General features: G+C 38.4%; 46 protein-coding genes, 3 tRNA genes and 1 pseudogene. 27 read left to right on the top strand and 23 right to left on the bottom strand.

Annotated features, from left to right (window positions below):
- From JW962_00250 to JW962_00225, 6 genes and pseudogenes are all read left to right on the top strand, one after another.
- A partial coding sequence (locus JW962_00250; GenBank protein ID MBN1373759.1) for a hypothetical protein occupies nucleotides 1-780 on the top strand: 780 nt, incomplete at its 5' end.
- Nucleotides 781-1,192: 412 nt separating this feature from the next.
- A pseudogene (locus JW962_00245) lies at nucleotides 1,193-1,896 on the top strand (DUF998 domain-containing protein).
- Nucleotides 1,869-2,336, top strand: coding sequence for a class I SAM-dependent methyltransferase (locus JW962_00240; protein ID MBN1373758.1), 468 nt, complete (start codon nucleotides 1,869-1,871; stop codon nucleotides 2,334-2,336). The pseudogene JW962_00245 and the gene JW962_00240 overlap by 28 nt, the downstream one beginning before the upstream one ends.
- Entirely contained in the window at nucleotides 2,336-2,833 is a 498-nt protein-coding gene (locus tag JW962_00235; GenBank protein ID MBN1373757.1) for a hypothetical protein, read from the top strand. Before JW962_00240 ends, JW962_00235 begins: the two co-directional genes overlap by 1 nt.
- Entirely contained in the window at nucleotides 2,834-3,607 is a 774-nt protein-coding gene (locus JW962_00230) for a GNAT family N-acetyltransferase (GenBank protein ID MBN1373756.1), read from the top strand.
- 164 nt (nucleotides 3,608-3,771) lie between these two features.
- Nucleotides 3,772-4,362, top strand: coding sequence for a hypothetical protein (locus JW962_00225; GenBank protein MBN1373755.1), 591 nt, complete (start codon nucleotides 3,772-3,774; stop codon nucleotides 4,360-4,362).
- 77 nt (nucleotides 4,363-4,439) lie between these two features.
- Here the strand turns inward: JW962_00225 and JW962_00220 are convergent, their stop codons facing one another.
- The 8 genes from JW962_00220 to JW962_00185 all read right to left on the bottom strand — a co-directional run bounded on the left by JW962_00220 (nucleotide 4,440) and on the right by JW962_00185 (nucleotide 11,142).
- Entirely contained in the window at nucleotides 4,440-4,937 is a 498-nt protein-coding gene (locus tag JW962_00220) for a hypothetical protein (protein MBN1373754.1), read from the bottom strand.
- Between the two features lie 72 nt (nucleotides 4,938-5,009).
- Nucleotides 5,010-6,041: a peptidoglycan bridge formation glycyltransferase FemA/FemB family protein gene (locus tag JW962_00215; GenBank protein ID MBN1373753.1), complete on the bottom strand. Its 1,032-nt coding sequence runs from the start codon at nucleotides 6,039-6,041 to the stop codon at nucleotides 5,010-5,012.
- Nucleotides 6,022-7,221: a DegT/DnrJ/EryC1/StrS family aminotransferase gene (locus JW962_00210; protein MBN1373752.1), complete on the bottom strand. Its 1,200-nt coding sequence runs from the start codon at nucleotides 7,219-7,221 to the stop codon at nucleotides 6,022-6,024. Before JW962_00210 ends, JW962_00215 begins: the two co-directional genes overlap by 20 nt.
- Before the next feature lie 163 nt (nucleotides 7,222-7,384).
- A tRNA-Met gene (locus tag JW962_00205) sits at nucleotides 7,385-7,458 on the bottom strand.
- A gap of 41 nt (nucleotides 7,459-7,499) precedes the next feature.
- Nucleotides 7,500-8,810 carry a hypothetical protein gene (locus JW962_00200; protein ID MBN1373751.1) on the bottom strand — a complete coding sequence of 437 codons (1,311 nt, stop codon included), beginning with the start codon at nucleotides 8,808-8,810 and terminating at the stop codon, nucleotides 7,500-7,502.
- A 15-nt stretch (nucleotides 8,811-8,825) separates the two neighbouring features.
- Entirely contained in the window at nucleotides 8,826-10,337 is a 1,512-nt protein-coding gene (locus tag JW962_00195; protein MBN1373750.1) for a radical SAM protein, read from the bottom strand.
- A 105-nt stretch (nucleotides 10,338-10,442) separates the two neighbouring features.
- On the bottom strand, nucleotides 10,443-10,742 hold the full coding sequence (locus JW962_00190; protein ID MBN1373749.1) for an MBL fold metallo-hydrolase: 300 nt from the start codon (nucleotides 10,740-10,742) through the stop codon (nucleotides 10,443-10,445).
- Between the two features lie 55 nt (nucleotides 10,743-10,797).
- The gene (locus JW962_00185; protein ID MBN1373748.1) at nucleotides 10,798-11,142 is read right to left on the bottom strand and encodes an MBL fold metallo-hydrolase; all 345 of its coding nucleotides are present in this window, start codon (nucleotides 11,140-11,142) and stop codon (nucleotides 10,798-10,800) included.
- Nucleotides 11,143-11,239: 97 nt separating this feature from the next.
- Here JW962_00185 and JW962_00180 point away from each other — a divergent pair, with 97 nt between their 5' ends.
- On the top strand, nucleotides 11,240-11,968 hold the full coding sequence (locus JW962_00180; protein MBN1373747.1) for a hypothetical protein: 729 nt from the start codon (nucleotides 11,240-11,242) through the stop codon (nucleotides 11,966-11,968).
- Nucleotides 11,969-12,035: 67 nt separating this feature from the next.
- A complete protein-coding gene (locus JW962_00175; GenBank protein ID MBN1373746.1) occupies nucleotides 12,036-13,229 on the top strand; it encodes a phosphotransferase in 1,194 nt (397 codons plus the stop codon).
- Between the two features lie 13 nt (nucleotides 13,230-13,242).
- Here the strand turns inward: JW962_00175 and JW962_00170 are convergent.
- A tRNA-Gly gene (locus JW962_00170) sits at nucleotides 13,243-13,315 on the bottom strand.
- Between the two features lie 140 nt (nucleotides 13,316-13,455).
- Here JW962_00170 and pilM point away from each other — a divergent pair.
- From pilM to JW962_00145, 5 genes are all read left to right on the top strand, one after another.
- Nucleotides 13,456-14,736, top strand: coding sequence for a pilus assembly protein PilM (pilM, locus tag JW962_00165; protein ID MBN1373745.1), 1,281 nt, complete (start codon nucleotides 13,456-13,458; stop codon nucleotides 14,734-14,736).
- Entirely contained in the window at nucleotides 14,737-16,641 is a 1,905-nt protein-coding gene (locus JW962_00160; GenBank protein MBN1373744.1) for a hypothetical protein, read from the top strand.
- A gap of 85 nt (nucleotides 16,642-16,726) precedes the next feature.
- On the top strand, nucleotides 16,727-18,109 hold the full coding sequence (locus JW962_00155) for a hypothetical protein (GenBank protein MBN1373743.1): 1,383 nt from the start codon (nucleotides 16,727-16,729) through the stop codon (nucleotides 18,107-18,109).
- A 66-nt stretch (nucleotides 18,110-18,175) separates the two neighbouring features.
- On the top strand, nucleotides 18,176-18,442 hold the full coding sequence (rpsO, locus tag JW962_00150; protein ID MBN1373742.1) for a 30S ribosomal protein S15: 267 nt from the start codon (nucleotides 18,176-18,178) through the stop codon (nucleotides 18,440-18,442).
- A gap of 90 nt (nucleotides 18,443-18,532) precedes the next feature.
- Entirely contained in the window at nucleotides 18,533-20,638 is a 2,106-nt protein-coding gene (locus JW962_00145) for a polyribonucleotide nucleotidyltransferase (protein MBN1373741.1), read from the top strand.
- Between the two features lie 99 nt (nucleotides 20,639-20,737).
- On the opposite strand, the gene mnmA is transcribed toward JW962_00145, so the two are convergent.
- Genes mnmA through JW962_00130 form a run of 3 tightly spaced genes read right to left on the bottom strand, consistent with a single transcriptional unit; the run spans nucleotide 20,738 to nucleotide 22,431 of the window.
- Complete coding sequence (mnmA, locus tag JW962_00140) at nucleotides 20,738-21,796, bottom strand: tRNA 2-thiouridine(34) synthase MnmA (protein ID MBN1373740.1); 1,059 nt, start codon at nucleotides 21,794-21,796, stop codon at nucleotides 20,738-20,740.
- Nucleotides 21,797-21,799: 3 nt separating this feature from the next.
- Nucleotides 21,800-22,117: a YtxH domain-containing protein gene (locus tag JW962_00135; protein MBN1373739.1), complete on the bottom strand. Its 318-nt coding sequence runs from the start codon at nucleotides 22,115-22,117 to the stop codon at nucleotides 21,800-21,802.
- A 17-nt stretch (nucleotides 22,118-22,134) separates the two neighbouring features.
- Nucleotides 22,135-22,431: a hypothetical protein gene (locus JW962_00130; protein MBN1373738.1), complete on the bottom strand. Its 297-nt coding sequence runs from the start codon at nucleotides 22,429-22,431 to the stop codon at nucleotides 22,135-22,137.
- Between the two features lie 145 nt (nucleotides 22,432-22,576).
- Here JW962_00130 and JW962_00125 point away from each other — a divergent pair, with 145 nt between their 5' ends.
- On the top strand, nucleotides 22,577-23,272 hold the full coding sequence (locus tag JW962_00125; protein ID MBN1373737.1) for a thioredoxin family protein: 696 nt from the start codon (nucleotides 22,577-22,579) through the stop codon (nucleotides 23,270-23,272).
- Between the two features lie 221 nt (nucleotides 23,273-23,493).
- On the opposite strand, the gene JW962_00120 is transcribed toward JW962_00125, so the two are convergent.
- The gene (locus JW962_00120; GenBank protein ID MBN1373736.1) at nucleotides 23,494-24,720 is read right to left on the bottom strand and encodes a hypothetical protein; all 1,227 of its coding nucleotides are present in this window, start codon (nucleotides 24,718-24,720) and stop codon (nucleotides 23,494-23,496) included.
- Nucleotides 24,721-24,804: 84 nt separating this feature from the next.
- Nucleotides 24,805-25,569 (bottom strand): glycosyltransferase family 2 protein, encoded by a 765-nt coding sequence (locus JW962_00115; protein MBN1373735.1) that lies wholly within the window; start codon nucleotides 25,567-25,569, stop codon nucleotides 24,805-24,807.
- A 104-nt stretch (nucleotides 25,570-25,673) separates the two neighbouring features.
- Between JW962_00115 and JW962_00110 the strand changes: the two genes are divergently transcribed.
- The 3 genes from JW962_00110 to uvrB all read left to right on the top strand — a co-directional run bounded on the left by JW962_00110 (nucleotide 25,674) and on the right by uvrB (nucleotide 30,920).
- On the top strand, nucleotides 25,674-26,627 hold the full coding sequence (locus JW962_00110) for a CPBP family intramembrane metalloprotease (GenBank protein ID MBN1373734.1): 954 nt from the start codon (nucleotides 25,674-25,676) through the stop codon (nucleotides 26,625-26,627).
- Nucleotides 26,628-26,810: 183 nt separating this feature from the next.
- On the top strand, nucleotides 26,811-28,790 hold the full coding sequence (locus JW962_00105; GenBank protein ID MBN1373733.1) for an adenylate/guanylate cyclase domain-containing protein: 1,980 nt from the start codon (nucleotides 26,811-26,813) through the stop codon (nucleotides 28,788-28,790).
- 87 nt (nucleotides 28,791-28,877) lie between these two features.
- Complete coding sequence (gene uvrB / locus JW962_00100; GenBank protein MBN1373732.1) at nucleotides 28,878-30,920, top strand: excinuclease ABC subunit UvrB; 2,043 nt, start codon at nucleotides 28,878-28,880, stop codon at nucleotides 30,918-30,920.
- A gap of 48 nt (nucleotides 30,921-30,968) precedes the next feature.
- On the opposite strand, the gene JW962_00095 is transcribed toward uvrB, so the two are convergent.
- Nucleotides 30,969-31,529: a histidine phosphatase family protein gene (locus tag JW962_00095; protein MBN1373731.1), complete on the bottom strand. Its 561-nt coding sequence runs from the start codon at nucleotides 31,527-31,529 to the stop codon at nucleotides 30,969-30,971.
- Between the two features lie 445 nt (nucleotides 31,530-31,974).
- Here JW962_00095 and uvrA point away from each other — a divergent pair, with 445 nt between their 5' ends.
- Nucleotides 31,975-34,926: an excinuclease ABC subunit UvrA gene (uvrA, locus tag JW962_00090; GenBank protein MBN1373730.1), complete on the top strand. Its 2,952-nt coding sequence runs from the start codon at nucleotides 31,975-31,977 to the stop codon at nucleotides 34,924-34,926.
- On the opposite strand, the gene JW962_00085 is transcribed toward uvrA, so the two are convergent.
- Nucleotides 34,915-35,355 carry a hypothetical protein gene (locus JW962_00085; protein MBN1373729.1) on the bottom strand — a complete coding sequence of 147 codons (441 nt, stop codon included), beginning with the start codon at nucleotides 35,353-35,355 and terminating at the stop codon, nucleotides 34,915-34,917. The genes uvrA and JW962_00085 overlap by 12 nt on opposite strands.
- A gap of 139 nt (nucleotides 35,356-35,494) precedes the next feature.
- Here JW962_00085 and JW962_00080 point away from each other — a divergent pair, with 139 nt between their 5' ends.
- The 4 genes from JW962_00080 (at nucleotide 35,495) to murB (ending at nucleotide 40,334) form a co-directional block, all read left to right on the top strand.
- Nucleotides 35,495-36,643: a hypothetical protein gene (locus JW962_00080; protein MBN1373728.1), complete on the top strand. Its 1,149-nt coding sequence runs from the start codon at nucleotides 35,495-35,497 to the stop codon at nucleotides 36,641-36,643.
- A 170-nt stretch (nucleotides 36,644-36,813) separates the two neighbouring features.
- Nucleotides 36,814-38,001, top strand: coding sequence for a hypothetical protein (locus JW962_00075; GenBank protein ID MBN1373727.1), 1,188 nt, complete (start codon nucleotides 36,814-36,816; stop codon nucleotides 37,999-38,001).
- Between the two features lie 87 nt (nucleotides 38,002-38,088).
- A complete protein-coding gene (locus JW962_00070) occupies nucleotides 38,089-39,384 on the top strand; it encodes a UDP-N-acetylglucosamine 1-carboxyvinyltransferase (GenBank protein ID MBN1373726.1) in 1,296 nt (431 codons plus the stop codon).
- On the top strand, nucleotides 39,381-40,334 hold the full coding sequence (gene murB, locus JW962_00065) for a UDP-N-acetylmuramate dehydrogenase (protein ID MBN1373725.1): 954 nt from the start codon (nucleotides 39,381-39,383) through the stop codon (nucleotides 40,332-40,334). The genes JW962_00070 and murB overlap by 4 nt, the downstream gene beginning before the upstream one ends.
- Here murB and JW962_00060 read toward each other — a convergent pair.
- The 4 genes from JW962_00060 to murD are packed head-to-tail and all read right to left on the bottom strand — an operon-like array spanning nucleotide 40,331 to nucleotide 46,115.
- Nucleotides 40,331-41,695, bottom strand: coding sequence for a UDP-N-acetylmuramoyl-tripeptide--D-alanyl-D-alanine ligase (locus JW962_00060; GenBank protein ID MBN1373724.1), 1,365 nt, complete (start codon nucleotides 41,693-41,695; stop codon nucleotides 40,331-40,333). The genes murB and JW962_00060 overlap by 4 nt on opposite strands.
- Nucleotides 41,696-41,706: 11 nt before the next feature.
- The gene (locus tag JW962_00055) at nucleotides 41,707-43,326 is read right to left on the bottom strand and encodes a UDP-N-acetylmuramoyl-L-alanyl-D-glutamate--2,6-diaminopimelate ligase (protein ID MBN1373723.1); all 1,620 of its coding nucleotides are present in this window, start codon (nucleotides 43,324-43,326) and stop codon (nucleotides 41,707-41,709) included.
- A complete protein-coding gene (locus JW962_00050) occupies nucleotides 43,319-44,704 on the bottom strand; it encodes a hypothetical protein (GenBank protein MBN1373722.1) in 1,386 nt (461 codons plus the stop codon). Before JW962_00050 ends, JW962_00055 begins: the two co-directional genes overlap by 8 nt.
- A gap of 10 nt (nucleotides 44,705-44,714) precedes the next feature.
- Entirely contained in the window at nucleotides 44,715-46,115 is a 1,401-nt protein-coding gene (gene murD, locus JW962_00045) for a UDP-N-acetylmuramoyl-L-alanine--D-glutamate ligase (protein MBN1373721.1), read from the bottom strand.
- Nucleotides 46,116-46,230: 115 nt separating this feature from the next.
- Here murD and JW962_00040 point away from each other — a divergent pair, with 115 nt between their 5' ends.
- Nucleotides 46,231-47,616, top strand: a complete 1,386-nt coding sequence (locus JW962_00040) for a GIY-YIG nuclease family protein (GenBank protein ID MBN1373720.1) — start codon at nucleotides 46,231-46,233, stop codon at nucleotides 47,614-47,616.
- 69 nt (nucleotides 47,617-47,685) lie between these two features.
- Here the strand turns inward: JW962_00040 and JW962_00035 are convergent.
- Together JW962_00035 and JW962_00030 are read right to left on the bottom strand one after the other, a co-directional pair.
- Nucleotides 47,686-47,757: transfer RNA gene (locus JW962_00035), tRNA-Gly, on the bottom strand.
- 42 nt (nucleotides 47,758-47,799) lie between these two features.
- Nucleotides 47,800-49,677, bottom strand: coding sequence for a hypothetical protein (locus JW962_00030; protein MBN1373719.1), 1,878 nt, complete (start codon nucleotides 49,675-49,677; stop codon nucleotides 47,800-47,802).
- A 102-nt stretch (nucleotides 49,678-49,779) separates the two neighbouring features.
- Between JW962_00030 and JW962_00025 the strand changes: the two genes are divergently transcribed.
- From JW962_00025 to radA, 4 genes are all read left to right on the top strand, one after another.
- Nucleotides 49,780-51,492, top strand: a complete 1,713-nt coding sequence (locus JW962_00025) for a hypothetical protein (GenBank protein ID MBN1373718.1) — start codon at nucleotides 49,780-49,782, stop codon at nucleotides 51,490-51,492.
- 107 nt (nucleotides 51,493-51,599) lie between these two features.
- Nucleotides 51,600-52,775, top strand: coding sequence for a S1 RNA-binding domain-containing protein (locus JW962_00020; protein MBN1373717.1), 1,176 nt, complete (start codon nucleotides 51,600-51,602; stop codon nucleotides 52,773-52,775).
- Nucleotides 52,776-52,878: 103 nt separating this feature from the next.
- A complete protein-coding gene (locus tag JW962_00015) occupies nucleotides 52,879-55,359 on the top strand; it encodes an ATP-dependent Clp protease ATP-binding subunit (protein ID MBN1373716.1) in 2,481 nt (826 codons plus the stop codon).
- A 194-nt stretch (nucleotides 55,360-55,553) separates the two neighbouring features.
- Complete coding sequence (radA, locus tag JW962_00010; GenBank protein MBN1373715.1) at nucleotides 55,554-56,936, top strand: DNA repair protein RadA; 1,383 nt, start codon at nucleotides 55,554-55,556, stop codon at nucleotides 56,934-56,936.
- A gap of 14 nt (nucleotides 56,937-56,950) precedes the next feature.
- Here radA and JW962_00005 read toward each other — a convergent pair whose 3' ends face one another.
- Nucleotides 56,951-57,505 carry a hypothetical protein gene (locus tag JW962_00005; GenBank protein MBN1373714.1) on the bottom strand — a complete coding sequence of 185 codons (555 nt, stop codon included), beginning with the start codon at nucleotides 57,503-57,505 and terminating at the stop codon, nucleotides 56,951-56,953.
- Nucleotides 57,506-57,550 lie beyond the last annotated feature (45 nt).

Below are 57,550 nucleotides of genomic sequence, written 5' to 3'. Positions count from 1 at the left end.
GTTATTGAACATTTTGATAGTTTTGTAACTTCTGAACCCAAAATACGTAATAGCTTTTGGGATATATTTAATTTATTAAAACTGTCTAATATGAATCCAAAACTCAAAGTAATAATATCGATTGTATCGATAGTTGCAACACTTGGAGCAGGAACAGGTACAATTTATGCTTCTGATTCTGCTAATCCAGGTGATTTTCTTTACGGTTTAGATAAAACCGTGGAAAGTGTTCAAAGAACATTCACATCCTCTCTAGTAAACAAAGCTGAACTGGAAATGGCAATCATGGATGAAAGAATTCTCGAGTTGGAGAAATTAAGTGAAGGCGATAATTCCGAAGCTGTTTCAGAATCAATTTCTGAGGTAGAAGCACAACAACTAAGACTGCAGGAAAGATTTCAGGAAATGAATCAATTGAGAATAGAAAACAAGCTTCAAACCCAGGAGCAACAGCAGGTAATGGAAAAATTACAGGCAAAATTTCAGATTCACGAGGAAACGATGAACAAAATACAAATAAAACTGAAATCAAATGGAGATAACTCAAATTCTGAGGGATTAAAACAAGTTCAGAATAAGTATTCAGAAGAAACTCGAAATCAGATAAAGAATTTCGAAGATGAGACAGGAGTCAAAATTCAAGAAACTGAACAAGAGCATAACAAAAATGATGGGACACAATATAATCAAGAACAAGAGAAAAATCAGAATCAAAACAATGATTCGAACAATGAGCAAAACGTTACTGATCAAGGGATTCAGCAACAGGGAAATAACTAATCCCAAAACCAACGTGAATTAGAAGAGGTAGTTATATTGACTACCTCTTTTTTTATAAAAAATTAATCAAATATCGTTTACTTAACAATATCGGGAAAGTTACCTAAAGCTTAGCTAAGATTTCAAGCGATAGTCCTGTTTTAACCAGTTAAGCAATTCCTCTTATAGACCGATTGGAGATTCAATCATAGGCGTGATAGTATCTGACATATGTTGATGAGAGAGTTGATTCAAAATCGGCTCTGTTCTTTGGAAACCTCAGATTTTTGAAAAGTTTAATGTCAAAACCGCGACTTTGTAAAAAATATAAACAATGTAAAAAATATAAATAATGAGGGGTCAGTTAGGCTGGGTAGGGAATATTGAGATTAGACGCAATTCTGAAAAACGTTTTTTTAGTGTAGAATAGAAAATGGTAAGCATTCAGAGAGGAGTAACAAAAAAAATAATTTTGAAACTAGGCATGGTTAGTGTTTTACTTTATTTTATACATGTCTTCTTAGGTCAATATCTTTGGAAAGAATATAATTGGATTACAACCGATATTAGCTCTCTAACAGCCCGAGGAGCTCCAAATGCAGAATTGCTATCAATGTTTTCAATTTTTTCGGGCATTTGCGCAATTATCTTTTTTATTGGCATGATTATGAAATCCCGTGAAGAAAAGTATAGTAAGATTACCCAATTGGGATATGTTTTCTTTTTAATATTAATGATTATATCAAACATTGGATACTCTTTATTCCCTTTGGAAGGAAATAAAGCAGAAATGACATTTAGTAATCTTATGCATATATTTGTAACCGTTGCTATAGTTATCTTGGTTCTTACATCAATGTTTCTTTTGTCCTATGGATATTTAAAAAAAGACAAAATGAAAAAAATTGGTTATATAACGTTGGGATTTGCTATACTAATCGCTTTGTCCGGTCTGCTTAATCCCATAGTCCTTTCTAATAATTGGAATATTTTAGGTGTTACCGAGAGAATCAACATTTTTTCTTTGGAAATCTATATTTTTATACTATCGTATATGTACGGTTTTAATAAAGAGCTTCGATAGTCAAGAATAGTTTATTGACAAAATTATGGCAAATGAAAAGCAATACAAACTAAGAACGCTCTTCGTGGGAACACGAGGGGTTGAAGAATATCGTGAATCAATAAGTACTTATGTTTCAGAAAAAGACAAAGTGCTTGAGATAGGTTGCGAATGGGGAACAACTTCTAAGCTTATCTATCCAAAATGCTCTCAACTTATTGCAACCGATATTAGCCCAAAGTGTATTGAACGTGCCCGGAAAATGTATCCGGAAATTCACTTCGAAACACTTGATGTATACGACATTAAACGGGCACAATCCTTCGATATTAACTTTAATAAGATGTATATCGATGTCTCTGGGTTATCCGGATATCGTTCGGTTCTAGATGTTCTTGCCTTATTGAATATGTATGCATCCGTATTCGAAATGGAAGCTATCGTAATTAAAAGTGGTGCTTTAAAGGAGCTTGGTAAAAGATTAATTTCTTGGGAAAAAAGTAGCATTTCTTAATGAAAATCAACACAAAATTTATAGAAGACTATAAGAAAATTATTCAAACCACTAATCTGCAAAAGGGATATCAGGAATTTGTTAAATTCTTTAGAGGCTTTAGAACATACTTAGCCGATAATTTAACTGAGTATAAATTTACAGGAAATATTGTTGAAAATAATATGGATTATTCTTACTTTCAGTTTTCAAGTGATGCATTACAATCAAAAGGTTTGAAATTTGTTATTGCCTTTATACACGACAAGTTTGAATATGAAATTTGGCTGTCCGGAATGAATCGTAAGATACAGATCAGTTACCACGGCAAATTAATTAAGGTAAAGCACAAATATACAATGTCTCCGGATCCAAATAGATTCGATTATGTTTTAAAAGAAAGGTTATTCGACAAAGTGAATTATGATGATTGTGAAAAACTTTTTAATATTGCAACGGATAATGTTAAGACCTTTACCCAGGAAATAACCAAACTTATTTTTGAAGTTAATCTATAAATGGAAAATACGGTTAAAATCATTACAGTTGATCAAAATAACATAGATCAAGAGCATATTTGTTGTGCTATTGGAAATGATAAAGCTAATCAAAGCAGAGCCTTAACAAAAAAGAACTGGATGAAAGAAAGGTTCAAAGATGGTTTAGTTTTCAAAAGACTAAATGATAGAGGGAAAATTTTTATTGAGTACATGCCAATTGAAAAAGCATGGAAACCAATAATTGGAAAAAACTTTATGGTCATTAATTGTTTGTGGGTTTCAGGAAAGTTCAAAGGGAAGGGTATCTCAACAGAATTATTAAATGAATGTATAAATGATGCAAAAAAGAGAAAGATGGATGGAATTGTGGTTGTTAGTAGCACAAAAGTAAAACCGTTCTTGACGGATAAAAGGTTTTATCTACATAAAGGATTTGAAGTTATTGATTCTGCCCCACCTTACTTTGAACTTCTAGCATTAAAGTTTAATAAAAACGCTCAGAATCCCGAATTTACGAAAAACGCAAAACAAGGAAATTGTGATGATAAAGAGGGGTTTACTTTTATTTACTCAAATCAGTGTCCATTCATGGAAGAATATGTGGAGTTGTTATCAAACATTTGTAGAAGTAGGAAGATTCCTTGTAATGTTAATCACCTAAAAGATTATAAGGAAGCACAATTAAAGGGAAGCCCTTTTGGAACATTGGGGATTTATTACAATGGAGAATTCAAAACACATGAATTAATGTCCGAAAAAACTTTTGAAAAGTTTATTAAAGAAGTAGTCTAGTTTGGATAGCAATTATGAAAAACATGAAAAAGATGGATCTTTGGACTTTAAGATTCACTTTGTTTACCCTGTGTTAATCCCCACAAAATTTTCAACAGGTCTTGTTTTTTATGCAAATAAAGCATATACTGCAAAATGTATCATTAAGTTTACGATAAAAAAAGATGAGAGATTTTAATAGAAGTGGTGGCCGTGGTCGTTTTAGTGGCGGAAATAGATCCGGAGGTGATCGATTTTCTAGGGGAGGTGGCCGAAGAAGTTCCGGTCCTGTAACCATGCATTCCGCTATTTGTGCAGAGTGTGGAAAGGAATGTAAGGTTCCTTTTAATCCATCAGGTGACAAGCCTGTATATTGTAGCGAATGTTTTTCCAACAAAAGACCTGATTCCGACAGAGGCAGTTTTAGAAGTTCCTTCGGTGGCAGAGATCGTCGTTTCGATGATAGATCAGGTGGTGACGGTGGACGTAGGGATTGGTCAAGAGGTAGTTCAGGCGGGAATAGGCCACAATCCGGTGAAACAAGTGGTCAGCTTAACTCAATAAGTGAAAAACTCGACAAGATATTAAAACTGTTATCGGCAAATGTTTCAAAGAAACCCTCGAATAAAAGTGTTGATGAAGCTATTAAAGATTCATCAAAAGAGATTTCCTCCGAAACAATTATTATAAAACGCAAACCGGCCAAGAAAACCGAGAAAAAGACAAAGTCAACGTCGGCTAAAAAGGTTACAAAAAAGACCTCGACCAAAAAGTAATCAAGGAAAAATACAATATTAACGTTGCTTGCTGCAAAACCAAGATTTCAATTGCGACCTAGTTTCGATTAGCGCTTTTAGGATATATTTTCTAGTACCTTCTGAATTGCAATCTTTAATAATGCCTGAACGGCTTCCGAGTTGAGTGAATAAATAATTGCAAATGATCCAATAAATATATTTACGGCAAGCCATTTTGTAAATACCCCGCGTGTGCGGGTAAACAAAATCACTGAAAGAATTGCCATAACCGTTGGTCCGATTACCGTTAAGGTTCCCAGGGGTATCTCGTATCCTGCAATATATTGACTTTCCTGTCCCAAAAGTTTGGCAAGATCAACGTCAATCTTAAAAATAATAAGTACTAGTTCAAGAATAAGAACAATCAAGATAATAATCGACGATGTTTTGGTTGATTCACCCTCGGTTCTATACACTTCATAGACAATTGTTGGCAGTAGCAAGAAAATTACGGGTAGCGGACTTTTAAGAATGACGCTTAATATTATGCCGATTACCGCCAGTACGCTTAGGATTGTGCAAATTGTCGGTGCGTGTTTTGTTGGTTTTGCCACAAGTAGTAAAAACAAATTAGACTGTACCTAATAATAGGTGGGGATTACGGTTGTGTCAATTAGTGCTGTAGGTTAAACTCCCTTTTTTTGTGTTAACCGATAGAGCTCCTGAATCTTAAAAAGATTGTACTGAAAGGGTTTATACACATAATCCTTTGTACGCATGTAAACTTCCAGGTAGCCGCCAAATCCTTTTTTAAAGTTGCTGTAACCAAAACCGGGGTGTCCTGGGTGATAATCGGAGTCTTTTACAACACCCCAAAAATTATAGCGAGAAAGCCCAACGCTTCGAGCGTGTTTTATTGCCTCCCATTGTAAAAGGTAAGGGGCCTGAAGTGATCCGTTTTCTTCTGATGAAGCGGCGTGCAGGTATGAACCCTCGTTTCCGTAAAAGACGATAAGGGCTGTTGCTATGGTTTTACCCTTGTATTCAGCAACAATCACCTTTTGCATACCTGCCTTGTTTAGAATATTAAACTGGTTCCTAAAATATTCAGATGGAAGTGCATGGAAGTTTTTTCGCTTGGACATTTGATTGATCATGTTTATGAACGTATCAAGATCTTCAAGTTTGTCGGATACTCTTACGGTTACGCCCAGCTTTTGAGCACGTCTAATGTAATACCTGGTATTTTTACGCATTCCAGAAAAAAGCTCATCGTCCGACTTGCCATTAATATCGAGCATCCATGACCTTTCTACCTGTATAAAGTTTACTGCATCTACAAAGCCGGTTGACCTAATGGTTGATGTGATCTCGGTGCTTGATTCTTTAATGGCAGGGTCGATCCTTAGTGAAAAGTAACCCTTGGTTTTAAAGAAATCTACCAAAGTGGTGATAACATCGGTTCTTGTTTTCTCGTTTTCCCATTCTAATATTGGGCCACGGGGGCAATAAATATAGTTTCCAAATCTGGACTTAATTTCCAATCCAAGACAGACAGCAACAAGTTTACTGTTATCGTAAAATCCAAGTCTAAAGACTTTTGTACCCATTAGTTCGTTGAAATCACCCCACTCCCACGTTTGCAAAAAATAGTTGTATGAACAATTCCGCAAGAACTCGTCCCAGGTAGAGCGGTCTTTAATTTCTGAAACTATCATTATTGTTTAAAAGTCTAACAATTGATTCCGCATATTCTACCATAATACCTTTTCCGGTAGGCAGGTTTAGAATTCGTTTTGTTATGGATTCGGCAACAGGACAGGTTCCGTTTACATATTTCATTGCGTTTAGGTTAACTTTTGATGGATAAACAACCTTGCTGTACCAGTCCTTTATGGGAACACGATTCTTAACAAGAAGCGATTCAATGCGATCTTTTTCTTGGGAACTTTCCATGATAATTGGGAATTTAACAAATGCATGGTTTTTGAGCCGCAGTGTTTGTATTTTGTTATTCGAAATTTTATTCTCATAAATGTTGGAAATCAGGGTTCGGTGGTCAAGGTTGTCGGTAAGCTGATCAAGCTCCTTGACTACCACCATTGATAGAGCATTTGATAATTTTCTTGGGTATTTGTGTGGCTTTTTCCCCTTAAGTTCATCATTATTAAACCCCATATTGATAATTCCTAAGGATCTTAACAGCTTTGCCAACTTGGATCCTAGTGTGCCAAGCTTTCTAATCAATACCCAAATTAATGGATTTATTAGCCAAAGAAATGTATCAAGATAGCTAACCTCATTTAGGGTTTGATATCCGTTGTTTATCGAAGGATTGTAAGTTTTGTTTACGACTAAGGCGCCGCCGACCCTTGTTGAAAGAATTTTTTCAATTCCAAAGCTTAACATAGCTGCATCTCCAAAGCTTCCTAGCAGTTTACCGTTTTTTTTGATACCTAACGCATGTGCACAATCCTCAATGACCTTTATGTTGTTTGCCTTTGCAATTTCAAGAATTGAGTCCATATCGGCCATATTCCCAAAGCTGTGCTGGGCAATAATAACTTTAGTATCGGGATTTATCTTTTTACGAAGATCTGCTGGATCCATATTTAGCGTATTGGGATCTATGTCAATATATAAAGGGTTTAATCCGAGCCAAAGAATAGGGTTGATTACCGCGTTACAGGTAAATCCTGTTACGGCAACATTTGAGCCCTTTGGAAGGTTTAGCGATTTAAGGTATTCATATAGTGCAGTCCGCCCGTTTTCATATATAAAAATCTCTTTAGCGGAACTATATAAGGTGGCAAGCCTTTCCTTAAGAATTTTCGTGTATTTTGATCCTTTGTATTTCCAGAAGGAAATTGTTGTTTTAAGATATTCGTGGGCTGTCATTCTCTTTGTGCAAAGTAAAACCTTTACGTGAACCGTAAAACTCCCAGGAGAAGCCGAGATATACCGTACTCGGCTTAAGCAGTTTGACGTTAGTCAAACGAATAAGGATCAAGTGAAGGGTATATCCCACTCCTGGAGTCAGTATTAAAGAACTAAACAATACTACCAGGAGTGGGAATCGAACCCACGACCCCGGGCTTATGAGTCCCGTGCTCTAACCAACTGAGCTATCCTGGCCAAACATTATAATTATACACAACTACTCTTAAAATTTCACTCTAGTTGAGATCACCATAAATCAGAACATGAGTAACAGTGCCATCGAGCTTAGTGTTTACACTAGAATGACCTGCTTCTTCGGTATAAATATCTATAGCATCCAAAAACTCATGAGCTTCTGAAACGGAATCCCATACAGATTTCCAGTATATACTGTATTCGTGGGTTTCATCTTTTAAATAGAATGCAGTTGCGTTACCGTCCCAACCTGCAGCTGCTTCTTTGGCAATTTCGTCATCCATGAAGTCTTGAAGAATTAACATTGTATCGAGTTCGCCGATTGAGTATTTCGTGTAAACCTGCCTAAATCCTGTACCGAGTGTTGTTTCCATTATTGAAAGCTCTGAGGCTGTAATTGTAACGGGGGTTGGATCATCACGATCGGCTCCTAGATATTTTTCAGGATGTAAAATTTGTTCAGTTGAACTTGGAATATTACTAAATGCCGCATTTATTAATGAGAAATCATAAGTTTCCTGATAAAGCCAAAGTGTGAAAAGCATTCCGCTATTATATTGGAACCCTATAGATTCTTCGATTATTCTTGGTATTTTAATGTCAATATCAGAAGATCCGATGTCGGATAGATATTCTTCATAGGCCTTGATGCCAAGAGACTGAAGGTAAAAAAACATTGTTAAGGTTGCATCACCTTCTACAAGCGCTAAATACGCTTGGTAAATATCTTCATTTCCTTCAACCATTGGGTCGATAGTTGCTTCTATCGCGTCAAAATTAAACGCCTTGTCTTGTAAAAAATGTGTGAATTCATGGGAGATTGTAACTTTGTTGTCCAATGTTAACTTGGGAATATCTGACACAATATAAAACTTACTTTCGGTTTGGTCATAAAATCCCAAAACCTCTTGCGTGTAATACTCTTTTAGAACTTCGGTTAGATTCATCTCGTATGGAATTACTCGAAAGGCTTTCCACAAAAGGTCATCGTCACCAAGACCTGCATCTTCCTCCATTGAGGGATCTTCCGACTCCATTTTGGCTCTTAACTCGGACTCTGATATAAATTGAAACAAAACATCACTCTCATTATATGGAAGTTCTCGTAGTTTACTAGTTTGTTCGGCAACTTCCATAAATCCGGCACGTAATTCTTCGGGCGTTGTTGGAACTGCGATAATGTTATTGGGATCGGTTTTCTTTTCCGACTTAAGAGCAAGCTCTGCGTATTCGGATGACCTATACGTTCTTATTAATTCGTAGCTAATGTAACCGATTTCTCCGCATACGCCCAAAAGCAGAACAAGAATAATTCCAAGTATGCTGAATATAAGGTTTTTTTTATTTTCCATGAGTGTGTGTTAAATTTATTGGAATTTTTTAAGGAAGAAGTAAAGTGGTGTCATATTTTTCTTTATAAATATCTTCAGTCTTAAAATACTTGCATTATACCAGACCATAAGCTTTGTTAAGAAATGGTAGGGTAACCACTTTGCAAGCCATATCTTGTCCAAGATCTTTTCCATAAAGGGTTTTAAAAATCCGGGAAGCTTAAATGCAAACTGATAAAGCCTAACAAAAAACTTTGCATAGAGTGCCGCAAATTTTATTTGATTGTAATTGAAATCAGGCATTATTATATTTACGTCAGGATCAAGTGGCTTACTAGGATCAAAAAAGCCTGCTTCCACTGCCATTCTCTCAAGATCAGTTCCGCCATAAGGTGAATATATGGCAAAAAACATTGTATCTGATCCTAACCTTGCGTTAAGTTTGACAGTAGCAAGTGCAGTTTTCATGTTTTCATATGGAGCACCTATAATGTTGTATGCATATGTCTTTATGCCGTGTTTGTGACAGAGATCAAAGGCTTTCTGCATATCTTTTTCTTCTAACATTCTCTTAAATATTGAGTTTCTAATATATTCATCACCGGATTCAACTCCAAAATAAATACCCGCACATCCCATTTCTTTAAGAATTTTTGCTTTGTCTTCGTTAAAGAGATTTGCCCTATAGTTGCACTCGAAGGGTAGGTTAATCTCTTTGATATATAAGTCTTTAAGTTTTCTTGACCATTCCGTATAGACGGGCCAAATGTCATCGGTGAAGCGTATTCGTTTAGCTCCGGGATAAGTCTTAATAAGTTTTTTCATGTAGGCGATTCCGTTTTCCGGGGATCTGAATCGTACGTATTTTTCTTTGTTGGGATAAAGTTTTCGAGCGATGTTGTTCCAACAGTAGGTACAGTTATAAGGACAACCACGGGTCATTCCGGCAAGTGCCACTTTTAGTTTTGCTCCAATAAGCTTTTCGAAATCAAATATGTCGAATTTGGGAAGAGGTAACGTGTCAAGGTCCTCTACCAGAGGACCAACCGGATTTTTTATAATTTTAGTTTTTCCTTTGGTGGAGGTTGTTTTTACCCACGTACTGGGAGTATCGGAAAATGATTTTCCGGCAGCAACTTTATTCAGGAAATATGCCATCGAGACTTCTGATTCACCAATGAATATTATAGAAACCTCCGGCCAGGAAATAGCTTGTTCCGGCTCCATTGTGGGGAAATAAGCGCCCAGTGTAATTATTATTTTGGGATTTACTTCTTTTACCCATTTCACAAGGCGTTTTGAATATTCAGAGGCCCCAACACGTAGCGAAAATCCGACGACATCCGGTTTACGATTTTTGATTTCAGCCTTAAATTTTTCTTCTGTGGTTGGTTCCATAAGATGAATAAGATCGGCTTCCCAATTAGCTTCTTCTGCAATCGAACCAAGTTGGGCCAACCCTTCATGGTACCATCCACCCTTTTCAACAAGCCAACCTGTTGTAGTTTCCCTATATTCAAAATCCGGATATACAAATGTAATCTTCATGCAGATTTTTTTAGATTGAATTTATGTGATTTGATTATATCGTGTAGGGATTGGTTTGTAACCTGGTAATAAAGTTTTTTATACAGACTTGAAACTTGTCCTTGGTTATATATTTGGATGATAATAGTAATATTTAAATCCTGGTTTTTTAATACGGGCGATTGTGGTCGGATAGTCTTTTCTGTCTTCATCGGCAATTCTTTGTACAAGTCCGACAAGTGGTTTATATTTACCCTCAATCCACCAGCCGGTAATTATTGTTTTGTAGTGGGTGCTTATAAGTGAGATGTTTCCGGTGGTATGTCCGGGAGCATGAACTGCTCTAAATTCAGTATTTCCAATTTGTTCATTATCCTGTACAAATCCGCCAAAACGCCAGATTGGATAACCGGATTTTTTAAACATTTTATCTATATTCGTATTTATTACTTTTGCTAGACGTTTGGGTTCGTATTCTTTCTCATGAAGGTAATAGTCCGAATTTTTTCAAGGCCAGATACTGAAGGTGTGGTGCTGCTTCTGCATGATCTACATGGTAGTGTGAGAATAGAATCTGGGTAATTGGCTTTTGGGGGAATAAATGTTCTACCGCCTCAATTGTCCGTTCGGCGTTATAAGTCTCTTTCTTTCTTATGGAAAAGACTTTATATCGTGGACCTGGATCAAACACAATTATGCCATCTTCGGAATCAAGTAAGTATGTCCACACGCCAAATTTGGGATATTTGGCTATTGGGTTATCGAACTTGTTAAGAATCCGTGCAAGTTTTATTCTGTTGTCCTCTATTAATATTTCCGGATCCATGATCAATTATTATATCACGATCAATTAGGTAGGGGTGGTTACAAACCTGCTTCTAAGGGATATAATGAAATATGGGTTAATTTAATTGCCTCACTTTATGGATAGCAAGGTAATTGTGCTTAAGCTTGGAGGATCGGTAATTTCACCGGCTTCGGACAGGGCAATTAATCATAGGTTTATTCGTGAACTTAAAAAAGAAATTCTTCTTCCAATGATCAATATCGGTTATAAATTTGCTATAACCGTTGGCGGCGGTTACCTTGCAAGACAATACGGTAACGAGCTTTTAGACCTTGGAGCTGATGATATTCATCGACATAGAGTAGGTATTGTGGCAACGCTAATGAATGCTACAGTTGTTCAGGCATTTCTTTCGGATATTTGTAGTGAACATATTGTGGCACTCGATGATTACCTGCAACTTTTTAAGTTTGTTAACAAGAAGTATTCCTTCGAAGAAAAACCTATATTTTTAGCATGTGGAGGACATAGACATGAAAGCAGTACAGACATGAATGCGGTAATGCTTGCAATGCGACTTTCGGCAAGCAGGATAGTAAGTATAAAAAACGTTGATGGAGTTTACAACAAGAATCCTACCAAATATAAAGATGCAGAGCGAATAAGTCACTTAACCTGGGACAGTTACTCTAAAATTATTGATGGTGTAACACAGCATAAACCTGGCGCTAGTTGGCCAATTGATCCTATTGCAGCTAAAACTGCTCATGAAAATGGGCTTAGCTTTATTGTACTTGGACCGGACATTCGAAACCTTAAAAACATGTTTATGCAAGAGAGTTTTGTTGGAACAGTTGTAGATTAAGGGTGTTAGGTTGTCTTTTATGGGGTATTGCGGTATATAATTAACCATTAATTATAGCTGATACTATATGACCACTTTGATACCATCTCCATCTGTTTCAACCGAGGATTATGAAAGAAGTTATATTTCCAAGGTCAAGTCAGAAAAGGATTCTACTTCTGCAAAAGATTTTAAATTAGCTGGGTCGTTGAAGCGATATTGGGGACTTAAACTTATTGGTGATCCAGTAGATCCCGATGGAGGGCTTATTAATGACACATCAATAGTAACAGCTGAAGATGAAGAAAGTGGCGTGATTAAACAGTATGTGGTTCAATTTGTAAATGAGAAAGTATTTAATCCCAAGGCTTTACTATGTAATGCCCACAATGTTAGAGCTCATATTTTTAATAAACGATTAACTTCTGGCCTAGATAAAATGAAAGCCAGAGAGGGACTAGTATGGCAAAGGTTAACAAATAAAGGCAACGTAGTTGTTTTAACAAATTGGCTAGACAAGAATGGTAAAATAAGGAAATCGTGTTTACGTGTAAATGAGTATATTCCCGGTATCTGTACAAAGAGTTTTAGTGATTCCTCTCAGTGTTATGTTGCCGGAAAATTGCTTGCAAAGTTTTGGGAGGAGGCAAGTGGGGTGGAAGAATACTTAATGGATCCTTTACCTGGTTACTATGATTTCGATAAGTATTATAACGATTTGCAGATTATCCTGAAAAACAAAAGAAATAAAGGAGATTCATCTATAGAAGATTTTATTACGAACAACTTCGATAGAGAGAATTTACGCTGGAAGTTGGTTAAGAATAGTACATCTGGGGTTTGGCATGGAGATGCAAAAGCAGCAAATTATGTTTGCAATGATAATAAAATCCCAATTGCAATTATAGATATGGATACGGTTTGGAAAGGACCTAGAGCATTGGATGTTGGTGCTGCACTAAGAACGGCTGTTGAGGGATGTTCCGAGGAATCTGCAATTAGCAATATAAATGTCAATATCAAAAACTACAGAGCATTGCTTGAAGGGATTAGGGATACTAATCCCACTGAGTTTAGTTTGGAAAATGCAAATCAATTTTATGCCGGATTTGTAAATCAGATATTTCAGCATGTAATAAGGTTCTACACCTCGAACTTTAAACTCTATTTTAGTGGTGATCAGGGGTTTGCTTTACGTGCCTCCGGAAATCAAATGGAATACATGAAGCAAGTTCTGGCAGGAGAAAAAGAGTTCTTAGATATTAATAAAGATATTGTTTGAGTTGCAAGTCATTAGCGGTGGACGAGGCTCGAACTCGCGACCTCCTGCTTGGGAAGCAGATATTCTACCAACTGAACTACCACCGCATATTATAATTTTATCACATTGGTTTGATGTATATACAATTCATGCATATTTCGTAGGGACAGGTTTAAACCCGTCCCTACGAATCCATACGATTAAATATATGATACAATTAGTGAGTACAATTTGATATACTGCTCACATGGTAAATATTCCTTTTTTTGACAAACTATTTAAGAAAGAGCAGCCACGAAATCTAACGTTGGGTGACCTTTACATTGCCGTCGACATAGGTACTGAGGTTTTAAAAGGTCTTTTGTGTAAAGTAACCGAATCTGGCGTAGAAATTATTAAATCCTCGAGGGTTTGGCAACAGCATCATGCTATGCGCAGTGGAATTATCCAAAATATTGAAACGGTAACTGATAATCTTCAGCTTGTATATAACGATTTGGTTTCCGATCTTGTAAAAGCCGGTGCTACGGTTGAACAGCTTCCAAGGTATATAATCTTGGGAATTGCCGGTGAAATGGTTAGTGGCGAGCCGGTAATGGTTACCTATGATCGGGAAAACAATGCAACCCTAGAGATTACCGAGGACGAAGAAGAGTCAATAATAAGTAATGTTCGTGAGAATGTCATTCTTAGCGGAATTGATGATCTTTCCAGGCGGCTTAATGTAAGCAGGGAAGATGTTGTTCCGCTTCACGTAGATCTTACTGCAGTAGAAATTGGAGCAGTACGTGTTTCCAGAATGGCGGGTCTCCGGGGTAAACTTATGAAGCTTTATTTTAATGCTGTTTTTGCGCCGTATACTTTTGTAGAAGCAATAATATCCGTCATAAAACGTTTGAACCTGGAGGTTATCTCAATAGTTGCGCAACCTTTTTCAATTGCAAAGGCCTTTAAGGGTGCAGATAGCATTGAATTTGACGGGATCTTTATTGATGTAGGTGGAGGAACGTCAGACATAGCCGTAGTCCAGAAAGGTACATTAGTTAATAGTTATATGTTTGCTTTTGGCGGTCGAATCTTTACCGAAAGTATAGCCAAGTCAATGAATCTTGAATATCGTTTTGCGGAAAAGCGAAAGATAAAATATTCCGAAGGCTCACTAGAAAAAACAATAGCTAAAGAGGTTAAGGCCATTGTGGCAGAAGATGCTTCACTTTGGGCAGATGGAGTTCGTATCGCGCTTTCACAATTTACCGATATCGAACAGATGCCATCTGATATTTATCTGTGTGGCGGCGGGAGCTTGCTACCCGATATCAAAGAGATAATTCTTACCTATCCATGGAAGAAATATATACCATTTATTAAACATCCTAAAGCAGTTATAATTACGCCCGTTGCGCTTAGTGACTGCATAGACAAAACCGAGAAATTAAAATCGGCAATAGATGTTACGCCGGTTGCAATCGCAAGATACGCTTGGGATATCTATAAGAACCCGCAAAATCATTTGAGTATGAAAATGTAGATGACCGTTGATAAGATACTTGTCGAGAAAAAAGATCTTTTGACTTCAGTTGTCAAAAAGATTGCTTCGAGTAAATCCGACAAGCTGCTTTTGGTATTCGAGGAGGGATCAGATATCAGTTCAAGCCTGGTTAGTATCGATCTTTTGCGAGAAAAGGCCGTTGAATCAGGAAAAAGACTTGTTATCTTAACAAAAGACGTTGCAACATTTCCTCTATGCGAAAAACTTGGCATTACCTGCGTAAAGGACGAAACATTGTTAAGCAGTAAATCGTGGAATGAACCTATGCCTTCTAGTGAAACGAAGAAATTAGAGGTAAGTTCAACTGCCGACAAAGCTTCCCAACCCGTTAACATTTTAGCTGATTCTAAAATTCCTTCATTAGTTGGTTCAGCGGTATCAGCTACATCTACACCGGAAATTCGTAAGGAAGGTACATTCTCGTTTGCTGTCGGATCAGATATTAACACATTACAAGATGATGTCACTAATGTTTCCACACCGTCTGCTGCTACATCGGTAGGTAAACCGGACCTAAAGAAGAACAAAATAATAGGTATAGATTTTTCAAAACTTCATGGTGCGGTAATAGCAACAGGTACAAAGGATGGTCAAGAGGTTTTTGTAAAAAGGGGAGGTATACGCGAACGGTTTGAGAAACTTAGCGGAACCTTTGATTTTAAAAAACTTCTGGAGAATAAGCTTTTAGTAATCGGTATCGCAATCGGTGTTTTGGTAGGGGTACTTTGGTTCTTGTATTACTATTTTTTATTACCCAAGGTTGTAATTACACTTTATCCCCAAAATGTTGACGTTAGTTTTACCGGCGAAATAATAGCAAGGGATGATACTAACGGAATCGTGATTAATCATGCCGATAAAACATACATACTTTCAAGTAAAACCGAAAGTTATTTAGACGAAAAAGCTTTAAAAACTTCGGATAGCGCTAGTACAACAGCCCGTTCGGAGGTTGGGGATTATGCAAATGGCGTGGTAACGCTATATAACTCAAGTGAAGATAATGTAACGGTTCCTGCAGGTACAACAATTACTTCAGGAGCCTTGCAATACGGAACTGTTGATTCTGTAACGGTTCCAAGACAAACGACAACTATTGAAGGAACCACCAAGGGCTCCGCCACGGTAAATATTAGGGCGGTTGCACTTGGGGAAGGTTATAATCTTCCCTCTGGATCCAGATTTGTCATTCAGGGATTTTCAGAGCTTGAAGGACAGACTGTTTCAGGAATTTCAGGTGGAAGTAAACGTGAAGTAACTACGGTTGGTGAAAATGATGTAACCACATTAGGTGTAGAGTTGGAGAATGACCTAAAATCCCAATTAAAAACAAAATTTATAGACCTACACAAAAATGACGGATGGGTACTGGTAGAAGACTCAATTGTCTTTGAACCGGCGCCGGGTGAAGGGGTGGAAAGGTTTTCAACCGATATTCCAATCGGATCGGAAGGCTCAATTGTAAATGTAACGGTTAGCATGGGTGGTACAGCTGTTTACTACAACGACGACGAACTAGATTCAATGATTCAAAGTGTTTTGCGTAACGACTATGAACAAAAGGTTATTTCAGGTGAAGCAAATGATGCATTTCAAATGAATTTGTCATCGGAATATTATTTTGAAGTCTCTGTAAAAGAGGTTAGTGGGGGAGATATAATTCTTTCACTTGAGGCTCACGGCATAATGGTTACCACACTTGATAAAGAAAAAATTGCCCAGGAGCTTAAGGGACTTTCGTTTTCTCAAGGAATTGCATACCTTGATAAGTTGCCCCATATGTCAAGAACTGCCGAAGTAAAATATATTCCCGAAAATTACCTTGAAAGAATAAAGCATTTTCCATTCAATGTTAAGCGCATAATCTTTGAGATAAAGCAGTAAGTAACTGATAGTATTGCATCGACTATCTATATAGGATATACTTAAAAACCAAACTGCCTGTAGTTATAATTTATTGCAACCCTTTATGAATAACTCTCAGGTAGATCAGCTATTTTCATATTTTAACGAACTAGGCAAAGGAAAAAAGATTCTTTTAGTTTTGCGGAATGACGTAGATTACGATACCATTTCAGGTATGATTGCCTTTAAAAGTATTGTGGAGGAGGCTTACCAGAATACGGTTGATATTGTTTTTAACAAGGAGGTATCCGCAAAATATAAAAAGCTTCTAGAGCGATATGGTATCACCTACACTACAAAGCTTGCAAAGACAAAGTATATAATAAAAATTAACTATGCCGATGAGTCGGGTGCCGAAATTGACAGAATTAAGTGGGATGATGACGGTGAGGACCTTTTCCTTTACATAACACCACTTAAAGGTAAATTCGATTTTAGTCGTGTCTCGTTTAACAAAGCAGGTGCCGATTATGATAGTGTTGTTGTTTTCGGTTGTCGAAATCTTTCATGGCTTGACCCGATCTATTCTCAGTCGGAGTACTTGTTTCAGGATGCCTCGGTTGTAAACTTTAATAATCTTTCGGGAAATCAGATATTTGGAAACCTTAAGGTGGGTGAAGAAGGTGTTCCAATTAGTGTTGTTGTTTATTATTTTGCTAAACGATTAAATGTGTTTTCAAGTAAGGATACCGAGAAGGTCAAAAATATAGTGGCAAGCTTAACCGAAGGTGTTTTATCAAGTATTCAAATAATGCAGATTGGTGAAGTTCCCGATGGTGCTGCCGGTGTTATTTCTGAACTTTCTTCTGTTGGGGGTAATATTAAACAGGCATTTTCCGATATTTACATGTTTTATCAAAAGGGAGCTGTTGAATTGCAACGGATAATCATGAAAAATATGAAAAATGATGAAAAGTCAGGAGTTTACTGGAGTGTTGTTAATAAGTCGGAGATTAAGAATGCCATAGGTTTTGTTTCAGATGTTGATATGGGTGGGAAAACAATTTTCAATATTGCCGCAAACCATAAAATCGCCTTTGTACTATATGAATATGAAAAAGAAGTTAAAGGAGTTTTAGAAGTTAACGATAGAAACTTAAATGCCAAAGAGATTGTTGGTAACTATACAATGGGGGGTGACAAATATAGGACAGTGTTTGTTGCAAAGGACAGGTTGGTTTCGACCGTAGAGAAGGAACTTCTTTCTAATATCAAATCAATATTAGGGGTTGAAATTTCGGCAACAGAGAAGTATAATAGCAGTCAACCTGAAATGAAGTCAGAGAAGGTTGAGTCAGATTCTTCCTCAAAAGATGAAGAAAAGCCTAAACAGGAAGCGGATCATAATAATGAACCCAAGGGGAAATCCGGGGAATCAAAGAATTCCGGTGGGCTCATAACACCGCCTCCACTGGTAAGCGGAACATCCGCCAAAGACTCCAAGTAGACTTTACATCAGGGTATTCTATGTGATAAGCTGGAATATAATTAGTTAATTAGTTTTTGTAAGGAAATGGCATTAACATCGGTTGAAAAGGACGGAATAATCTCGGATTTTTCACAGAATCAAAAAGATACCGGATCTCCGGAAGTTCAGATTGCTATATTTACTGAAAGAGTCAAGCGACTTACTGAACACTTATTAAAGAATAAGAAAGATAAGCATTCCCGAAGGGGACTTCTTAAGCTCGTAGGAAAGCGAAGAAGAATGCTTAAGTATCTAAAACGCCTTGATGAAAAGCGCTACGATGCCATTGTAAAAAAACTTTCTTTAAAGTAAACTTCTTTCTATAAACACCTTTTGTTACACAAACCTTAATGTTGATTATCAACTGTTTTCAGTTGTTTATATTATTTTTAATTTTGTTTTATGGAAAAAACAATAGATTTAGCTGGGGCAAAGCTGACCTTTAAGATAGGTAAAGTTGCCGAATATGCAAGTGCAAGTGTTATAGGTCAAATGGGCGATACCACTGTGCTTGTTTCAGTAATAAGAGGACCGGAAAATTTGGAATCTCCATTTTTCCCACTCACAATTGAATATCTTGAAAAATTTTATGCAAGTGGAATGATTTCCGGATCAAGATATGTAAAAAGAGAAAGGTTTCCTTCAACTGAAGCGATTTTAAATGCACGTATGATAGACAGATCAATTCGACCATTATTTCCTGCCGGATTCACAAAATCCGAGGTTCAGGTTATGGTAAATGTTCTTTCATATGATGAAAAATATGATCCGTTAATTGTTGCAATAAACACAACCTCTCTTGCACTAATGATTTCCGACATCCCGTTTGACGGACCTATTGCCGGATTTAGAGTTATGCGAGAAGAGGGTAATTTAAAAATTACCTTTAAGAACAATCCAATTGATGGAACAGTAGAAGATCCTGACCATGTAAACATTGTTGCCAGTTCCGACGGTGAGGGTATTGTAATGGTTGATGCCGATGCATACGAAGTCAAAAACGATGTTGTGACTGAAGCTTTACAAATGATCGCCAAAGAAAGTGTAGAGTTTGTTAAGTTTCAAAGAGAACTTCAGAAAGAGATTGGCGAACCTAAATTTGAATTTACAGACCAAAGTGCGGTTACGGAATTGGTCGACCAGATTCAGAAGAATCATACAGATAAGCTTGTTGAAAATATGCGAATCAGAAATCAAAGAATTAGAAGGCCGGCCGAAGCTGCATTTATAGATGAACTTACCAAATCGTACGAAGGAAAGTATTCTAAAGATGCAATTACAACTGCCGTTGAAGTCGCATGTACAAACATCCTTAAGGATTTTGCATTAAATAAGCAGGAACGTGTAAGTGGCAGAAAATTTGACGAAATCCGCAGTCTTTCGGGAGAAGTTGGACTGATTCCAAGAGTACACGGGTCCGGTTTGTTTAATCGAGGCGGAACCCAAGTGCTTAGTATTGTAACCCTTGCTTCCAGTGATAGTTCCCAAATAATAGAGGGAATGGAAGGTGAGGAGAACAAGAGATATATGCATCATTACAATGCTTATCCGTTTTGTTATGGTGAGGCAGGTAGATTTAACTACATGCCGGGTAGAAGAGAGCTTGGACACGGGGCACTTGCCGAAAAGGCATTGCTTCCGGTACTTCCTTCCAGTGAAAAATTTCCTTACGCAATACGTGTTGTTTCAGAAGTTTTAATGTCGGCAGGCTCAACCTCAATGGCATCAACCTGCGGATCAACACTTGCGCTTATGGATGCAGGTGTTCCAATTAAAAAACATGTAGGTGGAATAACAGTTGGTTTAATTGCAGAAGATGATTTTTCAAAGTATCAGTTAATTCTCGATATTGAAGATAATGAAGATCATTACGCAAAGATGGACTTTAAGGTTACCGGAACAGTTGATGGTATAACGGCAATCCAGCTGGACAACAAAGCCAAAAGCATTCCGGTTAATGTTTTAGCAGAAGCTTTGGAAGTTGCGGAAACGGGCAGAATGCAAGTTATCGATTTACTCAAATCAACAATACCGGAACCCAGAAAAGAATTACCCAAGAGCGCTCCAAGATTTGAAGTTGTAAAGATAAATCCAGGTAAAATTGGTGAACTTATTGGACCCGGTGGTAAAAATATTAAGAAAATAACCGAGGAAACTGAAACAGATATAGATATTGACGAAGACGGTACCGTCAGGATTTTCGGACTTGATTCGGAAAAGGTCAAGCGGGCACAGGAATTGGTCGATGGACTGGTAGGGGAGTTAGAGTTAAACAAAATATATTCCGCAAAAGTTGTAAAAGTTGCCGAATTTGGAGTATTTATTGAACTTGATAATGGGGCGTCGGGACTTGTACACGTCTCGGAAATGTCTGATGGGTTCGTTAAGGATCCCGGAACTATTGCCAAACTGGGTGATAAGGTAGAAGCAAAGCTTATAAAAATCGACGAAACCGGCAGATACAGTTTCTCTATTAAACAAGCAATGGTTGGGAAAGCAGTGAAGTAATCCTCCGGAAGATACCTATGAGAGAAGTGGCAAGCTTTAACACAAAGGCAAAACAGATAAAGGGTTCTCTGAGAACATACTGGGCAACAGATTAGTATATTAATGAAACTTGTCCATTGTAATTATGCCGCCACCAATCAAATCGCCCTGCTTAGTATAAAAAACAGCAGACTGCCCCGGTGTTGGTGCTTTAATATTTGACTTGGCGGTTACAGTTGCAGTTTTTCCAGATATTTCGATTGTTGCGGGGGCATGAGCTGACTGATATCTGTGCTGCATAAGTGCTTCAAACTTTGACTGGTTAAGATAGTCGGGATGCAAAATGTTTATGTCTCTTATTGATATATTCGAGGTCAACAAATTCTGACTTAGTAGTTGGTTTGATACCCACAAGGTGTTTGAGTTATGATCCTTCTTAACAACAAAGTATGGTCCGGTTCCTCCAATCCCGATCCCCTTCCTTTGACCAATTGTATATTTCCACAGTCCGTCATGTTCTCCGACAACTTTATTATCTACGATATCACGGATGTCGCCAACTTTATTGGGAATAAATTGACCTAGAAATTGGTAAAGTTTATCGTTTGAAGTAAAGCAGAGGTCTGTGCTGCCATGGTAGGTAGAAGAGCTGATAGGCTGGCTGTAATCTAGAAGTCTGCCAAGTTCAATAACTTCATTTTTTGACATATCGGAAAGCGGAAAGATTGTTTTTTTAAGGATATCGTAAGGTATTCTATAAAGAAAGTATGCTTGATCGTGTGAATGATCTTTGTGTTTTCGTATAATTGCATGATTTTTATCTTTTTTAAGATTTACATAGTGACCGGTTGCAATTTCACCTTCTGTAAATTTTCGTAAACAACCGAATTTAATTGCCTTATTGCAAACTATGCAGGGGTTTGGGGTTTTACCTGTCTTATATCCGGTAACAAAGTCATCTATTACTTGTGTTCGGAATTCTTTTGTTACATCAATAATTTCTAATGGGATATCAAGCTTTTTGCAGAGATATTCTGTTTCCTTACTTTTATCAATTTTTATGGAAAGGTCTTTGTCGTCTATAACGAAGTGTAATGCCGTAATGCGGACTTTTGCCTTCAAAAGTAGGAATGCAGCAACAAAACTATCGATCCCTCCGGAAAGCAGAACAGTTATCACGTCTTACTTTTTCGCCGGTTTAGGTTTCTTTTCGGAAAAAAACTCGGTTACATCCTTTTGAACAGTTGCAACTTTCTTTTTCACCGATGGAATAATGTCTTTGTTAAATTTTGTTTTAATTTCCGTTATTTTCTTTTTAAACTTTGGAGCAACTTGAGTGTCGAACTTGGTTTTAAGTTCCTTTGTTTTTCTTTTTATGTCTTCGCGAGTTTCCTTTCCTGATTTTGGAGCAAGTAAAATTCCTGCCGTTACACCGGCTAGTGCACCCACTACAGCCCCGAATAGAAATAGCGCACCACTAATTGGACCCTGTCGCTTCATTTTTTTATAATAATAACTTATTTAGATTTATTAAATCGAGAGAAGAACCTTTCTACAAGAGAAAGGGGAGATCTAATGATATTATTTATTTGTTCAAGCGTCTCCAATATGCTTGATATTTTTACTTCTACTGCCGAAACAATCTTTTGCGCTGAGATTACAACGTTATTAGCTTCTTCCATGGTTTTGTTTAGTGTGGACATGGTTTTTGCAAGTTCTTTTGCACTTAGTGCAAGGTAAAGGATTAACGTTACTATACTTGCTGTTAAGACTGCGATAATAATCATCCAGTAGATGGCTGGTATTTCTGACATTTTTATTTTTGTAACTTTAGATATATTTCAGTATACATTAAAAGCATGCATGGAGTAAACAGGGCTTGGTGACAGATACTTCACCCAAAGATTTTTTAGTGTGCTATAATCAGGTTTGATAAAATAATCTTTCAATTATTCCAAAATGGCGAAAACACAATCCCCAAAGTCGGCCAAAACTGACGAAGTGTTCGAAGTTTCTGTGTCCGATGAAGCAATTCAACTTTTGACTCCGGCGGCAATTTTATTGGGATCAATAATAATTGGTGCAGCAATCGTATTTTCGGTGGGTCCAATTAACGATACACTTAAAAGTATTAAAGATTCCGGTGGATTAACTGTTAATAGCGACGTTAAGGGGGCAGAGACAACAACGGATAATACAAACAATGAAACGGTTACTTATCCTACAATTGAGTCGTCCTCGACAAATAAACCAATGGTAAACGAATCTGCAGCGGTTTGTTATGAAGACGGCAAACCGGTTGTACTTTTGTTTTCAACAAGTTCGTGTCCACATTGTACCTGGATAAAAGAAACCTTTGATAACTGGGCACGGGATAATTCGAACAAATATGCTGTCCATCACTATGAATATTCCTACGATAACCAAGGCAACGCAACAGTTATTGATACAATAAGTGGACAGACTGTCGAAATCCCCTCGGAATACGAGACACTGTACGTTAACTATAGTGGCGGATACGTTCCAACATTTATTTTTGGTTGTAAGTACTTTAGAATAGGTAACGGATTTGAAGTAGCTGACACCTCATTATATGATCAGGCTTATGCCGATGAAGTCGCCGAGTACAATTATATTTTAGGGTTGTTAGAATAACCGAGTAGTTAATTGTTACTTGTACAGTTGTTGTCTCTGCCCATAGCCCCTGCCCCTAGCCCTTAGGGTAAAATCAGCTAGTTGACAATGCCCGTTGATTTCACAGATTTTACCTAGTTTCTAGTAGTACTAAGTACAGCTGGCGGTACACACGGGGACATCTGATTTTACCCTAAGGGCTAGGGGCAGGGGCAACAACTTAGTTTACCAAGGAACTCTTTTTACTTTTTTACCACCCATCTAAACCAGGCAAGATTGACAATCCATAACAATATACTTGTAACAACAAGTGTTGAAGCTGTAAGCAGGTCAAACAGGTTAAACCCAATATTTTGTGATAGTTCTGTTGAATCCGTGTAGCTTGCCATTGTGGTTGTAGAATAGTCAGTTTTTGATTGTTTGCTACTTCCACAAATGTTATAAATATATTCCGGCTCTCCGGATACTTGAGATATTTCCCTGAATTCGGCTCGAATCTTCTTGAGTTCTTTGAATTTGTTAAAAAACAGGATTTTTTTACACATAACTTCATTGTTTATCGGTGTTGTGCCAAGTACGTAATACATAAAGCTTTCGGCAAAGTCTTCTTCGAGTTCTCTTGTTGCATATGATGATACAAAATCATTGGGATATATTGATAAATATTCTTTATACTCATCCCATGTTGAAAGAATTTCCGGTCTATCGGTGTAGTTATTAGCCCAAAATTCCGAATAAAATGCGTATGCATATGAATCCTCGGCCGCGCAACCAAGGGTTAAGTATTTTGTTGAACAATTGTTTCGTTCTGTTTCTTCCCACTGTTCTATCTGGTGATGGTTCCATGGTCTGGTATCAAGGTTTAGAAGCTGGGTTTCAGATAGGCTTAATACATGAGCACTCTCATGCACGAGTGTAGAAAGATAATTGTCTTCTGAGTTTTGTATAACATTATAAATAAAATCCAGTACATCTATGGACAGCTCAATCTGGGTTGGATTCTCGTCTATTATCATGGTTGTGGCAACAATTCCATATTGTCCGTCTGAAAAAAAGTGTAATGAACCGATCTCTGTCCAAATCTCCTGGGGAAGTACAGCCTTTAAATAGGTAAAAATGTCAACATAGAACTTTTCTTCTAGAAGTACCTTATTGTTTTCATGCTTACTCATTTCTGCAAAAAGAAGCTCTTCTTCGTGGAAATAGTAAATGTCTTTTCTAGAAATTTCCGTTTTTGATACTTCGTATTCACGAAAAGTAAGATATTCCCAAAATGAAAGATCGAGATTTTCCTCAATGTGTATGGGGTCAAGTTCGCTGTATTGGCTTCTTAGTGTTTCAACAGCTGTTATATATGCCTGCTGTCTCTCGCTTAGATTTTTGTTATGGGCATATGTTGGGGTTATCGGAAAAGAGAATGAAAATATTGTTGATAATGCAACGAATGTGACGGCTAAAATTTTTCTCATAGTCTATATATTACTATAGTAACGCAGGTAAAGTCACGAGTGAGTCGTGTTGATTAATGTGCCAGCTAAATTTTGACGTTCTTGTTATGGGTTATTCTGGGTTTTGGTTGTTTTGTTTTTCTTCCTTGTTTTAAAGTACCAAAAGCTAAAAAGCCCAGCAATTATGCTACCGAGGGTAAGGCAACCGCTTACCAAAAGACGTTTCTTTAACTTGGCATCGGTTCTAATAAGTTGCCAGATCTCCTGAATGTATTCCCATATCCACTCAAGTGGTCTTCCTCGCTCGTATTTGAGTACGTGACCGATATCTCGTGATACTATTATTTCCACATCTTTGTCTTTGTGAGCAAAGTTTGTTATTTGTTCAATTCCGTTTCCCATTTGAGCGATAAGGTCAAAGTATTCCTCTATGTTTTTTCGGTAAAAAATTCTTTCTCCGGATACAGTTGCAAGGAACTGAGTTATTGGATCTCTTCCGTTTGTGTCATCACTCCGTGCAGCTATGACCATATCATGACCTTCTTTAAATTTGTCTATCATTGCTTGAATATGCGATGTACATAACTTCGATAAGTCTGCATCACAAAATAACAGAACGTCTCCAGTTGCTCTATTTGACCCCGTAACAAGACCGGCACCCTTTCCTTTATTCTTCGGATGTTTTAAAAAAATGAAATTTCTAGGTTTTTTGTTTTTTATAAAAGATTTTATTTTTTTTAACGAGTTGTCTGTTGATTTATCATCCACAGCAATCACTTCGGATATATCTTGAATATTTGTTAAAACCGAGAGGACATGTTCTACTGTAGTAGAATTATTGTAAACAGGAACAATACAAGATATTTTCATTACATAAGTGTGATTAACTTATTAAAGGAATTCTAGCCGAAAAGTGGTACTTGTACAATAGCTAGTGTATACTTACCCACGGAATATAATTAAGAGAAATTTTGATGAGTAAATCACTAATTGCCGACTTGGTAGACTTTTTAAGATTACCTTCGCCTGAAAAAGCGGCAGAACCAATAACCTTGAAAATATGGCGGTTTGTTAGAGTATTTGCGCTTCAGTATGCACTAACAATAATCTTGGGTGTAATAGTAGTTTTGACCCTTTCATTATTTTCGTATAGTCTTGACGATCATGCCGTAGGTAAACTGTTTGATGAAACCTCGTTGCCTATGTTTATCTTTTTTAGTGTAGTTTTTGCACCGGTTTTTGAAGAGGCAAGCTTTAGGCTTTTTTTAAGATACTCTGCGTTGGGGCTTTCGATATCAGTCCCCTTTGTGATTTTATCGATTTTAAGCTTGGTAGGGTTTTATAACTTGCCCTTTGTCCCGGATTGGCTATTTTCGGTTGTATCGTTTAAAGGACTTTTGTCATTTTTGGGATTTTTAATTGCGGTAGCTGTAATAAGTTACTTGACTTTAACTAAGACTACATTGGGTAAAAGGTTGGAGAAATTTTATAGCAGATTTTATGGGGTTTTACTTTATAGTTCCATACTTTTGTTTGGACTTGTCCATCTAACAAATTTTGATAACCTATCGTCGGTTTGGTATCTTGCACCAATAATTATTTTGCCCCAATTGGTTGTTGGGATAGCCCTTTCGTATATAAGAGTAAGACAGGGATTTTTATGGGGAGTTTTGTTTCATTCGTTGCATAATTTGGTGAGTACCATTCCTGCCATTTTATATACTTTTCATACATTTCACTATCAACTTGTGGATGAGATGAAGCTGAGCAATGAAATATTACAGAACGCAACTGTAAGTACTACCGATCTGATAGTATCGGCTGTCACTTTGGGTTATGTAGGGATAGGGATATCACTTCTTGTAATTGTAAATATATTTACCGTGGCGGAGTATTTTATTCAATTTTTCAAGAATAAAAAGAAGTAAATATTGTAATCTGTCACTAACATTAATCCTGCGATTCATTAACTGATAATGAGATTTGACACCTGTTAATAATCGTTGTATACATTGATATGGTAATATCGGTTGTTAACATTGAGTGTAAGCAGTAGGTTGGTTTTCCGGGCGAACAGAAAGTATTCGTTAGTGATTTTTTACAGGATGAGAATGAAAAAGATCCAGGTTAACAACGGACATCCCAATAAGTGGTGGACCAAATTTATCCAATTCTCAAAAGAGCATGCTTTATATATACATATAGTTATTGTTGCGGTTTTCGTTTACTTGTTAACTAATATCCACTTTGTAGAGCAGATTAACAGTTTTTTGGGGGATTCATTACAGGTCAAAAATGAACCTGGTGACGAAATTGTGATAATTGGAATCGATGACAAATCACTTGAAATAATTAATCAGTGGCCGTTAGATAAAAGTTTGTATTCGACATTGGTACAGAAACTTTCACAATATTCACCCAAAGTAGTTGCTTTTGATCTATTAATGTTTAATGAAACGGCAGATGACTATCTTGTTAATGAGATCTTAACTTCGGTAGATTATGATTTGGTTTTTGCTTCGAGGATTTTCCAAGATACAATCGTGAATCCAACGATTTCGGGCGAAAATATTACATACGGTTATTCAAATATTCCAATAGATGCCGATGGGCGGGTTCGGAGAGGAACTATAGCGACCCAGGTCGGATCGGAGTGTAACGAAAGTTTGGCATATGCAGTGTTTCGCAAATATCAAGACGAGGTGGGGCAGGCAACTTGTTCAAATGGAATAACATTAAGTTCGGGTAAGAAACTCGACAATGTGTTTATGCCGATTTTTCCAAAAAATGAATTTAAGACGGTGAGTTTTGTAGACGTTCTTGAGGACAAATTTGATCAGAATACCTTCAAAGACAAAATAGTGCTTGTGGGAACTATGACAACAGGGGTAAATGCCTTTTTGGATGATCATGTTGTAAACGTAAATGGTAAGGGGTTTCCCGAGATTTATATTTTTGCTTCCTATATAAATGCGTTTTTAAGGGAATCATTTATTGTATATCCTTCATATCTGCTTTTTAGTCTTTCGCTTGTTGTAGTACTTCTTGTAGTCGCAAGGTTAACTGAAGGCCGAAACTTCTTTAAATCATTATGGCTCTGGATTACTTTTTTTCTGGGGTTTAACCTTTTAGGAATACTGTGCTCTTGTTATGGTTGCGGATGGTATTTTGTTCAGGGTTCATTATTAATATTTACAACATATGTTTACTTCACATTTTTTAATTCAGCCAAGGCTTACTTGGAAAACTCTTTCATTAGAAAGGCGTTTTCGTGCTATCTGAATATAGATCTCTTAAAAAAAATAATGAGAAGCAAACAAGAATTAAACCTTGGTGGTGAAGAACGTATAATGACTGTAATGTTTAATGATATACGTGAATTTTCCACCATATCCGAGGAGATAGCACCGGAAAGATTAGTAAGTCTGACAAATGACTATTTAGACACAATGAGTAAGATAATAATAAAAAATGACGGGACAATCGATAAATATATAGGGGATTGCATAATGGCAATATGGAATGCTCCGGTATTCGATGAAAAACATTGCCTAAAGGCGGTGGTGACAGCAATGCAAATGGTTGATACTTTAAAGCGATTCAATGATGAGAATAAGCACGGGGTAGAAATACGAATTGGCATTGGATTGCATACCGGGCCCATGGTTGTAGGAAACATTGGCAGTAAAGTCAGATTTGATTATACCGTAATCGGAGACAATGTTAATGTTGCTTCGAGGGTGGAAGGTTTAACAAAGAAATATAATGTTCCGATTTTAGTAACGGAAACGGTAAAGGATTGTGTTAGTCATGACGCAATCATATTTAGACAAATCGACGAAATACTTGTTAAAGGAAAGAATAGGTCAATTAAAATCTTTGAACCTATGTTTAACACAAGGCGAAACGTGATATTAAGACGGGCTTATGTAGAGGGTCTTAGGTTATATCAATCCGGAAAATTCAATGATGCAATTAAGGTTTTTAAGCTATTAAAGTATGATGGAGCAGCAAAAGCATTAATTGAACGAATAAGGAATAATCATTTTCCCGATGATTGGGATGGGGTATATAGGTGGGACACCAAATAACTTCTTACTTCTTACTTCTTACGTAGGGACGGGTTTAAACCGACCCCTACATCGACATGACGTTATCGCATAGGGTATAATTGATTCATGAATTTCCAACTTGTATCCGATTACAAGCCCTCAGGAGACCAGCCCGGTGCTATAAAAAAGCTACTCGATGGAATTAAGCAGGCCCATCGGGATCAAGTGCTGCTTGGAGTAACGGGAAGTGGTAAAACCTTCACAGTGGCCAATGTAATTGCAGAGGTTAATAAACCTACACTTGTGCTTTCGCACAATAAAACACTTGCCGCCCAACTGTACCAGGAATTTAAGGAATTTTTTCCTAACAATGCTGTGCAGTATTTTGTAAGTTATTATGATTATTATCAGCCGGAGGCATATATTCCACAAAGAGACCTATATATAGAAAAAGATGCAGATATCAACGAAGAGATCGATAAGTTAAGGCATGCTGCAACTGCGGCGCTTTTAACACGCAGTGATGTAATTGTGGTTGCTTCTGTTTCCTGTATATACAATATTGGATCGCCCGAAGAATATAAACGGGCAATGCAGTCATTTAACGTGGGAATGAAGTGTACGCAGCAGGAGGTGTCCGAGCATTTGGTTTCCCTTCTTTACGAGAGAAACGAATTCGATTTTCAACGGGGCACCTTTAGGGTAAGAGGTGGGAATATAGACGTGTGGCCTGCATATGCCGACATTGGTATCCGATTTGTTATAAACGGGAATACCCTGGTGGGTATTAAAATATTCGATCCATTAACGGGTAACGAGCTTTTAGATTTTGCGTCACGGTTGCCAATGCTTGGGGGATTCTTGAAAGATGGGTTAATTAATCAAATCGTTGTTTTTCCGGCCAAGCATCATGTATACGACTATTCGAAGATAATGGGTCCGATAAATCGAATCCAGGAAGATATGGAGAAGCGAGTCAAATATTTTCAAGACAGGGGAATGATTCTGGAAGCGAACAGAATTAAACAAAAGGTAACATACGATATCGAGATGATCAAAGAAGTCGGATATTGCAGTGGAATTGAGAATTACTCAATATATTTTGACGGAAGGACCTTAGGAGAACCGCCATATACACTTTTGGAATATTTTGGCGAAGATTTTCTTTTGATTGTTGACGAATCACATATTACACTTCCTCAAGTTAGAGGTATGTACAATGGCGACCAAGCTCGAAAGAAAGTTCTTATCGATTATGGATTTAGATTGCCAACAGCAATGGATAATCGCCCACTTAAGTTTGATGAATTTAGGGAGCGACAAGGTTACACGATTTATATGTCCGCAACTCCTGATCTGTATGAACTTCAACTTGCCGGGACAGACAATGTTGTCGAACAATTCATTAGACCAACCGGGCTTGTTGATCCGGAAGTAGTTATTCGACCGGCAAATGGGCAGGTAAAAGACTTATTAGCCGAAATTCAAACTGTAATTAGTCGTGGGAAACGCGTGCTTGTGACAACGCTCACTAAGCGTATGGCGGAAGAGCTTTCAAAGTATTTGGCCGATCTTAAAATTAAGGTTACGTATCTTCATTCCGATATTGATACACTCGAACGTTCCGATATTCTTAACGATCTTCGAAAAGGTGAATATGATGTCTTAGTTGGGATTAATCTACTTAGGGAAGGTCTGGATCTACCGGAAGTCTCGCTTGTTGCAGTTTTGGATGCCGACAAGGAAGGTTTCTTAAGATCAAAAACAAGTCTAATTCAAACAATGGGACGTGCTGCACGTAATGTTGACGGAAAAGTGATTATGTATGCTGATCAGATAACAAAAAGTATGAAAGCTGCAATTGGTGAGGTGGAGCGTAGACGTGAAATCCAACTCAAATACAACAAAGAGCACGGAATTATTCCGAAGGGAATTGAAAAGGACGTACGTGAAAGAATATTACCCAAGGTTGAAGAAAAGGGAACAAAAGTTGTTAAGCCTGTGGGTGCCGATATCGATGTAATGGTTGCTACGTACAAAGTTTCGTCAAGAAAGGATCGATCTAGTGTAAAAAAACAATTTCGTATGGAAATGAAGCGTGCAGCTGATGCTTTGGATTTTGAAAGGGCCATTGAAATTAGGGATTTGATAAAAAAGTTGGATAGTTGATTCGCTACGACATAACAATGGAAATATGTTGATCGGTCAGGTTTATAGTCAAACCGTATATACAAATAGTTGCCCGACTCTTGTTTCAATCTTGTTAAATTGACTTGGGGGAAGGCGCTCAAAGTGTTCACGAATCCCTCTGATCGAATTACCATGAGCACAGATTACTATATTTCTGCCAGTTTTTAGTGTCAAGTCCTCGATTTCGGCTGCAAATGGGAGGGTTCTTTTTCGGACGGTACTGAGGCTTTCGCCACCCATAACCGGAAAATGCAACGATCGGTGAAAAAGCTTAAAGAGCGGGTAGGCAAGTTTTGCAAATTTGTCCTTATTTTTGCCTTGCAACAGACCATAGCTACGCTCGGATATTCTTGGATCAAGACAGGTTATTACGTTGGGATGATATTTTAGTACTATCTTAAGGGTTTGTCGGGTTCGAATCATTGGAGAGCAAAAGGCGTAGTGTATTTTTTCGGATTTTAGACGATTTGCAAGCTTTTTTGCATCTTTTGCACCTTCTTCTGTTATTGGCACATCACGATGACCAGAAAAAATATGGTTTCTGTTATCAAGTGTTTCTGTATGTCTAAATACAAATATTTTGGCCATTCGCTAGTATACAATAATTATTCAATCCTTCGTAGGGACAGGTCTAGACCGACATGGGTATTGTGGAACACTTACCTGATGGTTGATTCACAAAATGGGTGTGCGGGTGTGTGCAAAGATCGACAAGATTGCATGTTGTAGATCTACTCCTTGCAAATCCATCATTGGATTTCCAATGTAACAAAGAGTCCTAACGAAGTCATAAGCCGTCCTGATGTTACTTTAACTCACTATACGTAAGCTCTAAAACTTAAGTAATACTTAACACCCGCACGCAGTATAGACCATCAGTCCAGTGTCCCTGATTTCATATCTTATATATCTTTACAATTGTATGTGTCGGTCTAGACCTGTCCCTACGATTTCGTGTATAATTGTCCCGCAGGCCAGTTAGACAAATTGATTGATAACCTGTCTTTCTGATATATTCTCCCCATAGCAAATTATGAATACACTTACTGTTCACGGTGCACGTGAAAACAATTTAAAGGACATAACGGTTTCAATTCCAAAGGATAAACTTATTGTATTTACAGGACTTTCGGGTTCCGGTAAATCATCTTTGGCAATGGATGTAATTTATGCTGAAGGCCAGCGAAGATACGTGGAAAGTTTAAGTTCGTATGCAAGACAGTTTTTAGGTGTACTTAAAAAGCCCGATGTAGATAGAATTGATGGACTTTCACCCGCAATAGCAATTGACCAAAAAACCGTTTCGCACAATCCACGTTCAACGGTTGGTACCACTACCGAAATATATGATTACTTAAGGCTTTTGTATTCCAAAATAGGTATTGCGCACTGTCCAATTTGCGGTGACGAGCTTAAGCCTCAAACAGTTGATCAGATTATTGATAACATCTTAACTGCGGCAAAAGATACCTTAAAAACCGATAAAGATTCAGATCGCTTTGGTTACAAATTTAGCATAGTAGCTGTTCCGATTGTGGATAAAAAAGGTGAGTACTCCGCATTATTTAAATCGCTTAAAAAGCAGGGGTGGGAAAAGGTTCGACTTGACGGGATTCTATACAATCTTATGGAGGCAATCCCGGTACCTGACAAGAACAAACGGCACACGCTTGAGGTAATAACCGATGATTTTGACATTTACGAATTTACCCTTAAGGAGGACGAAAAAGACCTAAGATCAAAGCTTTTCCAAGCTGTTGACAATGCACTAAAAATAGAAAGTAAGTTTATAAGGGTACTTCCTGTAGGGGACAAAACCCAAATGTTTCCTGATTCCCCAAATTATCTTAAAGAAATTGATTACAGTACAAGCAGAACCTGCCGAAAATGCTCTCTCTCTCTTCCTGAATTTGAACCTAGACACTTCTCGTTTAACTCTCCGCACGGTGCCTGTCCTGTTTGTACGGGATTAGGATTTATAAGGCGGATCGACGAGCGTAAGCTTCTTGATCCAAATAAGTCGGTTTTGGATGGGGGGATTATTCCTTATGCAAAGCTTAGTCCCGATAGTTGGACAATGTCTGTGCTTTTAGAAATTGCAAAACGATATGAGATTCCGCTTAAAAATGCCGTAGGCAAAATTCCAAAAGAAAAACTAGACAAAATATTATATGGAACAGGTAAAGAGATTTTTAGAATCACATTTTACAGAAAGGATTTAGATGAAGAGCGGCAGTATAATTCAAAGTTTGAAGGGCTTATTCCTAATTTAGAGCGTAGATATGCCCAAACAAGTTCGGACTACATAAGGCGTGAAATTGAACAGTATATGACAAGTATTCCCTGTGAAACTTGTGAAGGCACAAGGCTTAAAAAAGAGATTCGGATGGTCACAATTGATGGCAAAAATATTGCCGAAATCACGGCTTACCCAATAGATGTATTTTACGAACATATTGTAAATTTGCCGGAAAAGCTAGATACCCAGGGGCGTGCAATTGCACAAAGTGTGCTTAAAGAAATTTCGGCTAGAGCCAAGTTTCTTTTAGACGTTGGATTATCGTATTTAACTCTAGATCGTTCCTCTATTACTCTCTCGGGCGGTGAATCACAGCGAATTCGACTTGCCAGCCAAATAGGTACTGGTCTAACCGGTGTTTTATATGTTTTAGATGAGCCTTCGATAGGACTTCATGCAAGAGATCAGCATCGGCTTGTAAATACACTTTTAAATCTTAGGGAGTTGGGGAATACAGTTATTGTGGTCGAGCATGATAAAGATACAATTCTAAGCGCAGATCATATCGTTGATTTTGGCCCGGGAGCAGGTGTTCATGGAGGAAAAGTTATAGCAGAGGGTTCCCCGAAAGAAATTATGGGTAATAAGAGTTCCGTTACCGGTCCGTATCTTTCCGGAATTGAGGATGTTAAGCGTAATGTTGAACGGATAATTAAGTCCCAAATTAATGAGGATTCAACATTTGAACATGACAGTAATGCAATGATTGTATTGGAAGGGGCAAAGACTAATAATCTGAAGGGTGTAGATGTTGAAATTCCTTTTGGAAAATTTACTTGTGTAACAGGCGTTTCGGGATCAGGGAAAAGTTCACTTATTATCGAGACATTGCTTCCCGCACTTAAGGAATCGCTTGGATACCGAAATGTTGACAATACTGGTGTATACAAACAGATATCGGGGTATGGAAAGCTTGATAGAGTTGTTTTTGTTGATCAATCTCCAATTGGACGTACTCCAAGGAGCAATCCTGCAACATATACAAAAGTGTTTGATGACATTCGTGAAGTTTTTGCGCTTACCAGGGACGCTAAAGTTCGTGGGTTTAACAAAAGCAGATTTAGCTTTAACTTGCGGGGTGGTAGGTGTGAAGCGTGTAAAGGTGAAGGTCAAATTAAAATTGAAATGCAGTTTATGCCGGATGTTTATGTTGATTGTGAGGTGTGTCACGGAAAGCGTTATATCAAGGAGGTTTTGGATGTTAGTTATCGAGACAAGAATATTGCAGATGTTTTAGATATGTCTATTGAAGAGGGTATTAACTTTTTTGATGCTCATCCTAATATTCGTGAGAAACTTTCGCTTATGAAGGACGTAGGACTTTCGTATATGAAACTTGGTCAACCTGCGCCGCTTTTATCAGGTGGTGAGGCACAGCGGGTTAAACTTGCTTCGGAGCTTGATAGAAAAACATTTGGGCGTACCATTTATATTCTTGACGAGCCTACAACAGGGCTTCATTTTGCCGATATGGAAAATCTACTGGTGGTGCTAAAGACGCTTGTTGCAAGGGGTGATACTGTAGTAGTTATCGAACACAATTTGGACTTTATTAAGCTTGCCGATTACATTATTGATATTGGGCCAGAAGGTGGTGACGAGGGTGGAAACATTTTGTATCAGGGGGATTTAAAGGGGTTAAAGAGTTGTAAGGAAAGCTGGACTGGGAAGATGTTATTTACTTAACATTTTAGCGTCTATACCTTCGTTTATTTCCGTTTCAATAGAGCGATCCGGGTCTAATGTTTTACTAATATCCAGTAGGAGAATCCTTAATATTGAAAGTCTTTGGGTTTTATCTGAATCAGGGTGCTTACCTTCTTTGAGAAATCGTTCACCTAAAACAGCGGCCGTATTACTTCCCTGAAAAAAATCTGGATTAAAAGGTCCATTGTCTGGAGTTATCGCTTCATCTTTTAGTCGTGTGAGAGCAGCAAGCATGTTCCTACTAAGGTTAATTGAAATTTCGGGTGCTTTCAAGTGTATTTTTTGCTCTAAAGAGAGCTCCGTGTCTACTAAGCGTAATCCATAAACTAAGCCGCGTTTTTTCTCGCCTTCAAAGTCTGGAAATTCTGTATCTATTATTGACTGAGCTGATTGTTCTACTAGTCTCATTTGCGAAAATGTAAAAAGTTAGTATTTATCAAGTATATATATATATATATATAGTGTGTCAATCAAAAATGTTATTTGCATAATGCTATGTTATAATCTCACCAATTGCCCTTGTCTTATAATGTAATCACAACTTTGAATGACAAACGCAAGGGGGGGTATTAGACCAGGTGAAACAATAGATCTTGATTTCTTTGAGACCGCTTTTAGAGAAGGTGATGTTCAAGCGTTTGTTTTTGAGCTAGTCAACAAGGGGCTCATACGCTCCATATATACAGTTCCAGACGTAATGTGTCGGTTTGATTTCTCAGTATTTACTGTAGATGGTCCAACGGGTGGGGGCAAATCCTCGTTAATGGAGCTTTTGCCCAGGGCTACGGTTTTAGGTAGTGCAGCCACCTTGGACGAAATTGGAAATGGTGTACTCCCTTATATTTTTGTTACACAGGATCCACCTAAAATACCGATAGATGATGAGATCGCTGACTATCTGGGAGTTAAAAGAGGCCAAGTCTTTAGGACAGTGACAAAAGCCGGATTGACCAACCCCATGTTGCAGCTTATCGCTTTTATGATTGGTAGAAATGGCTTGCACCTGGCGGTAGCTAAAAAGGCGCAAGGACTTCTGGCCGATGGGTATGGTCCACTTGAACTTAATGACGAAGTAGTGGTAGACAATAGTTGTTTTTCAAGACTTGCTTGCGTAGAAGGACTGACTGGGCATTCAAGTTATCATATTGGTCCTCTGTTACGTGGGGAAAGGGTCCCGCTTACTGTGCTTGGGGACAGGGGGTTTTTGTCCACGATTGTTTATCAGGGGACTCTCTTAGCTCAGGCACTTAATCTTCCGTTAGACCTCTGCATGGGAAGGATCTATGAGATATTTCGGTTTATGGAGAATTGGACGTATCTGTTTCCTGGCAATGGTCACCTTATAACTCTTCCTGTCAACGGAGAGTTGGATCAGCCTCCCGGATTTTTGGAAACAGATATTGATGCTGCCCAAGATATCGGTGGGGAGAGAGATTGGTATGAAGGTGTTTTTTCCAAAGCATCAGAAGGATGGCTTTACAAACATATGATAAATCTTATTCGAAGGATTGATCCTGACCAGCGACTCGTTGTTGTTCAAAATAGCAAAGAAACAAATTCATTAAATGTATTTGCAATCTTGTGTGGAATTGCAGTTGCGGGTATATCTATGTTTGGATCGAGCACAGGAAGTCCATTTTTTCCAGTAATGGGGTTGAGCAAAATCGTTAGAGTTTGCCCGTACGGATTTTGGTAGGGAGCTCTTAGAGCCTAGTCACTGGAAGGGGGATGCATCGCTTGCTGAGTTTGTTAGTATTCAACCTGAGTTTTATTTTGACGAACAGGGAAATCTTATGCATCATCCAGGCAAATGGTAATTTAATGTTTACTACTCACAATTTCCAGTTTCCTGTATACTTATAAATTATGAAAAAGCGCTTACCGTTTTGGTTTTATATTGGACTTTTGCTTAATGTTACCGCATGGATTATTTCATGGACTCATCTAAGGCCATTTTGCTACTACATGTTTTTCCCGCTTTGGTTTGGGTTTATTCTTATCCTTGATGGGCTTAACTACGCAAAGAGCGGAGAATCTTTGATGTCAAAAAATATAAGATCATTTTTCTTTTTATTTTTACTATCAGCGCTATTCTGGTGGATATTTGAAATTATGGTTCCGTCAACAAAAAACTGGTATTACTTAAGTTCCAAACCACTCTCGGTTTGGGAGTCGAAGCTTCTCGGGTCGCTCTTTTTTTCTACGCTAATTCCTGCGGCCTTTGAGATAAGTGGATTGTTAAAGTCATTTAATGTCTTGGGGAAGAAAATAAAGTGGATAAAGTTGTCAAAGGAAACACCAACCACATTTTTTGTAGTAGGTATTGTTGCAGTTGCACTTGTATCAATTTGGCCAAACTACTTTTTTCCGTTTTTGTGGATGATAGGATTTTTTATTCTTGACCCTATAAACTTCTGGATGGGACGCGACAGCCTAACAAAGGATGCAATGAAAGCCGATTGGACAAGAGCGTTTTACTTGGGATTATCAATGCTTGTGTGTGGATTTTTCTGGGAAATGTGGAATTTTAGAGCCGATCCTAAGTGGGTGTATGAAGTTCCATATGTTGGATTCTTAAAGATTTTTGAAATGCCGCTACTTGGGTATTTGGGGTACATTCCATTTGCCTTTGAGCTTTTTGTGTTTTATGTGTTTACACAAGGACTTTTTAAATATCCGAGAGAGGGTTACGTTCCTTTGGTAGCGGGAGTTAAGGCAAGAGAAAGCCTGTTCTGGAAAGCAATGATAAGCCTTTTGATTGTGTTTACGGTTGCTGCCGGCTCAATGATTAAGATCGATTTTAACCGAAATGACGAGTTTCTAAGTGCCGACTTTTATGAGCAGATAGATGGCAGTGGAGAGGAATTTTCAGGGGAGATATATCTTTGCGCTTGCGGCTCTGTTTCGGGCAACTGCCTTGTTACTAATTCGGGTGATGTGTTTATGTTGACTAATGAAAACGGTGAAAGAATAAGGTTTCCATTGGGTCAGATAACTCTAAAGGGGGTTGTAAAAGAGCTTGTTGTTGGAATGGATGAATTAATTATTAAGTAAGGGTCGGTTTAAACCCGCACCCCTGATATTTCGATACAGATATTTTGATATAATAAATTATGCAACCATAAATTAAGACAATTAACGATGGCCGATCTTATCGTTTCGGGTGGTAATAAACTCTCCGGTAAAATAACCCCTGCGGGTAATAAAAACGCGGCCTTGCCAATAATCTGTGCATCACTTTTAACAGATGAAGATGTAATTCTTCACAACGTTCCCGACATTATCGATATGCATAAAATTGTTGAGAGCATGCGTGCGCTTGGATCCAAAATAGAGTGGGACATACAAAAAGGCGATATGACCATAAATAATAGAGCTGTAGGATCAAATGGAGCCGATGCACTGCCTATGGGTCTGCGTGGCTCGGTACTTTTGTTAGCCCCTATGGTGCAGCGGCTTAAAAATGTTAAGTTGCCATCTACAATTGGTGGGTGTTCGCTTGGAATCCGTGAGTTGGATCCACATTTTGAGGTCATGAAAGCACTTGGTGCCGATGTTAATGTGGAATGGGGTGAATTCGATATTAAAATCGATGGAAGATTCCCAGGTGGTTCGTATTGGTTTGATTATATGGCGGTTACCGCAACAGAAACATTTTTAATGGCTGCTTCCTTGGCAAAGAATGAATCTATGCTTATGAATGCAGCGAGTGAACCTCATGTTCAGGAGCTTTGCGTATTTTTAACTCAGATGGGCGCTAAAATTTCCGGGATTGGATCTTCTAAACTAGTTGTAGAGGGAGTAGAAAAGCTATCTGGAACCGAGTACACAATTGGTTCAGACCATCATGAAATCACAACATTTCTTGCACTTGGAGCTATGACGGGTGGTGAAGTATGGGTAACTGATGCCGTGCCGAAGCATTTTATGTTAATTCAACGTGCATTCAAAAAACTTGGAATAGACATTGATTATGAAGGGAACACAGCACATGTTGCACCAAACCAAAAGTTAGTAATTGAGCAAGGGTATACAGAAAACATGCTTACAAAAATAGAGGCGGCCCCGTGGCCATATTTCCCTGCTGATCTTTTACATCTTATGATGGCACTTGCAACAAAAGCAAAGGGTCAAATGATGTTTTGGAATAAAGTCTACGAGGGATCGTTTATGTGGTTGCCTGAACTCCAAAAGCTTGGTGCTCAGGTTGTTTTATGTGATCCACATCGGGCAATTATCTGGGGTGGCAAAAAGCTTCATCCTGCGGTAATTAATGCGCCCGACATTATTCGTGCCACTGTTGCACTTTACATGGTTGCTGCAACAATAGAAGGTGAAACCGTTATTAAAAATGCCGATGTTATAAAGCGTGCGCATCCAAACTTTGTGGAAAAACTTAATAGTTTAGGTGGAAAGGTTGAATGGGAGGAGTCATGATTTCTCGAAATGTTCCTATAAAACCCTATACATATTACAAAATTGGAGGTGCTGCCAAGTACTTTTCGGAAGTAACCACTGTTGACGAGCTTGCCCAAGTTCTTTCTGAGTGGAAAAGAATTTGTGAAAAAGAAAATATTCCCTTGGAAAAGGTGTTTATATTAGGCGGTGGATCTAATGTTTTGTTTTCGGATAAAGGGTTTTCGGGGCTTGTTATTCTAAATAAACTTAAGCGGATTGAGATTAATGGAGCAGAAGTAACAGTTGGTTCGGGAGTAAGTATTTCAAAGTTGTCCCTTTCGTGTTCAAAAGCCGGACTTTCCGGGCTCGAGTGGGCTGTAGGGTTACCGGGGACTGTAGGTGGAGCTGTTGTTGGTAACTCTGGGTGCTTTGGTAGTGAAATAAAAGATATAGTTAAATCTATTATAGGAGTAAATATTCCAAGCGGAAACCAGACAATTTATTCAAACAAGGAGTGTAAGTTTGAATATAGAGGTAGTGGATTTAAAGGTAACGCGGAAAAGGTCTTTATTGCAGAAGCTACGTTCTTGCTAAAGGTGGCAGAACTCGAGGAAGTAATGGGAAAGTCGCTTGAAATTCAGAAAGCTCGTAGAGAAAAGCAACCTTTGGAATATCCAAGTTGTGGTAGTGTTTTTAAAAATGTGCCGTGGGAACGGCTTGATGCCACCTGTCAATCTGAGCTAAAAGACTTTATAAAGACTGAGCCAATGCCTGTTGTTCCTGCCGGTGTGCTTATTGACAAGGCTGGGCTAAAGGGGCTTTCCGTTGGTGGTGCAATGGTTTCGGAAAAACATGCAAATTTTATTGTTAATTATTCGGGCAATGCCACTTCCGATGATGTATTAAGGCTTATGGAACTTGTTTCCGAGCAGGTTAAGGATAGGTTTGGTGTGGGGCTGGAGCCCGAAATTGGGATAATTGGAGATTAGCCTGTAGTAAGAGTGTATAGACCAGTGCTGTGACTTCCTTTGACTAAAATATATACAGGATTATCTTTTGATGCGGCTTCGATTATCTTTTGATATTCACTCTTTGCAGTTTCGATCGTTTCTAACTTTTTTCCAACGTCAAAGTGTTCGAAATAGTCTCCAATGTAAAAAATCTTATCGAATCTAGATGTCTTCACGAGTTCTCCGAGTTCTTTGTGGGTGGATTCTGCACGTTCTCCAAGTTCGCTCATTTGCCCCAAGAAGGCGATTTTTTGTCCAGACTTTGTACCAAATAATTCAACAAAAGTGGCTATACTCATATTCATCGATTGAGGATTTGCATTATATGCATCGTTGACAATTGTGATATATGGGGTGGGGTTTATTATCTGGAACCTATTTTCAAATCCACTAAACCTCTCAAGTCCAGCTTGTATCTCTTCCCAAGATAACTTAAGTTCTCTACAAATTGCGGCAACAGTTAATGCGTTATATACATAGCCTTCGCCAAATATTTTTAATGTAACGGGAAATGTTTGGTTTTGTGTATAGATGATAAACTTTGTTCCGGATTCAGTAAGGCTAATTTCTTTTCCAGTATAATCAGCGGACTTTTGAGTGGCGACAGAAATAACTTTGGTGTTCACAGAATCTGTGAAGCTTGAGATCTTCTCGTCGTCAATATTTAGTACAATAGGCTTCTGATAAGTAACTGAATAATCGGCCATTTCCTTTTTTGCTTTTATTACATTCTCAACACCTCCAAGTGGTCCAGCATGAACTTCACCAATGTTTAAAATTGTGACAATGTCGGGAAGCATAGCTTCGCACTGCCATTTTATTTCACCCATTCGATCCATTGCAATTTCGAGAACAATAAAATCCTCATCTGTATAATCAAATAGATATCTAATATTTCCCCAAGTAGTATTTATACCTCCTGTAGATCCAAGCACTTTATGACTCTGTGAAAGGACTGATAACAAAAGTTCCCGTGTTGTGGTTTTACCTGTACTCCCAGTTATTCCTATAATTTGGGCTTTAATTTTCTTCCGAAGTGTGTTTGCGATCCCTTTAAGACCCTCTTCTATTGATGGAACAATAAGTAATGGGGTTTTCTTTTCAAGTTTTTGAATGATAGGATGATCAGCCTTGCACATTGCGCCTACAGCCCCTTTTGATATTGCATCCGCTATAAAATTATGACCGTCGAAGTTTTCTCCTTTAATTGGAATAAAAAACTCTCCAGGCTTTATTGTTCTTGTATCTGTGCTTATTTGGGAAATTGTTGTTTCAAGATCAATGTTTTGGAATATCCAAGAAGAAAAGTCAGTTTTTAGTTCTTTAACTAGCAAATTCATAATGACACTCTCTAAATTAATTTCATTGTTTCAACAATATCATTCCAAGGATACTCTGTATTCCCAAAACAAAGGCTTTGCTCGTGGGCTTTTCCGCAGATAATCATAACATCTTCGGGTTTTGCAATTTCCAGTGCTTTTTTAATTGCATTCTGTCGGACTTTTACATTTTTAGTTTCATCGTCAAATCTTAAAAGCTGGGGCTTGCCTTGGTTTTTTGCTCTGTTTTCTATTCCATTGTTCCAGCCACTTTCTATTTCGTCGTTAATTGTTTTTAAACTCTCTGTTCTTGGGTCTTCTGCGGTTATAATCGTAATATCTGCGAGTTCACCCGAGATTTTACCCATAGGATAACGCTTTCTGGGGTCACGCTTGCCTGCACAGCCAAATACCGATATTAGCAGACCGCCTGAGCCCTTTTTAATCATTGCTTTTGCTGCAGTAAGTGAGTTTAAAAGCCCGTTTGGAGTATGCGCAAAGTCAACAATCACCATGAAAGGGGATTTCTTTAAAACCTGCATTCTGCCGGCTACTGTTACAAAGTTTTCAAGTGCTTTCGCGGCCATTTTATCGGCAACTCCTAACGAATTAGTAACTCCCAGAGCAGCCAAGCTATTACTTACATTGTATTCCCCAAGCAGATTAATTTGAATTTTGGTTTTAGCTGAATCATCCTTGCGATTAAGCACATAAGAAATGTCTGATTGAGTCGCCAGAATATCTGCTGCAAATATAGTAGCTTCCGATTCCTTGCTATAGATAGTAGGATTAGTAACGATTTCTAAAAATTTCTTATATGACTTTGTATCGTCTTTATTTATAACCACTTTGCCGTCTTTTTTAAGATGCCGTGTGATAAGCCTTGCCTTTGCGGTAAATAAGTTATCCCAGGTTCCATGATAGTCTAGGTGTTCGCTTGTAATATTTGTATAAGCAACTACGTCAAAATTAAGCCCCGCAAGCCGGCCCATAGCAAGTCCATGTGAAGTACATTCAAGTATTGCATGAGTACAGCCTTCTGCTTCCATTTTCTTTAGGAATTTATAAATGTCCTGCTGAGGTGGGGTGGTAACGTGAAAACCAGTGTCAACTTCTAAGTTGCCTATGTGAGCAGAAACAGTTGAAATAAGTCCGGGCTTATGTCCAGCCTCCTTGAGAATATGATAAATCATTGTGCTAGTCGTGGTTTTGCCATCGGTACCTGTTATTCCAACGTACTTCATTTTTGAGCAATCGATCTGATAAAGTGGGGCGATATCGGCTTTAATAAAGTTTTCTTTCTCGGACTTAGTAAGGTTTCCGGCTTCGTAATCAAGTGTCACTTGGTCAAAAAACTCACCGACCTCTAAAAGGGTTTTGCCTGAGCTGGAAATTAGCTTTAGAAGGTCGTTTGGCACGGCTTTTGAGTATACAACTGTATCTGCCGGTTTTAAGTCTGCTGCAGTTGGGTTTTTGTATTCAATTGAAATTCCCAGTTTTTCAAGTGCTTTAGTATTGTCACTTTTTGCAATGTCAAAACCTTTAAGCGTATTTCCGTTCAAGTGTAGAAACTGTGCAATATAAAAAAGCCCGCCGCCACCGATTCCAACGCATACTATTTTTCCAAGGTTAGAGTAAGGAATTTTAGTCATGAGAGGTTTTATTTAATCTTAGCAATGGAATTATCTTGTAAAGGTCGCCTGCGCTTGCCAAAACAATTGCACAGTCAGTGATTTCTGCTTCTTTTTGTATAGCTGCCGCCGTTTTCTCAAGTGTCTTTGTATACAAAATTTTATCAGTTTCTAACGTGCTGTTCACAAATCTTGCAAAATCATCTGCAGATATAAGGTTTCTTTGTTCAACTGTTTCACGGGTAGGAGAGTAAATATTGGGTAAAAGTACTGTATCGGCCTTGCTTAGCGCCACAGCAAATTCCTTTTTAAATGTGTAGGTTCGCTCGTGGCTATGAGGTTGAAAAACAAACACAAGTTTTTTGTCGGGAAATTCTGCTTTTACCGCAGTAATGCAGGATTCTACCTTTTGCGGATTATGTGCATAGTCCTTGTAAATCGGTGATCCGTTAACTGTACCGACCCATTCAAGTCTACCTGCTATTCCAGGAAAAGATGATATTGCTTTTGCAATTTGTTTATGCGGGAAGTTAAGAGCTTTTCCTAAAGTATATGCTCTTAGGATGTTTTGCTTGTTAAATTCGCCAATTAGGTTTGTTGATATTTTGTGGGCTATCTTAGAGTTTTCGTTTACATCAATAATTTCTGCCGAGATTTCTGATTCCAATAGAGTTTTAACTACCTGCGATTCATTTTTCCCATCCTTGTCAATTATTACTGTATCTTTGGTATTTCCCAAAAATTCCACAAAAGCATCGTTATAATCGGACTGATCTTTGTAATAGTCAGTATGATCAAGGTCAATATGAGTGATCACGGAGATAAATGGGCTAGGGGCCCTGTCCAAAAATTGCCGCTTGTATTCACACGCTTCAACTATGAAATATTTACTTTCAGGGTTAACGTTCCAATTTTTGTTTACATCAAGAATTACATCGCCTTTACCGCCAATTACGTAGTTTGGTTCCTGGTCAAGTTGCCACAGTAGCCAAGTTGCAAGTGCCGTAGTAGTGGACTTGCCGTGAGTTCCCGCAATTGCTATTACTTTTAGGTCCTTTGTTAAAATACCGGTGAGTTGTCCAACCGTTATTGCAGGGATTCCTAACTTTTCTGTTTTTTCACATTCGGGGTTTCCCGGTATTGGTCCATTGGGATAAACTACTAGATCAATTTCTGGTGTTATGTATTTTTCATTATGCCCCCCGGGGTATGCAATACCTTTATCTGTCCAATATTTCAGCTCAACGTCGTCAGTGCCGATTTCGGAAGCGGTAACGATTTTATTCATGCTCAGAAGCTTTGTTGCACAAAAGCTATTAAATGGGGACGATATTCCTATAAGATGAATTTTATTTACTTTCCGAAGATCGAAGGTTTTAATCTCTTCGCGTGTTAACATTTTGGACTATTTAAATAAGTTTTTCTACAACTTTATTAAACTTTGCGCCTCTGTCGAATTCGTTTGCAAACATGTTAAAACTAGCGGCTCCGGGACATAATATCATAACGTCGCCGGGTTGTGCAGTTTTGTAAGCGGTTTTTATTGCTGTTTCAAAGTTGTTAAAGTATTTTTCGGTGGGAATTTCCAGCTTCTCAAGTTCCAAAGCCAACTTTTCCGATGCGGTTCCTTCCAAAAGAATTACTTTTTTAAGGTACTTTCCAAATTTTCCCGAAAGTTTTGAGTAGTCAAACCCTTTGTCTACACCACCTGCAAGCATGATTATCTTTTTAGGGTACTTTGGACCAAGCGTATCTAACATTGCCTCCATGGCTTCAAGTGAAGTTGCTGTGGTATCGTTGTAAATTTTAATACCGTTAAGTTCCCGAACAAGCTGTTGCCTGCCTTCTACACCAGTGAAACTCTCGATTACGTTTAGGATATTTGACACAGGAATGTCGTAAATACGGGTTGTTGCAATGGCACATACCATGTTGTAAAGGTTGTGAATGCCTTCGAGTGACGCAGTTTTAAGGCTAAGTAATGGTTTACCATTCTCAAAAAGGGTTAGCGATTTATCAAGGTAATAGTTGGCGGCATGTTCGATCAACGAAAACGTGATTACTTTGCTTTGTGCAATGTCTACAAATGTCTTTGTTATTTCGTTGTCAATGTTTATTACCGCAATATCCGAAGGTTTCTGATAGCGTACAATGTTTTTCTTTGTTTCTATATAATCTTGCATATCTGTATGCCAATTTAGGTGATCAGGGTATAGGTTTGTTACTACGGCTATATGTGGTGACACCTTGGATTCACCCATACCATCCAGCTGAAAACTTGAAATCTCTAAAACGGCTAAATTATCAAGTGTTAACTTAGGAAGCTCTCGCATTGCGCTTTTTCCAATATTTCCACCTAAAAGTACTTTTTCGCCAAGTGTTGTTTTAAGAATTTCATAAATAAGGGTGGTGGTTGTAGATTTACCGCGGGTTCCTGTAATTCCGATAATCGGGCAGGGGGTAAGTTGGTGAAACAGTGCAAGCTCCATAATAATCTCTCTTTTAGCTTTGCGAGCAATTTCAAGGTAGGGGTTATCACGTTTTATTGCGGGATTTCGGACGATTATGTCATTTTCCGTAAAGTCGGCATCTATGTGTCCACCCAAGTGATAGGTAATTTTGTCTTTATATTTTGCCAGCTTTTTAAGGGTTGGTTTAAGTTCCTCCTCTTTCTTCCCATCGGTTATTGTTACCTTTGCGTCTTGGTTTACAAAGAAGTCTACCATTCCCAAGCCACCGTCGTTTAATCCAAGCCCAAAGATGAGAACAGTCTTGTCTTTGTAAATATTTTTCACGTTGGCAAGTGTCATATTATTGTTATGATAAGTTTACCACGTTTAAATACATAATGTTTAAATTCATTATTCATATTATCCTTTAATCTTGTAAGGAGGATTTTGTAATAGTTTGTTGTTATAATATTTCGTGTACAAAGCCTCAGAAATTATAAAAAATAAATCAATTCTTCCACGAGAGCCGGGTGTTTATATTTATCGCAATTCCGCGAAAAAAGTCATATATGTAGGTAAAGCGAAATCTCTTAGAAACAGGGTTAGTTCATACTTTACAAGTAAGGATGCCTTAGGTGAAAAAACCACTGCCCTTGTTGCCGAAATATCTTACATCGAATTTATCGAGGTTCGTAACGAGCTAGAGGCATTTATTCTTGAAGCTAACCTCATTAAAAAGTACATGCCACACTACAACAGTATGGGCAAAGACGGCAAGGGTTATAAGCATATATTCATTCAAAATTTAAAGGAAGAGATTAATGGTAAGCCGGAGGTTATTGCATCGGTCGGAAGTACCCATGAAAAAAGGTATAAGGGAGCTAAGTATTACGGGCCTTATCCTCAGGGGAATATTGTGAATAATGTGCTTAGGCTTATTCGTCATGTTTTTCCGTATAGAAATTGTAGTCAAAGCAAGTTTAGAAAATATCAACGATTAAACCGTCCTTGTTTGTATGGTGAGATTGGCTTGTGTACAGGTCCATGTGCACGCAAAGAAGGGCTTCTGGAAAACAGAACTAATGTTTCACGCATTAGAAAGATTCTTAAAAGTGGATATAGTAGCTATATGGCTGAATTAGAGAGAAAACGTAAATATTATTCAAACAAGGAACAATATGAAAACGCAAAAACAGTTAACGAACACATTAAAGAGCTTGAATCATTTTCGTACACACGTGTTACACCTTATGAATATGAAGATAATCCAAACCTTATTGAAGATATCCGTAACTCCAGAGTAAAAGGAATTTCAAAGGGGTTTGACGTTGAGAATTCGCAGCCATTCAGGGTCGAATGTTATGATATTTCAAACATCATGGGAGAATGGGCAACTGGATCAATGGTTGTATCTACAAACGGTCAGCTCGACAAAAGCAGCTATAGAAAGTTTCGGATTAAATATACCAAGGGTATTAGTGATTTTCACATGATGAAAGAGGTTTTAAAGCGTAGGCTTAACCACCCCGATTGGCCGGTGCCTAAAATTCTTCTTATTGATGGTGGAAAAGGTCAGGTTGGTAAAGTACTTGAAGCCGTTAAGGAATTATTGTTAAAGGTTCCCAAGGATGTCCAAAAGAAGGAATATCATAATTTATGGAAAACCGTAAAAGTAGTTGGAATTTTTAAGCCTCACGATTACTTTGTTATGGAAAACTTGAGTGGACCTTTAAACTGGCGGGTAATAAGGCCTGATAGAAGGGAAGAGTGGTACAGTCATTTGCGAAATCTTCGTGACGAAGCCCACCGTTTTGCTAAAAGTTATCACAAGAAGTTGAGGAAGGTTGTCAGCAAGGAGTAAGCTAATGAAAGAAGGCAGATTGCCGTTTATGATATTTTTGCCTTCGCGGGGCTCGTCAAAACGCTCATAAGCGGGCAACGGGAGTCGAACCCGTATCCTTGGTTTGGAAAACCAACATAATAACCGTTATACTATACCCGCATAAAGTATTATACAGGGAAACAAGAGTATCACGCAATATTCTTAGCTCCAATCCCACGAATCAGATTTCCTTTCTTTTCTAAAAAGCACAAAGGTAAAATGCCGAGGAAGGTTAAGTTTAACTGCTAAAAGCCATAGTCCCGAATAAACACTCACTGTAACACCACTTGCAACCCCAAATCTAGTCCAGTTACTCTCTGTAGCTACTTTTTTAATTGTTTCTTGTATTTCTAAGATTGGGTATATAAAATTGTTGTCGCCACTGGTCGAATTTGCTTCTTCACTTATTCCCGTTTCATTTGAGTTCTCTTTATCCGGTGTTGCTTCCTGGTCTTGTGTTGTATCTACGTCTTCTCCTTGGTTAGCATTATTTGTTTCTTGATCGTTAGAATTCGGATTTTCGGGTGGAGGATTCGGATTTTCGGGTGTAGCTGGTGCTATATATTCAATTGCTCCAATATCAAAAACGGAATCTCTCGTATGAGACAAAAAATCGGTCGTTAGTGAAGTTGCTATTCCTTTGTTTATTACCGCACTTGAAGCGGTTGTTCCTGCAGGAATAGATACACTTGTTCCTGGAATGGAGTACACAAAATTTACAAGCCCCAGATTACTACCAGTTATGTCGTTTGCCCCAGGCAGTGTACCTGTTGTATTAAACCATGCATTGTTTGAGACACTTGTAAATTTATTTGATCCACCGATTGTACCGGCATTATAAAAAAGATTGTTTCGCAAATACGAGTTATTCATGGAAAGGGATGGCATAAAGTACATCGAGGTTGTTGTGTCTAGAAAGGTGTTATTTTCGACAATAATATTGTTTAGATTTCCATAAAACATAATTGCATAGGTTTCTCCGGCAATAGACCAGGGATGGGCTTTGATATTTGAAATAATATTGTTTTGAATCTTTATGTTTGAGTATGCGTAGTCTTTTGCAATCCAGATGGCCTTGTAACAATTGTATATATAGTTGCCGTTTAGTGTTATATTATCCGAATAATCTTGATGAATAACAATTGCACTTCCGCCTCCGCCTCCGGACCCTCCAATAGAAGCATCGTGTGGCCTAAATCCATGAATTATATTGCCACTTACTAGAAAGGTTCCTGTCTGCGAAGCCTGCTTTATATCTATTGCGTTTTCGGCGCCTATAGCGAATGAATCTTCTACATAGAGGTGATTATTAAGGATATATGTGTTTCCTTTGTCGGAGAGAGAGTCAGGTGGATATGTTTGTATGCAGTCTCCTTCGATATTCCAAATGCTGTTATTTTGAATTTTCGAGTTTTTATCATTTGATATCATTATTCCGTGAACATCGGTATATGGGAGTGATCTCATATTCCAGATTTGGCTAGTTTCAACGATGTTTCCTATCGGGTTTTGTCCGTGAATTTTAATTCCAAACCAATCTTCAAAATCATGAATTTTTACTGATTTTATTAGATTATAATTACTGTTATTTTTAATTTGAATGGCAAAATGTTCCCATGAATCATTTGTAAGGCTTTGGACAAATTCAAATCCAGTTATTTCTATATAGGAGATGTTATTTAACAGAAACTTACCAATTCGGACAGTACCACCTTCACAGGGACTGAAAACAATTCTTGCTCCTTGTACGCCACTTCTACCCGGTCTTACTTCTTCGGCATAATCCCCGGGCAGAATGCAAACCGTGTCACCGGGATTAAGTCCGGTATAATTCGCTGCCTTGTTGATGGTACGCCAAGGTAACTCACGGGTTCCGGTATTATTATCGTCTCCGGTGGTTGATACGTAGTAGGTGACCCCGCCGGTTCCCAATACATCTTGTTTTATGGGGGTATTCTCTTTAAGGGTAAGTAGTAAGATAAAAGGAACAGTGGCAGTAATAACCAAAATTAGTGCTATTATGGAATCAATTCTTTTCATCTTGTATTTAGTCTACCAAATATTACTAATATGAGGTAGTTACCTTTTCTGACGAATTTGCGTATACTAAATTAGCGCCTGTTTAATTTAACATTACATGTTATGAAACTTAACTGGCAGAAAATAAAGCCTATACTTCTTTATGGAAGTATATCAGTGCTTACACTATCTATATTGGGAGTTGCAGTTTACGTAGCAACCGGTCACGAGTTACCATTTTTAGGCAAAAAAGAGCCCTCCAAAGAGGAAACAAACGAAGATGTAGTCACATACAATATCGAACATTTTACCTGCAGTGATGTATATGGTACTGGTTGGTATTTAGATTTGGCAGTACCTGAAGGTGCAACTGTTACACAGGAGAATTTTTGTAACTATACTATTTCCTATGAGAGTGCAATATTAACAATTGGACAGAGTTATGGTGAGGCGTATCCATCAAATGTTGATGAGGGATTTACAGTATTAGAAGGATCGCTTATCAGAACCAAGATGGTCGAAAACGATAATCCTTCCGACCCTAAATATAAGTATCAGGCATGGTATAAGAGACTTCTTCCTGAATCTGAATGTGTTCCAAATGAACTTTTTCCGGAAATTAGAGCTCCGTGCTCATCCGGTGGTCCTGAGTTTGCTCCGGTTGGTGGTGCGTACGTAAGCTTTAGCTCCGTTTCTGACATTGACGATACACTCTCGGTTATCGATCAGATAATCCTGCGAACCGAAGGTGGTGGAATCCAGAGTAACGGGGAGATACAACTTGACCAAATTACCAACCTGTATACGGTTATGGGTGGATATCATGGATCCAATAAGGAGTTTATAGATTTTTATACCTGTAATTACGAATTGTCCTATTGTAATCATTATTTACTCGAAGCTTCAGAGCTTCCCAATTTCCCTTTAGTTTATCCTTATAATGCGGGAATTGCTTATATAATCTCCGGTGCCTATGAAGAGGCTGGTGTCGCTGCCGGGAACCATTATTTTAAGCTGGTTGATGGTATAGATATAAGTATATTGGCAACCTACGTGGACGTTAATTACAACGGCTCAAGTGACTATGTTGCGTTTAATCCTGTAGGGCAAACTGGTTCTACAGCTTTACATCTTTTAGTTGCGAATACCGATAAGTCGAAGTTTCAAATATTTAACGATTTAGCTGTTGGTGACACAGTAAAAATATCCGCTACAGCTGCCCAAGTACAGGATATGGGTGTTGCTACAGGACATGGTTACATAAGACTTTTGCAAGGTGCCGTAATAAAGATGTATCAGAAAAAACCTGATGCAAGCGCAAATTGGGTTACATATTGTTCCGAAAGTCCTCAAATCTGTTTCGATTATCCGTCCGACTGGTCTGTTAGCGAAAATAATGAAGTCGAAGGCTATATTGCTACGTTAACGATATCCGCTCCTACCTCCGAGCTGGTTATTAAGCTCGCCTCTGGGTTAGGTGCTGGTGGATTTCCTGAAATATCAGATTTATCTTCTAACGTGAATATCGGAACTCTCTGGAATCAAAATCTTTTGAGAATAAAAGGGGCTGATTTCCACGGTTATGTGAATTATATAGCAATGTGCCACGGCCCCAAAACCTGTGATGAATCAACGTTCGATCCACAATGTTGGTGTTCTGGTGATTCTTCAAACGCCGTTGTTGATAAAATATTTGAAACAACTCTCTTTGTGCTTGAAGAGGAAGCTGGAAGTATACAGGCTGCTGACGTTTCTATGTACTTTAGCTCAACTCCCCCAGATTCTGAACTTGCTATCTATGACCAAATAGTATTATCACTTCGCGCGACAGAGTAGTAGCGGGTCTGCACATTCGCTTTGCACGATGCTTGCACTTCTTGTTCACTTATATTATACTACCGAGATATACGCCATAGGCGTAAAAAACAAGGAGGTTGCATAATATGGCAACAAATATAAAAACTACCACCGATTTTGGAGAACTACTCAAGGAAATTGAGACCTTAAAGGTTCCCAAGAAGGGTGAAATAATAGAAGGTACAGTAGTGGAAATTGCTCCGAGTGCTGTACTTGTCGATGTCGGATGGAAGTCCGAAGGTGTTATTACGGGGCGTGAGCTTAAAAGTGAACTTATCGATGTTAAAAAGCTTTCGGCAGGTGATCCTGTTTTGGTGTACGTTGTTACTCCAGAAGATCCCGACGGAATGCTTGTTTTGTCATTACGTAGGACAGATAAGGCAAAGCGCTGGCTCGATCTTAAAACTGCACGAAAGGATAACAGTATTATCGAGGTTGATGTTGTCGAGGCTAATAATGGTGGACTTATCTGTGAGATAGAGGGCGGGATCCGTGGATTTATTCCAACTTCTCAGGTTGATGCCGGTCGAATTTATGCCGATGGCAAAAAACTCATGGGTAAGGATATCTCCCAGCGTGTTCAAGGGAATCTTGCAGATCTTGTTGGTGAAAAAATGAAAGTTCGAATTATCGAACTTGATATTGAAAAGAACAAAATTATCCTTTCCGAAAAGATGGTAACTCAGGAGCGTGATATTAAGCTTCGCGAGAACACCTTAAGAAAAATGAAAATTGGTGATACATTAGATGCCCAGGTAAGTGGAATAACTCCTTACGGAATTTTTGTAAATGCGCAAGGAGTTGAAGGACTTGTTCACCTCTCGGAACTTTCATGGGATAAAGTCGAGGACACCGGAAAACTGTTTAAAGTCGGTGACAAGATAAAGGTTTTGGTAATCGACATTACCGAGGGTGGAAAACGTGTAGCATATAGCGTTAAGCGACTTCAAAAGGATCCATGGTCACAGGCGATTGCCAAATATAAAGTAGGTGATATTGTCGATGGTGAGGTTCAAAAGATTGTCGATTATGGTTTCTTTGTACGAATAGGAGAAGGCTTAAACGGACTCGTTCACATCTCGGAAGTTTCATATGATCTTGTCAAGGATATAAACGATTTTGTTAAAGAAGGCGATAAAATAAAAGTTAAAATTCTTTCAATTTCTTCAACAGAACGTCACTTACGTTTAAGCTTAAAGCGTATTAACGAGAAACCCGACCAGAAGGAAAAGGACAAACTAGGAGAGCTGGGGTTGGCGTAAACGCTCAAGTCTTTTGCTTGCAATTGTTATGTAAAGGGTGGGTTTAAAATCTATCCCTACGTATGTTACAATATCTTGGCACTTATTAATTGACATTGCTAAAATGGCGCTAAGACCTAGAGAGGTAAATCCGTTTAATCGATTAAGTAACAATGCCTTGATTTCTTTCTATATTGCTAGTTTATTTGCTATTCATGGAAAGCGGAAAGAAATTTCGATAGATGATATTATTCGTGCTGTTGTAGTAAATCCCAACAGTATTGTATCGCGCATGCTTTCTGCCATAGGGTTCGATAAAGAAAAACTGCTTTGGGGATATACAGCCGTGTCCATAGATTTTGCTGAGATAGCCAAGAAGATACCTAAAGCCTCGGAATCAATAGTAATATCCAACGAGATAAAAGATCTGCTTGTTGACGCATATAGAATCGCACGTCAGTTTAATCATATTTACGTTGGAACCGAGCATCTGTTTCTGGCCTCACTTAAACGTAAAACCAAACTTGTTAACAAACTTTCCGAACTTGGTATAAGCGAGCAGTCGGCAAAAAGATTGGTTTTGGATTTTATTTCATATCCCGAAGGGATTCTAACAGGAAAAGCTCCGGGGGATGGCAAGATTCCACCAGTGCTTAGAGCCTTTGGCGATGACCTAACCCTACTTGCCGAAAAAGGAAAGCTTGATCCTTTAATTGGTCGCGAGGTCGAGCTTGAAAAACTTGTAAATATTCTAGCAAGGCGCAAAAAGAACAATGCACTTATTGTAGGTGAACCCGGTGTTGGTAAAACGACATTAATTGAGGGGCTGGCTCAGCGGATTTCTCAAAATATGGTACCGGTATCACTTAAGGACTTTAGAGTATTTCGAATTAATGCCAATAAAATTGTTGCAGGTAGTAATATGCGGGGTGATGTTGAGGAAAAGGTTATGGCAATCCTTAAATTTGCTCAACGAAGTCCTAATGTTATCTTGTTCTTCGACGATATTCACACACTTTTGTCTGCGGGTTCAGCTTCTTCAGGTGGATCAGATATTGCAAGCATTTTAAAGCCCGAGCTTACAAGCGGTCAAATCCGTTGCATTGGAGTTACCACAACAGCCGCATTCCGAAGTATTTTCGAGGATGATACAGCTTTTAATAGGCGGTTCCAACCGGTATTTATTGACGAGCCCTCTGTTAAGCAATCTGTTGGGATTTTAACAAAATTATCGGATCTCTTGGAGAATCATCATAAGGTAAAAATTGAAAAAGAAGCAGTTGAAGCTGCCGTTAGGTTGTCCGATAGGTATGTAAGTGACCGTAACTTGCCCGATAAAGCAATTGATCTTTTGGACGAGTCTTGTGCAACAGTAAAAATAATTGCAGAACAGAAGACCAATCTTGGAGTGGTTGAGGAGGATTTTAGAAAGCTTATTCTGGAAAAAGAAGAGGCAATAAATAAAGGGGATTTGTTGGCTGCTCAAAATCTGCGTGTGATGGAAGAAAATATGAAAAAATATATGACAGAGCTTAAGGTTCAAAAGGATAAAAGTGTTAAAAACATAAAAGTTGTTACTCAGGATGTGATTCGAAGTGTAATCTCCGACTGGACAGGAATTCCTGTGTCCACATTAACTACAAAAGAGTCATCCGCGCTTAAAAACTTAGATAGAGTATTATCAAAACGGGTTATTGGGCAAGCCGAGGCAGTTAAACGTGTTTCCGAGGCTATAAAACGTGGACGGACCGGTATTTCCGATGCAGAGCGTCCATGGGCTTCATTTTTGTTTTTAGGCCCTACAGGTGTTGGTAAAACTGAACTAGCCAAGAGTTTGGCAACAGAGTTATTTGGTGATAGCGATCGGCTGATTCAGATTGATATGAGTGAACTTATGGAAATGCACAGTGTGAGCAAACTTATTGGGTCTCCTCCGGGGTATGTTGGGTATAAAGAGGGTGGCCAGCTTACGGAAAAAGTCAAGAATAATCCTTACTCTGTTGTATTGTTCGATGAAATAGAAAAAGCACATGAAGACGTTCTTAATATTTTGCTTCAGGTTTTGGAATATGGTCATGTTACCGATGGCAAGGGTAATAAGGTGAGCTTTAAAAACACTGTTATTATATTAACTTCTAATGTGGGAATTGATCAGCTTAAAGTTGGTGGAACCGTGGGCTTTAAGGCACTGGAAGACGAAAAGCCCGAGTGGGACTACGAAAGTGTAAAGGAGAAGCTTCTTTCGGAACTTAAGGCTTATTTAAAGCCCGAACTTTTAAACAGACTCGACGAGATTTTAGTGTTTAAGCCGCTTACAAAGCCCGAGGTTGGTAAAATTATCGACATTTTGGTTAAAGAATTTAATGAAAGACTTGCCGATCAGTGGATCAAAGTAAAAATTGACGATAAAGTGCGAAAGCTTCTTTTAAAGGAAGGGTTTGATCAGGAATATGGCGCAAGACCTTTGCGAAGGGCCATTCAGCGGAATCTTGAAACCGTTATTGCTGATTATATTATTGAAAATGGTTCGCCAATTGGGTCAAAGCGGGTTGAATTGCCAATTACGGTCGATAGGGGACGAGTTACCGTGAATTCAACCGGATAACGGGTCACCGTTGACGAAATGCCGTAGCCGTAGGGACAAGTTTTTAACTTGTCTCTGTTTTCCCGATTTGTAATTGGCAATTTTGTCATCATGTGAATATTGGCCCCTTAAATATATCCTTGTAATCTGATAACATTGGTTGGTATTAAAGACAGGTTAAAACCTGTCCCTACGAATAACTAACAACCAACCAAATGAAAAAAGATATCTACGTTTGCACAGAATGCGGAGCCGAAAGTCTTGGATGGACAGGCAAATGCCAAGCGTGTGGTGCATGGGGTACATTGACTCCATTTTCCGAGAGTGAAAGTGAAGGCAGTGGCCGGCTTACGGCCGATGCTACCAAAAGTACAAAGGCTGGCGCCCGCAAGGCTACAGTAAAAAGTGTTGCTGACGTTGACTTGTCTACCGATATTAGAACCTCAAGTGGATTTTCCGAATTTGATCTTGTTTTGGGTGGAGGATTTGTATCGGCATCTGCAGTGCTTTTAAGCGGTGAGCCGGGTATTGGTAAATCTACGCTTGCACTAGCCAGTTTGCTTTCTCAAAAGGGTGGCGGGTATTATGTTACGGCAGAGGAAAGTCTTACCCAGGTTGCCAAACGGATAGAACGAATTGCCGGTAAAAAATTACCCGAGGACGTAAAGCTTGTTGAAGGGCGCAGCGTTGAAGAAATCATTTCAAAAATTAAACCCAAGACCGGTCAACTGGTTGTATGGGACTCACTTCAGGCACTATCGTCCGACGAGTCTACAGGTATACCCGGTGGGGTAAGCCAATCTCGGATTGTGTGCAGTAAAATTGTGCAAGCCACAAGGGAAAAGGGTATTATTTCGGTAATTGTTGGGCAGGTTACTAAAGACGGTTTTACTGCTGGGCCCAAACTTGTCGAACATATGGTTGATGCTGTTTTATATCTGGAATCTCTTCCCAATAGTACCGTGCGTGTGCTTAGGGCAGCCAAAAACAGGTTTGGTTCAACTATGGAAGTTGGTCTTTTAGAAATGAAAGAATCAGGCTTTTCCGATATCGATAATACATTTAACATTTTTGCTGCAGTTGGTGAGAATACCGCAGGTAGTGTTATGGCCTCAATTCTTGAAGGTAGCAGGGTTTTGGCTGTTGAAGTGCAAGGGTTGGTGGTTGAATCCGTTTATCAAATGCCACGTAGAATGGCCCATGGAATAACTAAACAGCGGCTTGAAATCATTGTGGCCGTGCTTTCAAAAGTGCTTAGACTTCCGCTTGGTAAGTACGATATTTTTGTAAATATTGCCGGCGGGCTCTTTGTTAAAGAGCCTTATATTGACCTTGCTACTGCCGTTGCTATTATTTCATCGCTTAAGGGGAAGATTATTCCAAAAGATGCGATTTTTTCAGGGGAGATTTCGCTTAGCGGAATTGTGCGTGCTCCCGACATGCTTTCAAAGCGGGTTAATGCTATGAAAAAAATAGGTTATAAAAAGTTTTATACTTCTGCTTATGCAGACATTAAAGTTACCAAGGGTTCGACTAAATCTCCTGCCGGTGTTATCGGGCTTAAGAATCTGAAGGAGCTTTTAAGGGCGGGAGCGTAGGGGGATTGAATTTATTAAGCTGCTCTAGGTGGAAGTCCGATCATTTCAATACTTGTTTGATTGTTTTCCGGCGGTGATGCATTATAAAGTGTATGCATTGTCTTAAGAATAGCGGCCTGAACTTCTCTTAACTCAAGGTTGGGATTGTCGCTTGTACATTTCCAACGTAATGGATAAATAAATCCATCATCTACTTGTGGTTCATTTTGATCAAACATTTGCCATAAAATACCCATCACAAGAGAATAGGACTCTTGTGACTTCCACACCAAACTATTCTCTACCGTGGGAAATGCTGTGCTCATTCCAAAATATGATGATAGAGCGTACTCTTGTTGTTCGATAATGTTCTGTTCTCTATTTATAGTAGCTACAGTCGGGCCTACACTTTGCTCAGGTGGTAATGCAAGCAGTACATTATTTGGACGATTCTTTGGATCTCGAAGTTGATCAGTAACGAATTTTATTATTTGTCCAGAACTTGGTCTTCTAGGTGAGTCGGGACTAGAAGGACTGGTTTCTGTGGGCTCGGCTCGCATTAAAAACTGACTGAAGTCGACTTTTGGCATTTGTATATAGCTAAATTTACCTAAATTGCGCTATTATATATATAT

The organism is Candidatus Dojkabacteria bacterium (assembly GCA_016927995.1).
Lineage (GTDB): Bacteria > Patescibacteriota > Dojkabacteria > JAFGLO01 > JAFGLO01 > JAFGLO01.
The sequence above is the reverse complement of the archived record's forward strand: the minus strand, read 5'-3'. Positions and strand labels throughout refer to the sequence as shown.

What these genes read in the sequence shown, in the direction of transcription:
- pilM (MBN1373745.1), top strand. Translation starts at nt 13,456, where the DNA reads ATGGTAAATATTCCTTTTTTTGACAAACTATTTAAGAAAGAGCAGCCA.
- JW962_00185 (MBN1373748.1), bottom strand. Translation starts at nt 11,142, where the DNA reads ATGGATCCGGAAATATTAATAGAGGACAACAGAATAAAACTTGCACGG.
- JW962_00125 (MBN1373737.1), top strand. Translation starts at nt 22,577, where the DNA reads ATGGCGAAAACACAATCCCCAAAGTCGGCCAAAACTGACGAAGTGTTC.
- JW962_00095 (MBN1373731.1), bottom strand. Translation starts at nt 31,529, where the DNA reads ATGGCCAAAATATTTGTATTTAGACATACAGAAACACTTGATAACAGA.
- JW962_00210 (MBN1373752.1), bottom strand. Translation starts at nt 7,221, where the DNA reads ATGACAGCCCACGAATATCTTAAAACAACAATTTCCTTCTGGAAATAC.
- JW962_00070 (MBN1373726.1), top strand. Translation starts at nt 38,089, where the DNA reads ATGGCCGATCTTATCGTTTCGGGTGGTAATAAACTCTCCGGTAAAATA.
- JW962_00080 (MBN1373728.1), top strand. Translation starts at nt 35,495, where the DNA reads ATGACAAACGCAAGGGGGGGTATTAGACCAGGTGAAACAATAGATCTT.
- JW962_00200 (MBN1373751.1), bottom strand. Translation starts at nt 8,810, where the DNA reads ATGGAAAATAAAAAAAACCTTATATTCAGCATACTTGGAATTATTCTT.
- JW962_00135 (MBN1373739.1), bottom strand. Translation starts at nt 22,117, where the DNA reads ATGAAGCGACAGGGTCCAATTAGTGGTGCGCTATTTCTATTCGGGGCT.
- JW962_00075 (MBN1373727.1), top strand. Translation starts at nt 36,814, where the DNA reads ATGAAAAAGCGCTTACCGTTTTGGTTTTATATTGGACTTTTGCTTAAT.
- JW962_00180 (MBN1373747.1), top strand. Translation starts at nt 11,240, where the DNA reads ATGGATAGCAAGGTAATTGTGCTTAAGCTTGGAGGATCGGTAATTTCA.
- JW962_00055 (MBN1373723.1), bottom strand. Translation starts at nt 43,326, where the DNA reads ATGACTAAAATTCCTTACTCTAACCTTGGAAAAATAGTATGCGTTGGA.
- radA (MBN1373715.1), top strand. Translation starts at nt 55,554, where the DNA reads ATGAAAAAAGATATCTACGTTTGCACAGAATGCGGAGCCGAAAGTCTT.
- JW962_00015 (MBN1373716.1), top strand. Translation starts at nt 52,879, where the DNA reads ATGGCGCTAAGACCTAGAGAGGTAAATCCGTTTAATCGATTAAGTAAC.
- JW962_00115 (MBN1373735.1), bottom strand. Translation starts at nt 25,569, where the DNA reads ATGAAAATATCTTGTATTGTTCCTGTTTACAATAATTCTACTACAGTA.
- JW962_00155 (MBN1373743.1), top strand. Translation starts at nt 16,727, where the DNA reads ATGAATAACTCTCAGGTAGATCAGCTATTTTCATATTTTAACGAACTA.
- JW962_00050 (MBN1373722.1), bottom strand. Translation starts at nt 44,704, where the DNA reads ATGTTAACACGCGAAGAGATTAAAACCTTCGATCTTCGGAAAGTAAAT.
- JW962_00030 (MBN1373719.1), bottom strand. Translation starts at nt 49,677, where the DNA reads ATGAAAAGAATTGATTCCATAATAGCACTAATTTTGGTTATTACTGCC.
- JW962_00235 (MBN1373757.1), top strand. Translation starts at nt 2,336, where the DNA reads ATGAAAATCAACACAAAATTTATAGAAGACTATAAGAAAATTATTCAA.
- JW962_00160 (MBN1373744.1), top strand. Translation starts at nt 14,737, where the DNA reads ATGACCGTTGATAAGATACTTGTCGAGAAAAAAGATCTTTTGACTTCA.
- JW962_00120 (MBN1373736.1), bottom strand. Translation starts at nt 24,720, where the DNA reads ATGAGAAAAATTTTAGCCGTCACATTCGTTGCATTATCAACAATATTT.
- murB (MBN1373725.1), top strand. Translation starts at nt 39,381, where the DNA reads ATGATTTCTCGAAATGTTCCTATAAAACCCTATACATATTACAAAATT.
- JW962_00175 (MBN1373746.1), top strand. Translation starts at nt 12,036, where the DNA reads ATGACCACTTTGATACCATCTCCATCTGTTTCAACCGAGGATTATGAA.
- uvrA (MBN1373730.1), top strand. Translation starts at nt 31,975, where the DNA reads ATGAATACACTTACTGTTCACGGTGCACGTGAAAACAATTTAAAGGAC.
- JW962_00025 (MBN1373718.1), top strand. Translation starts at nt 49,780, where the DNA reads ATGAAACTTAACTGGCAGAAAATAAAGCCTATACTTCTTTATGGAAGT.
- JW962_00130 (MBN1373738.1), bottom strand. Translation starts at nt 22,431, where the DNA reads ATGTCAGAAATACCAGCCATCTACTGGATGATTATTATCGCAGTCTTA.
- JW962_00190 (MBN1373749.1), bottom strand. Translation starts at nt 10,742, where the DNA reads ATGTTTAAAAAATCCGGTTATCCAATCTGGCGTTTTGGCGGATTTGTA.
- JW962_00020 (MBN1373717.1), top strand. Translation starts at nt 51,600, where the DNA reads ATGGCAACAAATATAAAAACTACCACCGATTTTGGAGAACTACTCAAG.
- JW962_00240 (MBN1373758.1), top strand. Translation starts at nt 1,869, where the DNA reads ATGGCAAATGAAAAGCAATACAAACTAAGAACGCTCTTCGTGGGAACA.
- JW962_00110 (MBN1373734.1), top strand. Translation starts at nt 25,674, where the DNA reads ATGAGTAAATCACTAATTGCCGACTTGGTAGACTTTTTAAGATTACCT.
- JW962_00195 (MBN1373750.1), bottom strand. Translation starts at nt 10,337, where the DNA reads ATGAAGATTACATTTGTATATCCGGATTTTGAATATAGGGAAACTACA.
- murD (MBN1373721.1), bottom strand. Translation starts at nt 46,115, where the DNA reads ATGACACTTGCCAACGTGAAAAATATTTACAAAGACAAGACTGTTCTC.
- JW962_00230 (MBN1373756.1), top strand. Translation starts at nt 2,834, where the DNA reads ATGGAAAATACGGTTAAAATCATTACAGTTGATCAAAATAACATAGAT.
- JW962_00145 (MBN1373741.1), top strand. Translation starts at nt 18,533, where the DNA reads ATGGAAAAAACAATAGATTTAGCTGGGGCAAAGCTGACCTTTAAGATA.
- JW962_00005 (MBN1373714.1), bottom strand. Translation starts at nt 57,505, where the DNA reads ATGCCAAAAGTCGACTTCAGTCAGTTTTTAATGCGAGCCGAGCCCACA.
- uvrB (MBN1373732.1), top strand. Translation starts at nt 28,878, where the DNA reads ATGAATTTCCAACTTGTATCCGATTACAAGCCCTCAGGAGACCAGCCC.
- JW962_00085 (MBN1373729.1), bottom strand. Translation starts at nt 35,355, where the DNA reads ATGAGACTAGTAGAACAATCAGCTCAGTCAATAATAGATACAGAATTT.
- JW962_00105 (MBN1373733.1), top strand. Translation starts at nt 26,811, where the DNA reads ATGAAAAAGATCCAGGTTAACAACGGACATCCCAATAAGTGGTGGACC.
- JW962_00215 (MBN1373753.1), bottom strand. Translation starts at nt 6,041, where the DNA reads ATGATAGTTTCAGAAATTAAAGACCGCTCTACCTGGGACGAGTTCTTG.
- JW962_00225 (MBN1373755.1), top strand. Translation starts at nt 3,772, where the DNA reads ATGAGAGATTTTAATAGAAGTGGTGGCCGTGGTCGTTTTAGTGGCGGA.
- rpsO (MBN1373742.1), top strand. Translation starts at nt 18,176, where the DNA reads ATGGCATTAACATCGGTTGAAAAGGACGGAATAATCTCGGATTTTTCA.
- JW962_00060 (MBN1373724.1), bottom strand. Translation starts at nt 41,695, where the DNA reads ATGAATTTGCTAGTTAAAGAACTAAAAACTGACTTTTCTTCTTGGATA.